This is a genomic window from Bradyrhizobium denitrificans, from assembly GCF_013179005.1.
Classification (GTDB): Bacteria; Pseudomonadota; Alphaproteobacteria; order Rhizobiales; family Xanthobacteraceae; genus Bradyrhizobium; species Bradyrhizobium denitrificans.
This window is the reverse complement of the sequence record NZ_JABFDP010000047.1, coordinates 1-45,501: the sequence shown is the minus strand read 5'-3', so window position 1 is coordinate 45,501 and position 45,501 is coordinate 1. Positions and strand designations below refer to the sequence as shown.

The 45,501-nt window shown below is 65.9% G+C and carries 41 protein-coding genes and 1 pseudogene; 21 read left to right on the top strand and 21 right to left on the bottom strand.

From position 1 onward, the window contains the following. Positions 1-216: 216 nt before the first annotated feature. The 5 genes from HL671_RS35190 to HL671_RS35170 all read left to right on the top strand — a co-directional run bounded on the left by HL671_RS35190 (position 217) and on the right by HL671_RS35170 (position 3,727). Positions 217-411, top strand: a complete 195-nt coding sequence (locus HL671_RS35190) for a hypothetical protein (protein ID WP_172243155.1) — start codon at positions 217-219, stop codon at positions 409-411. A gap of 795 nt (positions 412-1,206) precedes the next feature. Continuing rightward, positions 1,207-1,602 (top strand): hypothetical protein, encoded by a 396-nt coding sequence (locus HL671_RS35185; protein WP_012044186.1) that lies wholly within the window; start codon positions 1,207-1,209, stop codon positions 1,600-1,602. Positions 1,603-1,783: 181 nt separating this feature from the next. Next, complete coding sequence (locus HL671_RS35180) at positions 1,784-2,575, top strand: transporter substrate-binding domain-containing protein (RefSeq protein ID WP_172243152.1); 792 nt, start codon at positions 1,784-1,786, stop codon at positions 2,573-2,575. A 91-nt stretch (positions 2,576-2,666) separates the two neighbouring features. Further along, positions 2,667-3,245, top strand: coding sequence for a bifunctional transcriptional activator/DNA repair enzyme AdaA (locus HL671_RS35175; protein WP_172243149.1), 579 nt, complete (start codon positions 2,667-2,669; stop codon positions 3,243-3,245). 11 nt (positions 3,246-3,256) lie between these two features. Beyond that, entirely contained in the window at positions 3,257-3,727 is a 471-nt protein-coding gene (locus HL671_RS35170) for a PaaI family thioesterase (RefSeq protein ID WP_172243146.1), read from the top strand. A 25-nt stretch (positions 3,728-3,752) separates the two neighbouring features. On the opposite strand, the gene HL671_RS35165 is transcribed toward HL671_RS35170, so the two are convergent. Next, positions 3,753-4,496 (bottom strand): hypothetical protein, encoded by a 744-nt coding sequence (locus tag HL671_RS35165; protein ID WP_172243141.1) that lies wholly within the window; start codon positions 4,494-4,496, stop codon positions 3,753-3,755. Positions 4,497-4,591: 95 nt separating this feature from the next. Next, complete coding sequence (locus HL671_RS35160; protein ID WP_012044191.1) at positions 4,592-5,611, bottom strand: 1-aminocyclopropane-1-carboxylate deaminase; 1,020 nt, start codon at positions 5,609-5,611, stop codon at positions 4,592-4,594. Positions 5,612-5,756: 145 nt separating this feature from the next. On the opposite strand from HL671_RS35160, the gene HL671_RS35155 reads away from it, so the two are divergent. Continuing rightward, a complete protein-coding gene (locus HL671_RS35155) occupies positions 5,757-6,233 on the top strand; it encodes an Lrp/AsnC family transcriptional regulator (RefSeq protein ID WP_172243138.1) in 477 nt (158 codons plus the stop codon). 91 nt (positions 6,234-6,324) lie between these two features. After that, positions 6,325-7,227: a DUF2147 domain-containing protein gene (locus HL671_RS35150; RefSeq protein ID WP_172243134.1), complete on the top strand. Its 903-nt coding sequence runs from the start codon at positions 6,325-6,327 to the stop codon at positions 7,225-7,227. A gap of 70 nt (positions 7,228-7,297) precedes the next feature. Here HL671_RS35150 and HL671_RS35145 read toward each other — a convergent pair whose 3' ends face one another. Both HL671_RS35145 and HL671_RS35140 read right to left on the bottom strand, forming a co-directional pair. Continuing rightward, positions 7,298-7,702 carry a (R)-mandelonitrile lyase gene (locus HL671_RS35145; protein WP_012044194.1) on the bottom strand — a complete coding sequence of 135 codons (405 nt, stop codon included), beginning with the start codon at positions 7,700-7,702 and terminating at the stop codon, positions 7,298-7,300. Positions 7,703-7,729: 27 nt separating this feature from the next. Further along, entirely contained in the window at positions 7,730-8,428 is a 699-nt protein-coding gene (locus HL671_RS35140; RefSeq protein WP_012044195.1) for a ribonuclease activity regulator RraA, read from the bottom strand. 247 nt (positions 8,429-8,675) lie between these two features. Between HL671_RS35140 and pxpB the strand changes: the two genes are divergently transcribed. The 3 genes from pxpB to HL671_RS35125 are packed head-to-tail and all read left to right on the top strand — an operon-like array spanning position 8,676 to position 11,260. Continuing rightward, positions 8,676-9,407, top strand: a complete 732-nt coding sequence (pxpB, locus tag HL671_RS35135) for a 5-oxoprolinase subunit PxpB (protein ID WP_012044196.1) — start codon at positions 8,676-8,678, stop codon at positions 9,405-9,407. Beyond that, positions 9,404-10,453, top strand: a complete 1,050-nt coding sequence (locus tag HL671_RS35130) for a 5-oxoprolinase subunit C family protein (RefSeq protein ID WP_172243131.1) — start codon at positions 9,404-9,406, stop codon at positions 10,451-10,453. The genes pxpB and HL671_RS35130 overlap by 4 nt, the downstream gene beginning before the upstream one ends. A 33-nt stretch (positions 10,454-10,486) precedes the next feature. Next, positions 10,487-11,260: a LamB/YcsF family protein gene (locus tag HL671_RS35125; protein ID WP_172243128.1), complete on the top strand. Its 774-nt coding sequence runs from the start codon at positions 10,487-10,489 to the stop codon at positions 11,258-11,260. An 11-nt stretch (positions 11,261-11,271) separates the two neighbouring features. Here the strand turns inward: HL671_RS35125 and HL671_RS35120 are convergent, their stop codons facing one another. The 5 genes from HL671_RS35120 to HL671_RS35100 all read right to left on the bottom strand — a co-directional run bounded on the left by HL671_RS35120 (position 11,272) and on the right by HL671_RS35100 (position 17,089). After that, on the bottom strand, positions 11,272-11,439 hold the full coding sequence (locus HL671_RS35120) for a hypothetical protein (RefSeq protein WP_168167909.1): 168 nt from the start codon (positions 11,437-11,439) through the stop codon (positions 11,272-11,274). A gap of 172 nt (positions 11,440-11,611) precedes the next feature. Beyond that, positions 11,612-13,219: a sulfite reductase subunit alpha gene (locus HL671_RS35115; protein WP_172243125.1), complete on the bottom strand. Its 1,608-nt coding sequence runs from the start codon at positions 13,217-13,219 to the stop codon at positions 11,612-11,614. Beyond that, the gene (locus HL671_RS35110) at positions 13,216-15,003 is read right to left on the bottom strand and encodes a NirA family protein (RefSeq protein ID WP_172243122.1); all 1,788 of its coding nucleotides are present in this window, start codon (positions 15,001-15,003) and stop codon (positions 13,216-13,218) included. Before HL671_RS35110 ends, HL671_RS35115 begins: the two co-directional genes overlap by 4 nt. Positions 15,004-15,347: 344 nt before the next feature. Further along, positions 15,348-16,502: a CmpA/NrtA family ABC transporter substrate-binding protein gene (locus HL671_RS35105; protein ID WP_172243119.1), complete on the bottom strand. Its 1,155-nt coding sequence runs from the start codon at positions 16,500-16,502 to the stop codon at positions 15,348-15,350. Beyond that, on the bottom strand, positions 16,499-17,089 hold the full coding sequence (locus HL671_RS35100) for an ANTAR domain-containing response regulator (RefSeq protein ID WP_012044202.1): 591 nt from the start codon (positions 17,087-17,089) through the stop codon (positions 16,499-16,501). Before HL671_RS35100 ends, HL671_RS35105 begins: the two co-directional genes overlap by 4 nt. 114 nt (positions 17,090-17,203) lie before the next feature. Between HL671_RS35100 and rimO the strand changes: the two genes are divergently transcribed. Next, positions 17,204-18,529 (top strand): 30S ribosomal protein S12 methylthiotransferase RimO, encoded by a 1,326-nt coding sequence (gene rimO / locus HL671_RS35095; protein WP_172243116.1) that lies wholly within the window; start codon positions 17,204-17,206, stop codon positions 18,527-18,529. 54 nt (positions 18,530-18,583) lie between these two features. Here rimO and HL671_RS35090 read toward each other — a convergent pair whose 3' ends face one another. Next, positions 18,584-19,711: a DUF2336 domain-containing protein gene (locus HL671_RS35090; RefSeq protein ID WP_012044204.1), complete on the bottom strand. Its 1,128-nt coding sequence runs from the start codon at positions 19,709-19,711 to the stop codon at positions 18,584-18,586. 403 nt (positions 19,712-20,114) lie between these two features. Between HL671_RS35090 and HL671_RS35085 the strand changes: the two genes are divergently transcribed. The 3 genes from HL671_RS35085 (at position 20,115) to HL671_RS35075 (ending at position 22,759) form a co-directional block, all read left to right on the top strand. After that, positions 20,115-21,311 carry an acetylornithine transaminase gene (locus HL671_RS35085; RefSeq protein ID WP_172243113.1) on the top strand — a complete coding sequence of 399 codons (1,197 nt, stop codon included), beginning with the start codon at positions 20,115-20,117 and terminating at the stop codon, positions 21,309-21,311. 299 nt (positions 21,312-21,610) lie between these two features. Then, positions 21,611-21,892 (top strand): hypothetical protein, encoded by a 282-nt coding sequence (locus HL671_RS35080; RefSeq protein ID WP_172243110.1) that lies wholly within the window; start codon positions 21,611-21,613, stop codon positions 21,890-21,892. A gap of 114 nt (positions 21,893-22,006) precedes the next feature. Beyond that, positions 22,007-22,759, top strand: a complete 753-nt coding sequence (locus HL671_RS35075; protein ID WP_172243107.1) for a hypothetical protein — start codon at positions 22,007-22,009, stop codon at positions 22,757-22,759. Positions 22,760-22,864: 105 nt separating this feature from the next. Here HL671_RS35075 and HL671_RS35070 read toward each other — a convergent pair whose 3' ends face one another. The 3 genes from HL671_RS35070 to pcsA all read right to left on the bottom strand — a co-directional run bounded on the left by HL671_RS35070 (position 22,865) and on the right by pcsA (position 25,469). Continuing rightward, positions 22,865-23,839: a quinone oxidoreductase family protein gene (locus HL671_RS35070; protein ID WP_041750766.1), complete on the bottom strand. Its 975-nt coding sequence runs from the start codon at positions 23,837-23,839 to the stop codon at positions 22,865-22,867. Positions 23,840-24,012: 173 nt separating this feature from the next. After that, positions 24,013-24,738, bottom strand: a complete 726-nt coding sequence (locus HL671_RS35065) for a TerC family protein (protein ID WP_172243104.1) — start codon at positions 24,736-24,738, stop codon at positions 24,013-24,015. Then, positions 24,735-25,469: a phosphatidylcholine synthase gene (gene pcsA, locus HL671_RS35060; protein WP_172243085.1), complete on the bottom strand. Its 735-nt coding sequence runs from the start codon at positions 25,467-25,469 to the stop codon at positions 24,735-24,737. The genes HL671_RS35065 and pcsA overlap by 4 nt, the downstream gene beginning before the upstream one ends. Before the next feature lie 108 nt (positions 25,470-25,577). Here pcsA and HL671_RS35055 point away from each other — a divergent pair, with 108 nt between their 5' ends. Next, positions 25,578-26,777, top strand: coding sequence for a UbiH/UbiF family hydroxylase (locus HL671_RS35055; RefSeq protein ID WP_172243082.1), 1,200 nt, complete (start codon positions 25,578-25,580; stop codon positions 26,775-26,777). Positions 26,778-26,786: 9 nt separating this feature from the next. On the opposite strand, the gene HL671_RS35050 is transcribed toward HL671_RS35055, so the two are convergent. Further along, the gene (locus tag HL671_RS35050) at positions 26,787-27,740 is read right to left on the bottom strand and encodes an AEC family transporter (protein WP_172243079.1); all 954 of its coding nucleotides are present in this window, start codon (positions 27,738-27,740) and stop codon (positions 26,787-26,789) included. A 132-nt stretch (positions 27,741-27,872) separates the two neighbouring features. On the opposite strand from HL671_RS35050, the gene hspQ reads away from it, so the two are divergent. Beyond that, positions 27,873-28,205 carry a heat shock protein HspQ gene (hspQ, locus tag HL671_RS35045; protein WP_012044213.1) on the top strand — a complete coding sequence of 111 codons (333 nt, stop codon included), beginning with the start codon at positions 27,873-27,875 and terminating at the stop codon, positions 28,203-28,205. Positions 28,206-28,339: 134 nt separating this feature from the next. Here the strand turns inward: hspQ and HL671_RS35040 are convergent, their stop codons facing one another. After that, complete coding sequence (locus HL671_RS35040; protein ID WP_041750767.1) at positions 28,340-29,131, bottom strand: invasion associated locus B family protein; 792 nt, start codon at positions 29,129-29,131, stop codon at positions 28,340-28,342. Positions 29,132-29,412: 281 nt separating this feature from the next. On the opposite strand from HL671_RS35040, the gene HL671_RS35035 reads away from it, so the two are divergent. The 3 genes from HL671_RS35035 (at position 29,413) to HL671_RS35025 (ending at position 34,216) form a co-directional block, all read left to right on the top strand. Beyond that, positions 29,413-31,218, top strand: a complete 1,806-nt coding sequence (locus tag HL671_RS35035; RefSeq protein WP_172243076.1) for an extracellular solute-binding protein — start codon at positions 29,413-29,415, stop codon at positions 31,216-31,218. A gap of 51 nt (positions 31,219-31,269) precedes the next feature. Then, positions 31,270-32,778, top strand: a complete 1,509-nt coding sequence (locus tag HL671_RS35030) for a class I adenylate-forming enzyme family protein (protein ID WP_172243073.1) — start codon at positions 31,270-31,272, stop codon at positions 32,776-32,778. Positions 32,779-32,983: 205 nt separating this feature from the next. After that, positions 32,984-34,216: a GGDEF domain-containing protein gene (locus tag HL671_RS35025; RefSeq protein ID WP_172243070.1), complete on the top strand. Its 1,233-nt coding sequence runs from the start codon at positions 32,984-32,986 to the stop codon at positions 34,214-34,216. 406 nt (positions 34,217-34,622) lie between these two features. On the opposite strand, the gene mfd is transcribed toward HL671_RS35025, so the two are convergent. Both mfd and HL671_RS35015 read right to left on the bottom strand, forming a co-directional pair. Next, positions 34,623-38,138: a transcription-repair coupling factor gene (gene mfd / locus HL671_RS35020; RefSeq protein WP_172243067.1), complete on the bottom strand. Its 3,516-nt coding sequence runs from the start codon at positions 38,136-38,138 to the stop codon at positions 34,623-34,625. Continuing rightward, entirely contained in the window at positions 38,138-38,425 is a 288-nt protein-coding gene (locus HL671_RS35015; RefSeq protein ID WP_012044220.1) for a succinate dehydrogenase assembly factor 2, read from the bottom strand. The genes mfd and HL671_RS35015 overlap by 1 nt, the downstream gene beginning before the upstream one ends. Positions 38,426-38,616: 191 nt before the next feature. Here HL671_RS35015 and recG point away from each other — a divergent pair, with 191 nt between their 5' ends. Further along, on the top strand, positions 38,617-40,719 hold the full coding sequence (recG, locus tag HL671_RS35010; RefSeq protein ID WP_172243064.1) for an ATP-dependent DNA helicase RecG: 2,103 nt from the start codon (positions 38,617-38,619) through the stop codon (positions 40,717-40,719). A 108-nt stretch (positions 40,720-40,827) separates the two neighbouring features. On the opposite strand, the gene HL671_RS35005 is transcribed toward recG, so the two are convergent. Next, positions 40,828-41,682: an NAD(P)-dependent oxidoreductase gene (locus tag HL671_RS35005; protein WP_172243061.1), complete on the bottom strand. Its 855-nt coding sequence runs from the start codon at positions 41,680-41,682 to the stop codon at positions 40,828-40,830. A gap of 154 nt (positions 41,683-41,836) precedes the next feature. After that, the gene (locus tag HL671_RS35000) at positions 41,837-43,717 is read right to left on the bottom strand and encodes an autotransporter domain-containing protein (RefSeq protein WP_172243059.1); all 1,881 of its coding nucleotides are present in this window, start codon (positions 43,715-43,717) and stop codon (positions 41,837-41,839) included. A 275-nt stretch (positions 43,718-43,992) separates the two neighbouring features. Here HL671_RS35000 and HL671_RS34995 point away from each other — a divergent pair, with 275 nt between their 5' ends. Then, on the top strand, positions 43,993-44,364 hold the full coding sequence (locus tag HL671_RS34995; protein WP_012044225.1) for a VOC family protein: 372 nt from the start codon (positions 43,993-43,995) through the stop codon (positions 44,362-44,364). 12 nt (positions 44,365-44,376) lie between these two features. Here the strand turns inward: HL671_RS34995 and HL671_RS34990 are convergent, their stop codons facing one another. Then, the gene (locus HL671_RS34990; RefSeq protein WP_012044226.1) at positions 44,377-45,174 is read right to left on the bottom strand and encodes a DUF502 domain-containing protein; all 798 of its coding nucleotides are present in this window, start codon (positions 45,172-45,174) and stop codon (positions 44,377-44,379) included. Between the two features lie 193 nt (positions 45,175-45,367). Continuing rightward, positions 45,368-45,501: pseudogene (locus HL671_RS34985) on the bottom strand (IS5/IS1182 family transposase); the annotation flags it as partial.

Genomic DNA, 45,501 nt, shown 5'->3' with positions numbered 1-45,501 from the left:
CGAACTTCAAACTGGATTATGCCCAAGGGGCAAGGTCACCTTATCTGACGAATTCGCGCGGGTTGTCCGAAAGAAGATTGGACTCTTGAGAAGGTAAGTAATCAGCCTTCAAGATGACCGGCGCAGAGAAGCTAGGGAGGTCGCCTCCAACAATCAGTATGCTGTCGGTGACGGCTGGGCACCATGGTTCACCGATCTCGGTCGACATCGATGCCTATGACGTCAAAACGGCAACTCCTCGCCGCGGGCGGCGGCTTCAACATCGAAGCGCACGCAGTTGAGCCGAATGATCTGGCGCTGAAGTTCGTGGACACCCACCCGAGCGCGGACGCGAGCCGCCACGACAGCGCTGGCCGAACGGATCTCGCCCCTGCGTCGAGCGTCGCGAATTGCGCGTACCAGTACAGCTGATGACACGTCAGGCATCTCTGGATCGTCGAATATGCTATCGAGGATCGCAGCCCGTCACGCAGCGCCATGACGTCCCGGGACGCGTTCAGCATCGGCCAATTCAGCCAGGACAAGCGCCGCTCAGCCTCTCGGAGCGCGCTCTGAAAGCGCACCCTGAGCCGCTTCGAGCGCCTCGCCGAGCGCCGTCCAGCTGGGCAAGACCTCGGCAAGCTCGCGAGCATAATCGGCGCCCTTCGGGATTTCAAAATCGTTCTCGAGACACCCCTTCGCGACTCTCACCAATGTCACAGCCCGCACCAACGCGTCCGCAGCGTTGGGACAAATCACGAGCGCGTGCTCCCTAGCTTCTTCTGTTTGGCGCCGAAGAATAAGGTCTATTCACGGTCAGGCCTCGTGTCGCCATGGAGGTCTCCGGGGTAACGCATGGGTAACGACAGATTGCCGTCTGTGCGTGTCACGCTATGACGTACGTCAGCGAAAGACAATTATGCAAGATCAGTAACTTGACCTTCTCTTCGCGGGGATAATGTCTGCCGTTGTCTGCGCCTGTCCGGCCATCATACCTGATCAATCAGGACGTGCTGTAGACGCGCGAGCGGTATCGATCGCGGGGATCCTCCCCCTTCACAGATGGGACGGCGTCAGGAGCCCTGCGGCTGACAGCCTGAGGACCGGCGTCCGTCCACCGCATTCTTGCCCCATTTTCAACGCATTTCTTGCATCCTGCCCGAAGGCCGCTACAACTATGACTATTGGCGCCAGCCACGGCGCGCGCCAATAGGAACAGAGGCGGTCATGAGTGTTGCGACGGAGCACGCGCTCGCAACAATAGCGAGCATTCTGGATCAGCAGGAAACCGCCAGGCAGGCCGACAAGCCGGTGCCGCCGAAGCAGGCTGGCGCGACGGTGGTGCCGTTCGGACAGGCCGATGGCTACACCAAGCTCGGTCCAGGTCCGATTTCCGCGATCCGCTTCCGCTGGACGGTGCGGCGCGGTGAGGACGGCTACTATGTCGACGAAACGGTCGGCCCCGCTTCGATCGCCGTGAGCAGCGGTCCGCTGAGCGCCGAAGCCGCCATCAAGCTGGTCGATACCCGCGCGCGAGAGGCGGAAGACCGCTTCGAGGCGCTGAAGAACGAGATGACCGGCAGGGGCCCGGCCGGTCCTGTCAACCCGTTGGGATCGCGTTAGGCGCTGCAGCCGGCCTGGCTGTCGTTCGATCCGAATACCCCATCGCGCCTTTCTCAAACCGCCAGCGCCCCGGCCCTGCCCCCGCCGGCTGGCCTGCTGACGGCTGCCTCTCCGCCCCCCTCGTCGCGCGTGCCGACCTCCGCTAAGAAGAGGCCGGCCAAACGAACCGAGGTGCCTCGATATGGGATTTTTCGACCGGACGATCGCGACCCTGACCGGGATTGCGCTGTTGTGGGGAGTCGCCAGCGCAGCGCTGGCCGAGCAGGCCTCGCGCCTCGACGAGATCATGCAGCGGGGAAGCCTTCGAGTCGGCATGACCGGCGACTACAAGCCTTTTACCTATCTCGACAAGGCCACCGGCAAGTTCTCCGGCTTCGACGTCGACATGGCCGAGGCGCTCGGCAAGGCACTCGGCGTGAAGGTGGAGTTCGTGCCGACCAGCTGGCCGCAGTTGATGAAGGATTTCGAGGCCGACAAGTTCGACATCGCGATGGGCGGGGTGTCGATCACCCTCGACCGCCAGAAGAAGGGCTTGTTTTCGACGCCGATCATGCGCGAGGGCAAGACTCCGATCGCCCGCTGCAGCGATACCTCGAAATACCAGACGCTGTCCGACATCGACAAGCCGGGCACCCGTGTCATCGTCAATCCCGGCGGCACCAATGAGCGCTTTGCCCGCGCCAACGTCAAGGCGGCGGACATCCGCGTCCATAATGACAACGTCACCATTTTCGAGGAGATCGCCAAGGGCGATGCCGACCTGATGATGACCGACGCCTCCGAGACGCGCTACCAGCAGAAGCTGCATCCCGGCGTGCTCTGCGCCGTCCACCCCGACAAGCCGTTCGACTTTTCCGAGAAGGCCTACTGGCTGCAGCGCGACGTCGCCCTCAAGGCGTTCGTCGATCAGTGGCTGCATATCTCGACGGAGAACGGCAGCTATCAGGCGATCTACAAGACCTGGTTCGAGTGAGGCAAAGGCAGCGGGCCCGCAGCGGTCGTTTTCGGACCTCATCATCGGCCGCAGCTCACAACCGGCGGCCGATCGGGGTACACTGCATGTCATGCAAGACCCTGCAGCTCTCTACCAAGCCTTTTGTCGTCGCGATCCTGCCCTCGACGGCCGCATCTTCGTCGCGGTCAGAACGACTGGCGTCTATTGCCGGCCGGTTTGTCGGGTGCGGACGCCGCTGGCGCGTAACGTCCTGTTCTACCGGAGCGCTGCAGCGGCCGAAGGCGCCGGCTATCGCCCCTGCCTGCGCTGCCGGCCCGAGACCGCGCCGTTCTGTCCGGCCTGGAAGGGAACCCAGAGCACCGTAGAACGGGCGCTGACCTTGATCGAGGCCGGCGCGCTCGACCATGACGGAATCGATGCGCTGGCGGATCGCCTCGGGATGTCTGCGCGTCATCTGGCGCGCCTGTTCGCGGCGCATCTCGACGCATCGCCGACGCAGATCGCGCAATCGCTGCGCATCCAGCGCGCCAAGCGGATGCTGGATGAGACCGATCTTCCGGTTGCGCGCATCGCAAGCCGCTCCGGCTTCTCCAGTGCGCGCCGCATGAGCGCGACATTTGTCGCTCTCTACGGTCGGCCGCCGTCGAAGCTGCGCCCGCGCAAGCCAAGATCGATGCAGCAACAATAAAGGGATCTGACATGTCGGACCGACACTACGGGACGGTCGACGACGCCAGGCGCCAGGAGATGAGCGGCCTCGAATTCGTCCAGGGTCTCGCAGACGGGACGCTGCCGCTCAACACGATCGCGCGCACGCTTGGCTATGACGTCACCGCGGCGTCGAAAGGACGGGTCGTCGTGACCGCGATGCCCACGGAGGCCCACCTCAATCCGGCCGGCACCGTGCATGGCGGCCTGTCAGCAACGCTGCTCGACAGCTGCATGGGCCTGGCGGTTTGGTCGATGCTCGACAAGGGCGTGGCTCAGACCACCCTCGAGTTCAAGATCTCACTGCTGCGGCCGATCACACCGGCAACGGGGGTGCTCCGCGCGGAGGGGAACGTCCTCACCTACGGTCGTCGCATCGGCAGCGCCGAGGGCCGGATCACGGACGCAGGCGGCCGCCTGCTTGCGCATGGCACGACCACCTGCCTGATCTTCCAGGTGTGACGAGCCGATCATTGGTCCGCGGCAGTTAGCGGTCCGTCGTCCGATCTTGGTCGGGGCTTTGTCCCTGGCCCAGCCCGAGCTTGGCTGCCAGCTCATCCATGAACACGTCAGCACCATTCCTGTAGAGGGGAACGTAGATGCGGGTGCCGTCGATCGAGGTGATCCGAAGCATGTCCGCCCAGCGCAGTGGGGACAGCTGAGCGATGTCCGCAAACTGAATCGAACGCTTGCCGAACACGGAGGCGTCCTGTTCGATCTGCCGCGTGTTCCAGCGGATTGTGACCATGAGTGCCAAGTACGAGACATAGGCGGTCATCAGCGCAAACGCGATGAGCAGCAGTCTCAGTATCAACATCTGCTGTTCAGCGTCCTGCCTCCCCGAGCCCACGAAGAAGAAGATGTAGGCAAACAGCAGCGTCAGGACTGTACCAAGACCAATGGCCAGCCGTTCCATCAACCCGACGCGGAGGACCTTCCACTCACCTGCCACGGCCGGCAACTTGCCTCGTTGAATCCGGGTCAGCACGTGCATAATGACCGCGACGACGACGAACTCAACGGCGAACCTGAAATGACCGAGCCGCCAAGCGCCCCACAACAAGGCCGGACAGATGAGGGCGATGGCAAGGAAGCGAATTGTCATTCGGCGATCGTCCTCAAAAGGCTCAAGCCGCCGAAACATCTGACAAATGTTGTTTAAGGAAGAATGCGCCTTCTCGACACGTTTGAAGGCATTCGAGGCGCTGGCCTGGCCGAGTTCATCACACAAGCCGTTAGTCGTCCCGGCTCAAGGCCGGGACGACAGCGGAGTATGTTGCGGACGCCCGGCTCACCCCGAAGCAGCCGGCGCAATTCGAACGGCCCTCAGCCGTTGCGGTACGTGTAGCTGTAGCCGTTGATCGCGGGGGCGCCGCCGAGATGGGCGTAGAGCACCTTCGAGCCCTCCGGGAAGTAGCCCTTCTTGACCAGGTCGATCATGCCCTGCATCGACTTGCCTTCATAGACCGGGTCGGTGATCATCGCCTCGGTGCGGGCGGCCAGCCGAATGGCCTCGTTGGTCTCGGCGCTCGGGACGCCATAGGCCGGATAGGCGTAGTCTTCGAGGATGACGATCTCGTCGTCGCGCACCTTGCGGCCGAGCTCGACGAGCTCAGCAGTGTTGTCGACGATCTGCCGGACCTGGGTGCGGGTCTGCTCCGGCGTGCCGGAGGCGTCGATGCCGATGACGCGGTCGGCGCGGCCGTCGGCGGCGAAGCCGACGATCATGCCGGCCTGGGTCGAGCCGGTGACCACGCAGACGATGATGTAGTCGAACTTGATGCCCATCTCGGCTTCCTGCGCCCTCACCTCCTCGGCGAAGCCGACATAGCCAAGACCGCCGAACTTGTGCACGGAGGCGCCGGCCGGAATGCCGTAGGGCTTGCCGCCGGCATCCTTCACCGACTGGATCGCGTCTTCCCAGCTCTTGCGGATGCCGATGTCGAAGCCGTCGGGCACGATGCGGCTGTCGGCGCCCATCAGGCGCGTCATCAGGATGTTGCCGACGCGGTCATAGACCGCGTCCTCGTGCGGCACCCAGCTCTCCTGCACCACCACGCACTTCATGCCGATCTTGGCCGCGGTCGCCGCCACCATGCGGGTATGGTTGGACTGCACGCCACCGATCGACACCAGCGTGTCGGCATTCGACTCGATCGCGTCGGGCACGATGTATTCGAGCTTGCGCAGCTTGTTGCCGCCCATCGCGAGGCCGGAATTGCAGTCATCGCGCTTGGCGTAGATCTGCACCTTGCCGCCGAGCGCCGCGGTCAGGCGCGGGAGATGCTCGATCGGGGTCGCGCCGAAGGTGAGTGGATACTTCTTGAACTTGTCGAGCCGAAGCACGGGATCTCTCCGTGGATGGGTGAAAGGGCCGCGGAAACATACGAGAAAGCCTGAGAAAGGTGCTCTCTTTATTGGCCTCTTCTTTCGTGCTTACGTCGGAGATGAGCCATTACGGCGAAATTTCCTCTCGATAGAACGTCTATTGATGAAAGAAACTTCCGATCCCGTTCTCGACCGCGTCGACCGCCGCATTCTGCAGCTGCTGCAGAAGGATGGCCGCATGAGCAATGCCGAGCTGGCGGCCGCGGTCCATGTCAGCCCCGCGACCTGCCATCGCCGCACCCAGCGCCTGTTCGAGGAGGGCTACATCAGAAGCGTGCGCGCGCAGATCGCGCCCGAGAAGGTCGAGCGTAGCGCGCTGGTGCTGGTCGGTGTCGTGCTCGACCGCTCGACGCCGGAGAGTTTTCGCACCTTCGAGGCCGCGATCCGCAAGCTGAAATTCGTGCTCGACTGCCATCTGGTCGCGGGCGATTTCGACTTCTTCCTGAAGATCCGCGTCCGCGACATGCAGGACTTCAACCGCATGCACGGCGATCAGCTGATCTCATTGCCCGGCGTGCGCCAGACGCGCACCTTCTTCGTGATGAAGGAGGTGGTCGACAATGCGCCGCTCGATTTCTAAGCGGGTCGCGGATTGAACCGAGGCCGCCACACCGGCGACTTACCAGCGCGTGAGCTCGCTCACCTCAGCAACGGACATGGCGGAGATCCTGATGAAGAGGTTGTTGGCTGTTGCCGCGCTGGTGCTGGCGAGCAGCTCCGCGCACGCGCAATACGTCATCGAATATGGCGGCAACACCATCCGCATCGATCCGGAGCGCGGCACGGTGTCGATCCCCGGCGTCTACGACAATACCGAGCAGAAAAAGGCAAAGAAGACCAAGCGCGAGCAGGATGCGACGCGCAAATCGCCGGCAGCAGCAGACAAGCCCGCCCAGGCGCCTGCCGAGGCGGCGGTCACGCCGGCACCTCCGCCTCAGCCGCCAGCGACAGCTGCCACTGCGCCTGCACCCGCTCCCGCCACGACAGCTGCCGCCCCCGCAAGCCTGCCACCGGCGCCAGCTCCGGCGGCGCCGGTGCAGGCCGCCGCTCCGGCGGTTCCATTGCCGGCGGCTCCCCTCGACCCAGTTCCGCCAGCACAAGCGGTTGCCGCGCCAGTCGCACCGGCCGCTGCCGCACCCACGGCAACGGCGCCGGTGACGCCGCCGGTTGCTCCTGCGGCGGTGCCTGGGCCGGCCCCAGCTCCGTCCGCGGTCACGACGGCCGCGCTGCCGCCGTCGTCCGCGCCCGCAGCGTCGCAGGATCCGAACTCGCCGATCGGCATCTGGCTGACGGAGGAGAAGGAGGGCAAGATCCGCATCGAGCCGTGCGGCGCCAATCTCTGTGGCTATTCGATCGACGCGAAGACCAACCAGAATGGCGAGCAGATCCTGATCAACATGCGCCCGAGCGACAAGTCGCAGGAGAAGAAGTGGAGCGGCCGCATCTTCGATCCCAACAGCGGCAGCACCTACGATTCGACCATCGCGCTGAAGGGCTCGAACAGCCTGCGCGTGCAGGGCTGCGCCTTTGGCGGCATGTTCTGCGGCGGCCAAACCTGGACGCGGGTGAACTGAGCGCAGCGCTCGCTGCCGACAACGAGCGCGCGGCCCTGCGACCGCGCACTCGCATTTCGTCAGAGGCCGCTCAGCCGACCGGTGTGGCGTATTCCTCGTCGGTGACGTGCTCCATCCAGTTCGAATAGACGCCGTCGAGCGCCTCCTGCATCGCGATATGCGTCATCTCATTGTCCGGCGAGGCGCCGTGCCAGTGCTTCTCACCCGGCGGGATGAAGATCACGTCGCCCGGCCGGATCTCGCGCACCGGTCCGCCCTTGGCCTGGATGCGGCCGATCCCGGAGATCACATAGAGTGTCTGCCCGAGCGGATGGGTGTGCCAGGCGGTGCGCGCGCCCGGCGCGAACGAGACGCGCGAGGCATTGAGCCGTGCCGGTGCCGGCGCCATGATCAGCGGATCCTGCAGCACGTTGCCGGTGAAGTATTCGGCGGGCGCCCGGCGCGTCGCGCGCGAGCCTGCGGGGTGGAAATCCATAATGTGCCTTTCTGCGGCTGTTCGAGCTTACTTCTTCGACGCGGCGTAGCGCGCCTTGGTCTCGGCATTCATCGGATAGAGGCCCGGCAGCACCGCGCCCTTGTTCACCTCGTCGACGATCCAGGCCTCCATGCGCTCCTGCTCCGGCCCTTCGGCGAGCACGTGATCGAGCATCGCCTGCGGGATCAGCACCGCACCGTCCTGGTCGGCGACGACCACATCGTTCGGGAACACCGCAACGCCGCCGCAGCCGATCGCCTCGCCCCAGCCGACAAAGGTCAGGCCCGCGACGGAGGGCGGTGCCGCATAGCCGTCGCACCACACCGGCAGGCCGGTGCCGAGCACGCCTTCGAGGTCACGCACGACGCCATCGGTGATCAGCGCGGTGACGCCGCGCTTGACCATGCGCGCGCAGAGAATGTCGCCGAAGATGCCGGCGTCCTTGACGCCCATCGCGTCGACGACCGCGATGCAGCCCTCGGGCATGGCCTCGATCGCAGTGCGGGTCGAGATCGGCGACGACCAGGATTCCGGCGTCGCGAGATCCTCGCGCGCCGGAACGAAGCGCAAGGTGAAGGCGGGACCGACCAGCCGCTTCTGTCCCGGACGCAGCGGCTTCGCGCCCCGCATCCAGACATTGCGCAACCCCTTTTTCAGCAGGACCGTGGTGATGGTCGCGGTGGTGACCTGGGACAGGGTGGCGATGGCTTCGGGAGTGAGGGACATTGTGAGACTGGTGCTCCAACAGGGCTGGCGGAAAAAGCAGGCGCATCTTGCGAGCGACGGTCGCGCCGTCAAGGGCATGCGCGTGCGCGCAGCGCATGCGGGGTTGCGCTGCGCCCGATAAAGTTCTCTTATCGTGGGACATGCGATTAATTTATTGAATTTTCGAGAGTTTTTGACTTCGCCCCAATTCCACTGGCGGCCAAAAGCAGCTAATCAGGAAGCGACATCGCGAACCGTCCCCGAACTCATGGCCGATCCTTTTCCACCTCCACGCCTCCTGCCCAGCGGCGACAGCGCTGTGACCGTCGAGTTCAGCCGGACCATCGACGAGACCGCCAACCGCCGCGTGCTCGCGCTTGACCACGCGCTGGCGGCGGCCAGCCTCGCGGGCATCACCGAGACGGTGCCGACCTATCGCTCGCTGCTGGTGCACTACGATCCCTGCGTGATCGATCACGCGACGCTCGGCGCAAATTTGCTGGCCTTGTCGGCGGGCACGCTCGCGCCGGAGACCGAGGTCAGGCGCTGGCGGGTTCCGGTCTGCTATGGCGGCGAGCACGGCATCGACCTGGAGGATGTCGCCAAGGCGCTGAGCCTGACGCCCGACGAGGTCGTCGCCCGCCACGTCGCCGCGACCTATCGGGTCGCGATGATCGGCTTCACGCCCGGCTGGTCCTATCTGTCCGGCCTCGATCCCACGCTGCAGATGTCGCGCCGGCAGAACCCGCGCCTCGCGACGCCGCCGGGCATTGTCGCGATCGGCGGCATCCAGACCGGCATCCAGTGCCTCGCCGGCCCGTGCGGCTGGCACCTGCTCGGGCGCACCGCGATGCGCACCTTTCAGCTTCATCGCCAGCCCACCTTCCTGCTCGAGCCGGGCGACGAGGTCAGCTTCACCGCCGTGGACGCCAAGATGTTTGCCGAACAGGAGCGCGCTGCCGAGGGCGGCGAGTTGATCGCCGAGCGGATTGCGGCATGAGCACGCTGGTCGTCGCACAGATCGGTCCGGCAAGCTCGGTCCAGGACGGCGGCAGGTTCGGCGCGCAGCGCTACGGGCTGACCCCATCGGGCGCGATGGACAAGCTGTCGCTGGCGGCAGCAAATAGTCTGGTCGGCAACGCGCTGCTGGCGGCCGCGATCGAGATCGGTCCATTCGGCGCGACGTTCACAGCGAAAGGCGGTTCCGTGCGCGTCGCCCTCTCCGGCGCGCCCCGGCCTGCCGATGTTGCCAAGCGCCAGGTCGAGATGAATACGTCGGTGACGCTGAGCGAGGGAGAAAAGCTGACGCTCGGATTCGCGCGCGGTGGCTCATTCAGCTATCTCGCCATCGCAGGCGGCATCAGCGGCGAGCCGATGTTCAACAGCCTCTCGGTCAATGCGCGCGCCGGGCTCGGCAGCCCCTATCCTCGGCCGTTGCAGTCGGGCGATGTCTTCGAGGTCGCCCCCGCCGGCGACGCGCCGGAGCTGCGCCTCGAACTGCCCAAGGCCGGCGGCCCCATCCGCGTCGTGATGGGACCACAGGACGACGAGTTCAGCGACGAGATGAAGGCGCAGTTCCTGGGCAGCGACTGGACGATCTCGGCGACCAGCGACCGCATGGGCTACCGCCTCGAGGGTCCGCCCATCCGCCATTTGCACGGCCACAACATCGTCTCCGACGGCACCGTGGATGGCAGCATCCAGGTTCCCGGCAACGGCGCGCCGATCGTGCTGATGGCCGACCGCGGCACCAGCGGCGGCTATCCGAAGATCGCGACCGTGATCACGGCCGATTTTGGCCGTCTGGCGCAGACGCCCGCCGGCACGCCGTTTCGCTTCAAGGCCGTCAGCATGGCGGAGGCACAGGCCGAGCGGCGAAGGTACAAGGATCTGTTGCGCAGCCTGCCCGGCCGCGTCACCGAGCTTACGAGCAGCGCCTTCAACATTGATGCCCTGTTCACGGCCAATGTGGCCGGCCACGCGGTCAGCGCAACTGATGTCACCACATGGCCCGGATTGGCGCTCGATTCATCTGATCACCCCTGACGCTTCGGACCCAGCAACGCGCGGAGCCCTGACATGACCAGCACCGTCGACCTGAACTGCGACCTCGGAGAAAGCTTCGGCCCGTGGGAGATGGGCAATGACGCCGCGATGATCGAGTTGGCGACGTCGGTCAACGTCGCCTGCGGCTTTCATGCCGGCGATGCCGACATCATGCGCAGGACGGTCGAGATGGCCAAGGCCAAGGGCGTCAGCGTCGGCGCGCATCCCGGCTATCGCGATCTGCACGGCTTCGGCCGGCGCCCGGTGCCTGGCCTGACATCATCGGAGATCGAGAACCTCGTCGCCTATCAGATCGGCGCGCTGCAGGCGATCGCCACCGCCGCCGGCCACAAGGTCACGCATGTGAAGGCGCATGGCGCATTGTCGAACGTCGCCTGCGAGGACGACATGACGGCGAACGCGATCGCCAGGGCGATCAAGGCCGTCGATCCGAGCCTGATCTTCGTCGTGCTCGCCAACTCGAAGCTGGTGACGGCCGGCGAGAAGGCCAATCTGTCGATGGCGCATGAGGTGTTTGCCGATCGCGCCTATGACGACAACGGCCTCTTGGTGTCGCGCAGCAAGCCGGGCGCGGTGCTGCACGACCCCAAGCAGATCGCCGATCGGGTCGTGCGCATGGTTCAGGACGGGGCCGTGGTGTCGGTCACCGGCAAGGTCATGAAGATGCGGACCGACACCGTCTGCATTCACGGCGATACCGCCGGCGCCGTGGAGATTGCGCGCGAGGTGCGCCGCGCCCTCGACGCCGCCGGTGTCGAGGTCGCGCCGTTCAAGACGGCGGCGTGATCATCACGCGTTCAGAACGGATGTGTGAACGGCATGCCGAGCGTGATCGCAGCGATCAGAGCGACGGCGCCATAGAAGGCAACCAGCGCTGCCGTCGTTCCCCGCTCACGCATCGCGCGGCCCTGAGGCATAACGCGGGCCTGAGGCATCTGGCGCGAGGCCGTCGTGATGGTCTGCATGGCCGGTCTCCTGAAGTTCCGACCACGAGAAAAGCGTTCTCGCAGCCGAGCGCAAGGCAACCGGCGAAATAACGACAAGCCCCCTGTTTCGGGTCCGCCTGGGACCATAAAATTCTCAGCCGGGGTTCCGCCTGAGAATTTTATCCGCGGGCTTTCTGCCCGATTCGGATCGTTAATAGACGTCGAGCTGGAACCGTCCCTTTTTCTTGAGGTCCGCCACGAAGCTGACCGCCTCGTCCGTCGACCGAGCGCCAAAATGGGCGACGATGTCGACCAGGGCCCGCTCGACATCCTTGGCCATGCGCTTGGCGTCACCGCAGATGTAGAGATGGGCGCCCTCGGCCAGCCAGGTCCAGACCTCGCGGCCGACCTCGCGCATCCGGTCCTGGACGTAGAACTTCTTGTCGCCGTCGCGCGACCACGCCAGCGATAGCCGCGTCAGCAGACCGGCCGTCTTCATCGCATTGAGCTCGTCGGCGTAGAAAAAGTCGCAGTCGCTGCGCTGGTGGCCGAAGAACAGCCAGTTCTTGCCCGGCGCGCCGGTCGCCCGGCGATCGAGCAGGAAGGCGCGGAACGGCGCGATGCCGGTGCCCGGGCCGACCATGATGATCGGCGTCTTCGGATCCGCCGGGAGCGCAAAACCATGCGCCTTCTGCACATAGACGCGAAGCCTGTCGCCGGGATTGATCCGCTCGGCAAGGAACGTCGAGGCGAGCCCAAGGCGCTTGCGCTTGCCGATGACGTAGCGGACGCAGTCGACCGTCAGCGACAGCCGTCCGGGCGTCGCGTTGTGGGACGACGAGATCGAATACAGCCGCGGCTGCAGCGGCTCCAGTGCTTCAACGAAGGCTTCGGGATGCGGTCGCACGCCGGAGAACTTCTGCAGCACCGCCATGACGTCGAGCGTCGCCGCATCGCCATCCGGGTCCTCCCCCTGCGCCAGCCGCCGCGCCTTCTCGCGCGTCGCACCGCCGGTGATGAAGGAGATCAGCTCGAACAGCGAATCCGGCGCGGGCGACAGCGAGACGTCCTCCAGCAGGCATTGCCGCAACGGCTTGCCGTTCACCTGCGTGATGTGCGAGGCGCCGAGCAGCGCGATGATCTGGTCGACCAGGCCGAGATCGTTCTTGGCGAAGATGCCGAAGGAATCGCCGACGACGTAGTCGAGCCCGGCTTCGCCGAGATCGAACTCGATGTGCCACGTCTCCTTCTCCGAGCCCGGCTTGTTGAGCAGACGCCGCGACAGAAAGGTCGCCTCGACCGGATTGTCGCGCGAGCGGCCGGGCTCGCTGACAACGACGGACACAGTGGCCGGCATTGCTGCAACTGCAGCCGGCTTGGCCGCCGCGGGCGCCTTGTCGAGCTCCTCGTAAAGCGCCTTGACCATCCGCGCGGTCTCCTTGCCGCCGGGGACGCAGAGATTGAGCCGGGCTTCGCTGCGATTGGCGATCGCGTCGGAATAGTCGCTGCAATTGTAGCCGCACTGGCCGCAATCCTGCTGCGCCATCGCGGCCATCAGGCGGCGGCGCAGCGGACGTCCCTCGGCCAGCTTCATGCGCTCGGCGATCGGCAGGGTCTGATCGTGCCACGGCGCCTCGCCGTCATCGGCATCGCCTGCGGGTGCGAGCACCGCGCCGTTCTGCGCCGGCGACAACGGCGTCGATCCGTCGAGGCCGAGCGCGCCGGCCAGGAAGCCGTTGAGCCAGGAGCGTTGCGCTTCAGAGAACGGCGCTGACGCGGGAATGATCTCGATCTTCGGCATGGGCGTGATCTGGTTCATGCGGCCACCTCGGACGTCTGCGCTTCGGCGAGCTTGCGCAGGGTTTCGCCATCGTGCCGGCGGGCAAAGGACAGGAAGGTTTCATCGGGAGAGAGGCGGTGCGCCAGATAGGCCTTGAGCAGCTTCTCGACGGTGCGCGGCGCGTCCTCCGCCTTGAGGTCGCGATAGACTTCGCGGCCAATGTCGGCCTGCGGGCCGAAGCCGCCGCCAGCGAACAGGTGATAGCCCTCGACCGTCTCGTCGCCATCGCCGACTGGGACCTTCGCTCCGATCATGCCGATGTCGCTGATGTAGTGCTGGGCGCAGGAGTGATGGCAGCCGGTGAGATGGATGTTCAGCGGGGTATCGACCTCCACCCTGCTCTCGCACCAGTCACCAATCTCGGCGGCGTGACGCTTGGTGTTGCTGGCGGCGAACTTGCAACCGGAATTGCCGGTGCAGGCGATCAGTCCGGCGCGGATGTGCGACGCCTTGGTCGAGAGACCGATCTGCTCGATCGCGGCACAGGCCAGGGCGACGTTCTCGTCGCGCACGCCCGGTAGCAGCAGGTTCTGCCAGACCGTGAGCCGGATCTCGCCGTCACCGAGATCCGCAGCGATCCTGGCGAGCGCGCGCATCTGGTCCGTCGTCAGCTTGCCCAGCGGCAGCACGACGCCGATCCAGTTCAGGCCTTGCTGCTTCTGCGGGTGCACGCCGATATGAGCCATGCGATCGGCTTCGGGCCGCGGCTTGATCGCCTCGTCCGCGACGCGCGCAAGCTTGCGGCCGAGCCGCGCCTCGACAGCTTCCATGAATTTGTCATGGCCCATGCTGTCGAGCACATATTTGAGCCGCGCCTTCAGGCGATTGGTGCGATCGCCGGTCTCGATGAAGAGCCGCACGATGGCATCGGCCACTTCGGTGGCGCGCTCGGGCTCGACGACGATCCCGGTGGACTTGGCGAAATCCTTGTGACCGGTGATGCCGCCGAGGCCGAGCCTGAACCAGACGCCCGGCGCGACGCCGAAGCCATCCTTCACCTCGACGGCGGAGAACGCGATGTCATTGGTGTCTTCGAGCGCCGCGATCCGGCCGGCGCCGTCGAACGCGACGTTGAATTTGCGCGGCAGTCCGTACAGCGAGCGGTCGTTGAGGATGTGAAAATGCCATTCGCGCGCATAGGCGCGGGTATCGAGCAATTCCTGCGGATCGATGCCGGCGGTCGGCGTGCCCGTCACATTGCGGATGTTGTCGGCGCCGGAGCCGCGCGCAGTCAGCCCGAGATCAGACAGGCCCTCCAGCAGCATGACGGCGTGCTTGGGCGGGATTTCGCGCAGTTGCAGATTGGCCCGCGTGGTCACGTGGCTGTACGAACCGCAGAGCTGATCGGCGAGGTCGGCGAGCCCCGTGAGCTGCCAATGCTTCAGGATGCCGTTCGGAATCCGTAGCCGGCACATGTAGGAATCCTGCGCCGGCGCGACATGAAACAGGCCGAAATAGCGCCAGCGGAAATTGTCGGCCGCAGACGGCGCTGCGTTGCTGTGGGCCTGCTGCTTCAAGCGCGGATAGGCATCGAACGGATGCTGCTCGCGCTTGACCTTCTCCTGGTCGGCGAGCTTGCGACCCGCTGCGAGGACCTTGTCCTGCGCCTTGATATGGATGGCATCAGGCCCGCTCGGCTCCGCAAGGGGGGCGGTGGCAGTCTGAGCCCGGCCCGCCAGGTTGACTTTGAGGCCGGCGGCCAGGCCTTCGAGATAGCGCTTCTGCTCGTCGTTGAAGTCGACTGACAAGGGTTCGATTTTCATGATGGCGGACGAAGCTCCAGAGGCCACGGCGATGGGCCTGTGTGGATGGGATGAGGATCGCGTCATCCGTTCGGCCGACATGGCGCGACAGGATGAGCGGTCCGACCAGCTTCGTTGCTGCGGAAATCCGACGCGGATTGCGGTCAGCGGCGTCTGTGGCGGCTGACTGCAATGCAACATTCAAGTTGCGTGCCAGCCGCGACACCAAGGAAAGACTATTCAAAACAAGGATATGACCGAATCGCCGAACGCGCAGAGGCGGGCTCAAGCCCCGAAATGCGGGCAGTCCGCCTAAAATTTGTACGGCGGCGCCGGATGCCTAGATCCTGGTCCAACCACGAGGATCAGGCGGTCCAGCGGCCGATCTTGAATGCCCTGAGATGGCCAATCACGTCGTTTGCCGCAAACGGCGGACCGGCGAAAGCGCCGATGGCGCTGTCCTGGGGCTGCCCGGGGACTCCGAGCGCGGCATCGTAGATGTCCGGCCGGAACACGCCCATCGCCGTGCGCAGGGCCTCATCGCTGAGCTGCGTCTGGCCCCAGCGCACCATCTGGGCATACAGCCAGGCGGCCTGGATCTTGTCCGGTCGCGCCGCGCCCTCGCGTCCCACCAGCAGATAACGCGGGCTTTCGCGGAAGCTGCCGTCCGGGGAGATCTTCAACCGGCCGTCCAGCGTGCGCTGCAGCACCCCCGCATCGACGCCGATCCGCTCGGGCACCGCCAGAATGCGCGCGGCCTCCTCGTGGTTCTGCTCGATGAAATTGGCGGCGCGGGCGCAGGCGCGGACCAGCGCGGCCAGCGCGTCCGGGTGCTTGTCGGCCCAGCTCTGCCGCACCGCCAGAACCTTCTCGGCGGCCCGCACCAGGACATCGGACACGAAATGCAGGATGTGGCCGATGCCGAGATCGACGGCGATCGAATTCCAGGGCGCGCCGACGCAGAACGCGTCAACATGGCCATTGGCGATGCTGTCGACCATGTAGGGCGGCGGCAGCACCACAAGCCGGACATCCTCATCCGGATCGACGCCACCGGCGGCCATCCAGAACCGGAGCTGATAGTTGTGGGTGGAGAACGGAAACGTCATGCCGAAGGTGAGCGGCTCGGCGCCGGCCTTGCGACGTTCAGCGACCACGCGCGCCAGAGCGAGCGCCGTGGCCATCGGGTCGAAGCGGCCGCCTTCGAGCTTGGCCATGATGGAGGCGTACAAGGCCGGGGTCACCGTGATCGCGTTGCCGTTCACCCCGAGAGCGAAGGGGGCCACGATCGGGACCTTGACATGGCCGATGCCGAGGCTGGAGGCGATTGCAACCGGCGCCAACAGATGCGCCGCATCGAACAGGCCGATATTCAGCTTGTCGCGCACATTCGACCACGAGACCTCGCGCACCAGCGTGACGTCCAGACCTTCCGCGGCGGTGTAGCCCTTGTCGACCGCGACGATGAGCGCCGCGGCATCGACCAGCGGAATGAAGCCAATGCGAATCGGCCCGATCATTTCAGCATCTCCGAGGCGGTCAGGATCGATTGCGCGATCTCGCCGATCTTCTTCTTCTCGCGCATCGCCGTGGAGCGCAACAGCACGTAGGCCTCCTCTTCAGTGAAGCCTTTCATCTTCATCAGAATGCCTTTGGCGCGGTCGATCACCTTGCGATCCTCGAGGGCCGATTTGGCGCGCTCGAGCTCATCCTGCAGCTTCGAGAACGCATTGAACCGGGAGATGCAGAGGTCGAGGATCGGCTTGATCCGCTCCTTCTTCAGCCCGTCGACGATGTAGGCCGACACGCCGGCTTCCACCGAGGCCTGGATCGAGGCGGCGTCGCTCTGGTCCACGAACATGGCGATGGGCCGACGGACCGCGCGGCTGACCTGAAACATCTGCTCAAGCACGTCGCGGCTCGGGTTCTCCAGGTCGATGACGATGACGTCAGGGTCGAGCGCGTAGATCCGCGCCAGCAGGCCCTGCATCTCGCTGACATGCACCACGCCGGTAAAACCCGCCTCCCGCAAGCCCTCCTCCAGGATGGCCGCGCGGATCGGGCTCTCGTCGACGATCACGATTTTAGGCGATTGCTCGGCGCTCATCGATCACCAGGGTTGTCCGGGCCCTCATCCATAGCATGGACGCGACCGGCTTAAAGCCTTGTCTTTCTGGGTAATTCGGACTAGCTGACGCTTATCCCATCAGGCAGTTCCAAGATGCAGCAGGGTTCCGCGCCCAAGATCAGCTTTGTTTCGCTCGGATGTCCAAAGGCGCTGGTCGATTCCGAGCGCATCATCACCCGGCTTCGGGCGGAGGGCTATGAGCTGGCCCGCAAACATGACGGCGCCGACGTCGTGATCGTCAACACCTGCGGCTTCCTGGATAGCGCCAAGCAGGAATCGCTGTCTGCGATCGGCTCGGCCATGGCCGAGAACGGCAAGGTCATCGTCACCGGCTGCATGGGCGCCGAACCCGAACAGATCGAACAGGCCTATCCGGGCGTGCTGTCGATCACCGGGCCCCAGCAGTACGAGAGCGTGCTCGAGGCCGTTCACCGGGCGTCGCCGCCGATCCACAACCCTCATCTGGACCTGGTTCCCCCGCAGGGCATCAAGCTGACGCCTCGTCATTACGCCTATCTGAAAATTTCCGAGGGCTGCAACAACCGCTGCACCTTCTGCATCATCCCGAAACTGCGTGGCGATCTCGTGTCCCGACCCGCCGCCGACGTGCTGCGCGAGGCCGAACGTCTGGTGGCCGCCGGTGTCAAGGAGCTCCTGGTGATCTCCCAGGATACCTCGGCCTACGGGCTGGACCTGAAATATGCCGAGAGCAGCTGGAAGGACCGCAGCGTCAGAGCGCGCTTCCTGGACCTCGCCCGCGAGCTCGGCGAACTCGGCGCCTGGGTCCGGCTGCACTACGTCTATCCCTACCCGCATGTCGACGAGGTCGTCGGGCTGATGGCCGAGGGCCGTGTGCTGCCCTATCTCGACATTCCCTTCCAGCATGCCAGCCCCAATGTCCTCAAGGCGATGCGCCGGCCGGCCGCTCAGGACAAGACGCTGGATCGCATCAGGAGCTGGCGGGCGGCCTGTCCGGATCTGGCGTTGCGCTCGACCTTCATTGTCGGCTTTCCCGGCGAAACCGATGCGGACTTCGCCTACCTGCTCGATTGGCTCGACGAGGCCGAGATCGATCGTCTCGGCTGCTTCAAATACGAGCCGGTGGCGGGGGCGACGTCCAACGCCCTGCCCGATCAGGTTCCGGACGAAGTCAAGCAGGAGCGCTGGAACGCGTTGATGGCGCGCCAGCAGAAGATCTCGGCGCGTCGCCTCAAGCGCAAGGTCGGAACCCGCCAGCAGATCATCATCGACGAGGTCGGTCCGACCGTGGCCAAGGGCCGTTCCAAGGCTGACGCTCCGGAGATCGACGGCTCGGTCTACGTCTCCAGCCGCCGTCCCCTTCGCGTCGGCGAGATCGTCACGGCCAGGATCGAGCGCGCTGACGAATATGACCTGCACGGTACGGTCGCCGGCTTCTGATCGTCGCCAAGCAACTGGCGGCGACGGGACGATCGCCTCAAAAAGATTTGCGCCTTAAATCGACTTGGCCGGGGCCGCTGTCCTGACATTCCACAAATTGAGCGTGCGCTGGGCCTCGTCGGCGGTCAGCGCACGGTATTTGGTCTTGAGCTTGGCGAGTTCGTCAGGCGGCGTCGCGCCCGAGACGAAGCGGCTGTCGAGAATGGCCACCACCGTGTCCCAGCTCAGTCCCGCCGCCTTGCAGGGAACGAGAATGCCATCGCTGCGCAGGCTCTGCATCAGCGGCCGCACCAGATCGATGCTGCATTTTGCGAGCTCCGCAATCGCCGCTGTCGTCTCCACGTAGCGGCGCTGCCTGGCGAAATCGAGCAGCATGGTCTCGTTCAGCCTGCCGGTCTGCCGCAGCTGCCCGAACGCCGCTTTGGCGCTGCCGAAATCGCGTTGTCGCGCCATGTCCCGCTCAGCGCCGGCGGCGGCGGCCGCAATCGCGCTTCGGATTTCCTCATAGAGATGCGGCGGCGCCGACGCGAGAAGGCGGGCTTTGACCGCCTCGGTCGCGCTCTGCAACAGCGTCCTGCGCAACCCGGCCGGCAGATCGGCGCGTATGCCGGTGGCGATCGTGAGCTCCGGATCGTTGATCGCCTGGGACAGGATGATGGAAAAGCCAGCCGCGGAGATCCGCGCGCCGGGATTCTTCATCAGCTTGCGGCTCACGCTGGGAAAACGCCGCCCCAGCAAGGCATCGGTGACGACTTCCTGCAGCCACCAGCGGCCGGCTATCGCGATCAGATGCTGTTCGCTGCGGGTGTTCGCGATCTCGATGAGATCCGCGTTGCTCAACCGCGGCGACTCCGCGAGCACCGGCTCGGCAACGGCAATATCCTCATGACGGGCAAGCCGCCGGATCACCGCGACGGGCGCTTGAGGCACCGGCGCAAGCTGCGCGCTGAGCTCGGCGAGCGCGATCCGTGCGCTGACATCGGCGAGCGCACGCAGCTCGATCGTGTTGACGAGGCGCTCGAAAACGTCTGCGAACAGCGCATGCTGCTCGATATCCATGTTGCCTGCCGAGGCGATGAACAGGGACGCGACCCGCTCGGCCACCACTGAGCAGCGTTCGGCTGAGCCGGTGGCAATCGCCGCCTGCACTTCATCGGCGATCGTGAGATGAGGTTTCGACATCGCTCGTCCTGAGCGCTTTCCATTTCAGAGTATCCTGCACGGTAGAGGCAGTCGCTAAATGTTTGGTAAAGTTTGAACTAAGCTTGGCCGAGCGGCCTGCGGTAAGTCCTGCTTCTCCGTTCGATCGGGCCTGTCTTGCGTTGTGTCGTCCGGCTCGACGTTCCCCCGCCTTGACACCGGTGACAATTTGCCTGTATGGCCCGCCGCATGATCTTCAACCGGACCAGCCGCCGCGCCGCCGTTTGCCGCCGTCACCGCCGTGACGAGGCCGGGGCGCGCCGTGTCCGAAGACGTTGCTGATCAGCTCGCGCATCAGCTTCCGTTTTTCGAGAAGGCCGCTCCCGCAAGGAGCGGCCTTCTCGCTTTTTGGCCGCCGTTTCCCCCTGAGCATAGGAGACTGAACATGCTGACCGCCTCTCATCCGTTCGACGCTCTGATGGAGATCACGGCCCGTCCGCGTACCGTCTTCGTCCAGGGCAAAGGCTCCTGGCTGTGGGACGATACCGGCAAGCGCTATCTGGATTTCATCCAGGGCTGGGCCGTGAACGCACTGGGCCATGCGCCGCCCGAGTTGGCCAAGGCGCTTGCCGACCAGGCGGCGCGGCTGATCACGCCGAGCCCGGCCTATTTCAATGAGACCAGCCTGAAGCTGGCCAAGGCCCTGGTCGACCGCTCCTGCTTCGATCAGGTCTTCTTCACCAATTCGGGCGCCGAGGCCAATGAGGGCGCGATCAAGCTTGCGCGCAAATATGGCGCGCTGCGTAAGAACGGCGCGCATGAGATCATCACCTTCGAGGGTGGTTTTCACGGCCGTACGCTGGCGACGATGTCTGCATCCGGCAAGAAGGCGTTCGAACCGCTGTTCGAGCCGAAAGTCCCGGGCTTTGCCAAGGCGCGCCTGAACGACATCGCCTCGGTCGAGGCGCTGATGTCTGACAAGACCGTCGCGATCATGCTGGAGCCGATCCAGGGCGAAGCCGGCGTATGGCCTGCGATGACCGGATTCCTGCAGCAATTGCGCGCCCTGACCACGCAGCATGGCCTGCTGCTGATCGTCGACGAGATCCAGACCGGCATGGGCCGGACCGGCAAACTCTTCGGCTATGAGCATGCCGATATCGTTCCGGACATCATGACGCTCGGCAAAGGCATCGGCGGCGGCGTCCCGCTGGCGGCGCTGCTGGCCACCAACGAGGCCTCCTGCTTCGCGCATGGCGACCAGGGTGGCACCTTCAACGGCAATCCGCTGATGTGCGCCGCCGGGCTTGCCGTGCTGGACATGATCGAGACGCCGTCATTTCTGAAAGCCGTTGCCGATAGCGGGATCTATCTCGAAAGCGAGCTGCAGCGGCTCTCGGCCCGGCACGGGCTTGGCGAGGTGCGCGGCCGCGGCCTGCTGCTCGCGCTCGATGTGGTCAGGCCGATCGCGCCGTCGATCGTCGCCGAGGCCTTCGGGCTCGGCCTGCTCTTGAACGCGCCGCGCGCCGACACGCTGCGCTTCATGCCGGCTCTGAACGTCACGCGCGACGAGATCGCGGCCATGATCGAGACCCTGGACGGCATTCTGACCAAGCTCGGCGCCGCACGCTGCGTCGCGTGATCGATCGAGGTCGACGCAGTCTCCCCGTCCGACGGTGGAGACTGCATCTCGCCTGCCCATAGATGAGGCAGATCCGGAGGATCCAGGATCGGCGGCGGTTGACCTAAATCAAAGACAGCGCCGCTGCAGAAAAACGATCCTGCTTGCGCCAAACACCTGCGATCCGATGACATACGTTATATTCGTATGGATATAGCGTTGTACGGGATGTGATCAGCTCGGAGGAAGAGGCTTGCCGGGACCAAGCTGATGATCATTCCGCCGACAACGAGGTCGGCACGACAGAAGGAGATGCAAGAATGGCGAGAGACAATCTGGCTCGGGTGCTGCCCGTCGAAGCTCCAAGGAGCCACATCGCCCCCGCTGCAGCGACCGAAGAGGTGCTGATCCACGTCCGCTTCTTCCCGAATTCGGACATCAATTCGATCGGCGAGAAGCCCGCCAGTCTGACCGCCAGCCAATGGTATGAGCGGCTGCTCGACATGGCGCGTCCGCATTACCAGACCTTTGCCGGCGGCCGCGGCTTCTTCCGCATTCCCCGCCCCTGCTTCGAGGCGATCCTCACGGACGTCGCTGGCTGACATCGGCTCTCTCCGGATGAGGCAGCGAGCGTCCTCTCTGCCTCGCCCTCTTGACCGCGGCGCGCCGGGTGCGCCGCGGTCGATTGGATCTGTTCTGGCCATGGGAGTACCGCGGTGGCGCGATCGATCTTCGGAGAACTGCAACAGACCTTCCGCACGCTGCTGGCCAGCCGGCCCGGATCGGGTGCCGCTGTCGAGACATTGACCGAGCAGGCGTTCAACCTGTTCGAGGCCAATATCGGCGTCCAGTCGGCCGATCTGCCTGTGCTGGCCTGCGACAAGGGATGCCCGTCTTGCTGCGCGCTGCGCGTCACGGCCACCGCGCCGGAGATCTTTCTGCTGGCGCGCTACATCAGGCAGATTGATCAGCGGGCGCCGAGGACGGCCCTCGGCCTCCTGTCCCGACGCGTGCAACTCGCCAACCGCACCACGCGCGGCTTGGACGAGGTCGAGCGGATGAAGCTGCGCGAACCCTGCCCCTTCGTGGTGCGCGGCGCCTGCATCATCCACCCCGCCCGTCCGCTGGCCTGCCGCGGCCACGCCTCGTTCGACCGACGCGCCTGCAACCAAGCCATGGCCGGACGCGACGTGGATGTCCCGGTGTCGGCACCTCATATCGCCTTGCGCGGCTTGATCCAGGATGCGCTGCGGTCAGCCCTCGCGGAGGCTGGCCTTGCTGCCGATCTTTATGAATTGAACCAGGGCCTTGCGCTGGCCCTCGACGACCCCGCGCGCGAGCGCGCCTGGCGCGATGGCAAGGACAGCCTCGCCCCCGCCCGGATCGAACAGCCGCCGGCCGGCCAGGCCAATGCGATGCTCTGGAGCCGCGCCGCCGACGGCGGTGCGCCGGCCGGCGACGAGAGCTAGATCATGATGCGTGTCCATGGAAACGCATCATGATCTTTCCTCTTTGTTTGAGCATGATCTTTTCGGAAAACCGGTTTCCACTTTTCCGGATCATGCTCTGGCTCGTCACGGCTTGAGGATCGAGGCTCCGGTCGTGGCGCGGCTTTCCAGATCGGCATGCGCCTTGGCCGCATCCTTCAGCGCATAAGCGTGATTGATCGGAACGTGCAGCTTGCCGCTGATGACCGCCGCGAACAGCGTGTCCGCGCCTTCCAGCAATTCCGATCGCTTTCCGACATAGTCGTTGAGCTTCGGACGGGTCGCGAATAACGAGCCGTGGCTGTTGAGCTCCGCGATCGAGAATGGCGGCACCGGTCCGGAGGCGTTGCCGAAGCTGACGAACAGGCCGCGCGGCTTCAGGCAGGACAACGAGCCGGGGAAGGTCGACTTGCCGACGCCGTCATAGACCACGTCGCACAATTCGCCGCGGCTGATCTGCTTGACCCGGGCGACGAAGTCCTCCTCGTTGTAGAGGATGACGTGATCGCAGCCGTTGGCGAGCGCCAGGTCGGCCTTGGCCCTGGAGCCGACGGTCCCGATGACATGGGCGCCGAGCGCCCGCGCCCATTGGCAGGCCAACAGGCCGATCCCGCCGGCCGCCGCATGGATCAGCACGCGATGATGCGGCTCGACCTTGAAGGTCTTGTGCAGCAGATACCACACCGTCAAACCCTTGAGCATCAGCACCGCGCCCTGCTCATAGGTGATGTGGTCGGGCAGCTTGACCAGGCGCTGCCAGGCGATGTTGCGCTCGGTGGCGTAGCCGCCGAGATTTTCGTAGTAGGCGACGCGATCGCCGGGATGGAAATGCGTCACGCCCGGCCCGACGGCGATCACCTCGCCGGCCGCCTCATTGCCGGCGATGAAGGGCAGGCCCGGCGCCTTGTACAGGCCGGTGCGGTAATAGACGTCGATGAAGTTCAATCCGATCGCATGCTGGCGGATGCGGACCTCGCCCGGACCGGGGGCGGCGAGATCGACCGGCTCATAGACCAGCGCCTCGGGGCCTCCCACCTTGTGCACGCGCACCGCCTTCGCCATCCCGCGATCTCCCCTCCAGGCCCGCTTGGCCAACTTTTGGGAGCCGGCCAAGACCCTTCGACAATTACCTGATTCTCGTCGGACATCCGGCTCGTCGAAGGAGCCTGACCGCAGCCGGCGCTCGAGGCGCAGCCGCAGGCAAAAGCCAAGGCGATCACGCGGTCCTTGTCAACTCAGCCCTTGCGCTTCCTGCGGTTGCGCGAGGCCAACACGTTGAAGGCCTCGACCGCGAGCGCGAAGACGATGGCGAAATAGATGTAGCCGCGCGGAATGTGGAACTCGAAGCCGTCAGCAACCAGCGCGACGCCGATGAGGACCAGGAAGGCGAGCGCCAGCATCTTGGTGGTCGGATGGTTCGCCACGAAACGGGCGACCGGTCCCGAGGAGACGTACATGATGATGACGGCGATAATGACCGCGGCGATCATGATCTCGAGATCCTGGGCCATGCCGATCGCGGTGATGATCGAGTCCAGCGAGAACACCAGATCGATCACGATGATCTGCAGGATCACCCAGAAGAACTTGTTGGCGCCCCCGGTCTGCGGCCCCTCCTCCTCGCGCGCCTCGACCTCGGCATGGATCTCATGCGTCGCCTTGGCGATCAGGAACAGGCCGCCGGCGATCAGGATGATGTCGCGCCAGGAGAAGCCGAGACCGCCGATCGAGAACACCGGCTGGGTGAGGCCGATCAGCCAGACCAGCACGCTGAGCAGCAGGATGCGGAAGATCAGCGCCAGCGCCAGCCCGATCTGCCGCGCGCGCGTCGCCTGCGGTTGCGGGATGCGCGAGGTGATCACCGACAGGAAGATCACATTGTCGATGCCGAGAACGATTTCAAGCGCCGTCAATGTCAGCAGCGCGGCCCAGGCTTCGGGGCTGGTCAGGAGGTCGATCATGCTTTCAGGGATCTCAACAGACGGATCGCGGAGTCGCTCGCCACGATGTAGAGGCCGATCGCGCACAGCAGTGCCGTCACGATCGGGCTCACGGTGAAATTCTCCGCCAGCACATCGATCACCAGAACGGCCCAGAGCGCGATCAGCGGCAATGTCAGCCAGCGCAGCCGCGCGACGCGCACGGGATGGATGACGTGAAACGGCACGAAGGTCAGCGCGATCAGGATCGCGAGGCCGAGCGTGCCGAGCAGCGGCGGCGGATGCAGCAGGAACAAATAGAACGCGGCGATATTCCACAGGCCCGGGAAGCCGCGAAAATGATTGTCGGCGCTCTTCATGCGGCGGTCGGCGAAATACAGCGCGCCGGTCACCGCGATGGCGACCCCGATCACGGGCGCAGCCAGCGGCAGCAGCATGCCGCTGGCGGTGATCGCATAGGCCGGCACGAACACATAGGTCGTGAAGTCAACCACGAGATCGAGCACGTCCCCCGACCAGTCCGGCTGGACATTGGCGACGTCGAGCCAGCGCGCCAGCGGCCCGTCGATGCCATCGATGATCAGCGCCACGCCGAGCCACCAGAACATCGCCGTCCAATGCTCGCGAACGGCTTGCAACATCGCGAGCAGCGCCACGCCGGCGCCGAGCGCGGTGAACACATGCACCGAGAACGCGGCAGCGCGGTGCGCCGGCGTGACTGATACTGCGCCCTCGGGTCTGACCTGATCCATGCCGGTCCACTGCTATCAGGAATCGGAGCCGATTGCATATCGGCGATTGCGACCATGCGCCGCGCAGTGCCCTTGAAAAAGGCCGGCGGGAACGTCAAATGTTCCACCATGACCAACACAGAAGCCAGCTTCGATGTCATCGTCGTCGGCGGCGGCCCCGCGGGACTAGCGGCTGCCATCGCCCTGTCGCAAACCGGGGCGCGCACGGCGCTCGTGGCCCGTCAGGCGCCCTATGCGGACAATCGCACAACGGCCCTGCTCGGCGGCTCCGTCGACTTTCTCGACGAGCTCGGCGTCTGGCCGTTGTGCCGCGATCGCGCCGCCGGCCTCAAGGCGATGCGGCTCGTCGATGATACCGGCCGGCTGATCCGCGCGCCTGAAGTGCGCTTCGTTGCGAGCGAGATCGGTCTGGACGTGTTCGGCTACAACATCGCCAATGCCGTCCTGGTCGACGCGCTGGAGCGGCGGGCGGCTGACATCGACCAGCTGTCGCGGATCGCGGAGGACGCCGAGAGCGTGCGTTGCGATGCCAATGCCGTCACAGTCACCACGAGCTCCGGACGCAGCCTGACGGCGCAGCTGGTGGTCGGGGCCGACGGGCGGCATTCGCTGTGCCGCGAGGCGGCCGGCATCGGTGTGAGCCGGAGGACGCTGCAACAGGCGGCGCTGACCTTCAACATCACCCATGCGCGTCCGCACCATGAGGTCTCGACCGAATTCCATACGCCGCAGGGCCCCTGCGTGTTCGTGCCCCTGCCCGGCGACCGCTGCAGCGTCGTCTGGGTCGCGGCGCCGAAGGAGGCGGAGCGGCTTTACGCGCTCGACGACGACGCGCTGTCCGCGGCCGCCGAGCGGCAATCGCATTCGATCTTCGGTCGCGTTCATGTCGAGCCTGGCCGCCATCTGTTCCCGCTCGCGATCGAGCGGCCGCAGCGCTACGCCCAGAACCGCGTCGCCTTGATCGGCGAGGCCGCCCATGTGGTGCCCCCGATCGGCGCGCAGGGATTGAATCTCGGACTGCGCGACGGCATCGATCTCGCGTCTGTCGTGAGCAAGGCGAAAGCAGCCGGCGAGGATCTCGGCGCGCCCCAGGTGATCGCCCGCTATGGCGCGGCGCGCCGCGCCGACATCCTGAGCCGCACCTTCGTCATCGACGTCGCCAACCGCTCGCTGCTCAGCGATCTCGTGCCGATGCAGTCGCTGCGTGCGGTCGGCATGCATCTGATCGGCGGCTTCGGTCCGTTGCGGCGGCTGGCGATGCGCGAGGGACTGGCGCCGTCCTGGCGCAACGCGCGCAAAGCGGGCTGAGCACCGGCCTCAGGGAAACACCAGCCGGCCGCTCTGGATCAGCCACATCACGGTGGTCAGCGTGACCACCGAGGCGAAGGTGCCGATCAGCACCGCTGACGAGGCCGGCTCGATCCAACTGTCATGCTGGCGCGCGATCACGAACACATTGAGCGCCGGCGGCAGCGCCGCCATCAGGACGGCCGTGGCCGCCCAGGGCTGCGCGAACGGCCCGAACAGCAGCATCAGCCCGAACGACAGCAGCGGGTGGACCACGAGCTTCACGAGGGTAAGCACCGGCACCTCCCAGGGCAGCCGCTCGAACGGCCGCAGGGCCACGGTCACGCCCAGGGCAAACAGCGCCGTCGGCGCCGCGGCGTTCTGCAGGAATTGCAGGATGCGATCGAACACCGTCGGCGGATGCAACTGCAGCGCCGCCGCCAGGATGCCGGCCGCGGTCGCCATGATCAGCGGGTTCTGCACAATCTGGCGCAGCACCGTGCGCAGCGCATGCGCCACCGAGGCATGGTCGCGCTCGGTCAGTTCCACCAGCAGCGGCACGATTGAGAACAGGAAGATGCTGTCGCAGCAGAAGATCAGCGCCGTCGGCGCCGCGGCCTTGGCGCCGAGCACCGACAGCGCCAGTCCCGGCCCCATGTAACCGATGTTCCCATAGCCGCCGGCGAGCCCCGCCATGGTCGCCTCGCGCAGCGACAGCCGGCCGATCAGCTTGCCGAGCAGCAGCGCCAGGCTGAAAGTGAGCATGGTGGCGAGCGTCGTTGCAACCAGGAATGGTGGGTTGCTCAGCTCCGCAAACGGCGTGCGCGCGATCAGGTTGAACATCAAGGCTGGCAGCGACACGTAGAGCAGGAAGAAGTTCATCCAGGCCAGCCCGGATTCGGGCAGCTTCTTCCATTTACCGCAGGCGAACCCTATGAAAACAACGCCGAAATAGGGCAAGGCCAGATTGAGAATGTCGAACATGGCGCTCGGAAGGTGACCCGTCGCGGGCCTGGGATGCGGGAGCGGCGGCTGGCCGCCGAATCGGCGGCGGTCTAGATTAAATCCGCCTTCCGGGCACTAGCATCAGCCTCAATCCTGGTCTATTCGACAAGAATGATCAAAGCGCGAACCGCCAAATTTCAGATCGGTCAGATCGTCCGGCACCGGGTGTTCTCGTTCCGTGGCGTGATCTTTGACATCGATCCGGAGTTCAACAACACCGAGGAATGGTGGCTGTCGATCCCCGAAGAGGTTCGCCCGCACAAGGATCAGCCCTTCTACCATTTGCTGGCGGAGAACGCTGAGTCCGAATACGTCGCCTATGTCTCCGAGCAGAACCTGGTTCCGGACGATTCCGGCGAGCCGATCCGGCACTCCCAGGTTGCCGAGATCTTCATCAAGGACAAGTCCGGCGGCTACCGTCCGCGCAACCCGCTGTTGAACTGAGCGGCACGAGGCGACGGCGCGCGAAGCATTTCAGCAGCCTCTATCAGAGCCCGCTCCCGCCGAACGATCCGAACAAAAAAGGCGCTCCCCTCGGAGCGCCTTTTGTTTTTCGGAATGTCGGGGCGAGGCCCGCGTTACTGTTTCGCCTGCGGCTGGGGCTGGGCGCCCTGGGTCTGCTCCAGCTTCTTGCGCTGCTCCTCGGCGCGCTTCTGCAGCTCTTCCTGCAGCTTCTGCTGGGTCTTCTCGAACTCCTTCGGGTCGGTCGGCGGACCGTCATAGGCCTTGGCGAAGCTGCTGTTGCCCTCCTGCAGCGGCAGCGGCAGCGTCAGCGCGGTGCCGTTCGAGTTGATCGCTTGCACGTAGAGGGTCTGGCCCTTCTTCAGGCTGTTCACGAAATCCGGCGTCGCCTCATAGTCGGACATGCAGCCGTTCTGGAAGCAGATGACATATTTGCCGTCGATCGGGTTGCCGGTGTCGACCGCGATACGGGTGCCCGGCTGCAGCTGCATGCCGAGCGGCAGGGTCACGCGCAGGATCTTGCGCGGCTCGCCCTCGGGCTCGATGATCACGGCTGCAACCACCGGCTGACCGGACTCGATGCGGCCGTCCTTGCCGATGAAGCAGACCTGCTTGGCGTTGGCGTCCTGCCCCTTCAGGCAGAACTTGGTCCAGGGCGCGTAGATCAGCTGCGGCATCTCCTGCTGGGCCTGCTGCGGCTGGCCGCCGGCGGGAGGCGTGGCAGGGGCCTGCGCGGCCGGAGCGGGACCTTTTGGAGCGGCAGCGGGAGCCTTCGCCTTGGGCGCAGCAGGCGCCGGAGCCTGTGCTTGCGCAGCCGAAGCGAAGGGAACAGCCAGCGCGGTGACCGCCAGCAGGGCGATGAGCCGCCCACGCGGCCCAACCGACGAGGCCAAGTCACGGAAATTCATTGCGGAAAACCCTTTCTGAACGGCAGCGCCCGAGACCGCCAAAGGCGCCACACCAAGCCGTTGAAGCGGCTGTCTCCTCAGGAAATGAGGCGGTTAAGTGACAGGCGTTGCCGCCCAGCTTAATCGCCCGCTTTCATAACGCGGTATGCGGAAAGATCAATGCCGCGAGACCACGACGTTGCTGCGGTCTAGCGCTTACGGGCCTGTGTTAAAAGCCTGTTGTGCCCCATTTCGAATCAGATGCTTGTGCCCTGTTCCCAAGGTTGCAGCGCCTCTCCCGCATGGCGCTGCGCCGCTGTGCCGTGGTCATGGCGCTGTCGCTGTCCGTCCACGGCTTCGCCGCAACAGCCTCGGAAAGTTCGGCGATCGCGATGCACGGCAGCCCGGCTTTGCCGGCCGACTTCCAGCACTTGCCCTATGTGAATCCGCAAGCGCCTAAGGGTGGCCGGCTGGTTTGGGGCCTGCTTGGCACCTTCGACAGCCTCAATCCCTTCATCGTGCGCGGCGTTGCGGTGCAACAAATCCGCACCCATGTGTTCGAGAGCCTGCTGACCCGCGGCAATGACGAGCCGTTCACCCTGTATGGACTGCTCGCGCGAACCGTCGAGACCGACGACGAGCGCACCTATGTCACCTTCCGGCTGGATCCGCGCGCCCGTTTTTCCGACGGGCAGCCCGTGCTGGCCGACGACGTGTCATTCTCCTGGAACCTGCTGCGTGAGCATGGCCGGCCGAACCACCGGCAGTTCTACGGCAAGGTGGCCAAGGTCGAGGTGCTCGATCCGCTCACGATCCGGTTCGACTTCGGCGGCGTCGCCGATCGCGAACTGCCGCTGATCCTCGGCCTGATGCCGATCCTGCCGAAGCACGCCACCGATGTCGCGACCTTCGAGGACACGTCGATGGCGGCCCCGGTCGGCTCCGGCCCCTACCGCGTCACCGCGGTCCGGCCGGGCGCAAGCGTCACCCTGACCCGCAATCCGGATTATTGGGGCCGCGACCTGCCGATCAATCGGGGATTGTGGAACTTCGACGAGATCCGGCTGGACTATTATCGCGAGGCCAATGGGCAGTTCGAAGCCTTCAAACGCGGGCTCTACGATGTCCGCGTCGAGAACGAGCCGCTGCGCTGGCACGACGGCTATGATTTCCCGGCGGCCCGCGACGGCGAAATCATCCGCGACAGTGTCACCTCCGGCATGCCGCAACCGTCGCAGTTCCTGGTGTTCAACACGCGCCGGCCGGTGTTCGCCGACATCAAGGTGCGGCGTGCATTGACCCTCCTGTTCGATTTCGAATGGATCAACCGCAACTACTTCTTCGGCCTCTACCGGCGGAGCGGCGGCTATTTCGCTGGCTCCGAGCTCTCGGCCTATGGACGCGCCGCAGACGCCACGGAGCGCGAGCTCTTGAAGCCGTTCACGGCCCGGATACCGCCCGACATCATGGACGGCAGCTACCGCCTGCCGGTGACCGACGGATCGGGCCGCGATCGCACCGCGCTCAAGGCCGCGCTCGATCTCCTGGAAGAGGCCGGCTACGGCTTCGACGGCACGGTGCTGCGGCACCGGACGACCCGGCAGCCGCTCGCATTCGAGATCCTTGTCACCACACGGGACCAGGAACGCATCGCGCTCGCCTATGCCGGCAGTCTCAAGCGCGCCGGCATCAACGCGGCGATCAGGGTTGTCGACCCCGTGCAATTCGACCAGCGTCGGCTCAGCTTCGCGTTCGACATGATCCAGAACAGGTGGGATCAATCGCTGTCGCCGGGCAACGAGCAGGCGTTCTATTGGGGCAGCGAGGCAGCCGACAGGACCGGAACCCGAAACTACATGGGCGCCAAGGACCCTGCCATCGACGCCATGATCGCGGCGCTGTTGCGGGCTCGCGACAGGCCGGAATTTATCTCGACGGTCCGCGCATTGGACCGTACCCTGATGGCTGGCTTCTACGCTATTCCAGTGCTCAACGCCGCCGAGGAATGGATTGCGCGGTGGAATCGGATAGAACGACCAGACAGGACAGCCTTGACGGGAGCGCTCCCGGAAAGCTGGTGGCAGCGGCCGGAGCCGGCAACCAAATGACCAACCGGGGCAGTTGGTCGACGCCGGATCCGGGAAAGCACGGGGCAGCAGGTGAACCAGGCCAATACGTCGCCGACGCTTGACGCGTTGTTTCAACGCATTCTGGCGCGCAAGCCGGACGCGATTGCGTTGGTCGATCCGATCAACAAGCAGCGGATCACCGGGCGGGCGCCGATGCGCCTGACCTATGCGGAGGCCGACCGCGTGATCTCGGCGCTGGCGGCGCATTTCATCGATGCCGGCCTGCCGCCGCACTCGGTGATTGCCGTGCAGTTGCCCAACACCATCGAGTTTGTGCTGACGGTGCTGGCGGCGCATCGCGCCGGCCTCGTGGTCGCTGTGTTTCCGCTGCTCTGGCGGCAGGCCGAACTGGTCGCCGCCTTGAACCGCACCAGCGCGCGGGCGATCGTGACGATGTCCAAGATCGATGGCGTCATCCATGCTGACCTCGCGATGCATGCCGCGGCGGAGGCGTTCTCGATCCGGCACGTCTGCGGCTTCGGCAATGATCTGCCCGAGGGCATGTTCTCGCTCGACCAATCCATCGCCAAACCGTCGCAATCGACGCGCGGCGTGATGCCGGACGGTCGCAAGGCCGCGATCGTATCGTTCGATGTCACCGCCGACGGCTTCCGCGCCGTGCCGCGCAGCCATCTGAGCCTGATCGCCGGTGGGCTGGCCATCTCCTTGGAGAGCGATCTGCCCCAAGGCGTGAACATGATGTCGGCCTTCCTGCCCTCGTCCTTCGCCGGTCTCGCCGCCTCGGTGGTCACCTGGCTGCTGTCGGGCGGCAGCCTGGCCCTGCATCACCCCTTCGATGCCGAGGTGCTGGAGCAGCAGCTCGCCGAACTCGCGTGCGACACGCTGATTGCGCCGGCGCAGCTCGTGCTGCGCCTCGACGGCAGCGACCTCGCCGGCCGCCTGCCCAACCTGCGCTATGTGCTCGGCCTCTGGCGGGCACCGGAACAGGTCGCCTCGAGCCCGGCCTGGAAGACGCGCGAGATCGAGTTCTCGGACGTCTATCTGTTCGGCGAGGCCGGATTGTTCGCAGTGCGCCGCACCGCGGCCGACGGCAATCCCGGTCCCGTCAAGCCCGGCCGCCAGGGTGCCCCGCGCGAGCAGCCGGGCTCGTCGATCGCCGGCGAGATCCTGGTCACGCCGAAGGGCACGCTGGGACTGCGCGGACCGATGGTCGTGGTCGCCGCCTATGCGCCGGCGCCACCGCCGAGCGATTCACTGATGCCGGCACCGCCGCGCGACTATGTCGATACCGAATATGCCGTCAGGCTCGACCGCGCCCATGACACCATCTCGATCACCGCGCCTCCCGCCGGCGTCATGGCCGTGGGCGGCTACCGCTTCCTCGCCCAGGACCTGCACGAATGGTCGCGCCGGCTCGGCCAGGGCGCGCTGCTGACGGCTTTGCCCGATCGGCTCAGCGGTCACCGGCTCGCCGGACGCGCGATGGACAATGCGCGAGCCCGCGACGCACTTGCCGAACTCGGACTCAATCCGCTGATGGTCGAGGCGTTTCGCGACCGCGCCAATCAGTCCGGTTGACACAGCCATTGCGGCTCTGCGAGGCGCTCAACGGTCGCTGCATCGAGGCAGCCAATCAAACCGGCGGCGACTCATGGAGGCGGCAACTCATGCCGCGTCATGAGTTGTATTTGCGCGGCCTCGCCACTCGGAACAGTGTTGACGCCGCGTTAACGTCGGAGACCTAGGATCGCACGTTGTCATCAGCGTATCCTGAGTTTCCTGGATGTCCCAACACGGCCCGCTCCTCATCGTCTCCCGGTCTTCGCGGCCTTCACTGACTGCGGCCCTCGATGCGGCGCAAATCCTGCCGACGATGGAAGCGCGCTGGGACGCTGCGGCCGGGATCATCTCCCGCGTTCAACCGGCCGCCGTGCTGGCCGTGATGGAGGACGCCGATGCGAGCGAGATGCGCGCGGTCTCGCAGCATCTGGACGCGCGCAAGCCCTATGTTCCGCTGATCGCGATCGCGCCGGGCGAGACGACCCTGCCCGACAACGCCATTCCCCTGCATGGCAGCGACAACACCGACCGCCTGCTGGCGCGACTGCGCGCTGCGTTGCGCGTCCGCACGCTGCACACGACGGTGCTGCGGCGGCTCGACGAGAAGAAGGCGCCGGACGCCACGATGCCGGACACCGACCCGCTCAGCGATGCGACGGTGCTGCTGCTCGGCCGCGGCGGCTCGCTTCCCGGGCTGTCGGTGGCGCTCGGCGAGCGCATGGCCGTCGTCGGCGCGCTGAGCATCGAAGCCGCGGCCAAGCATCTGTCGAGCCGCGACATCGACGGCATCGTGCTCGGCGAAGGGTTTTCGCCGCGCGTCGTCGATGCCTTCCTCGCCGTTCTCGCCGAGGACACCCGCTTCCGCAACCTCGCCGTCGTCGTCACCGCCAACCAGCCAGCGCCGCTGCAGGAGCTCGCCAATCTCGAGATCATCGCCGGCGCTCCCGCCCACATCGCGGCCAGCGCCCTACCCCTGATCCGGCAGCATGCCTTCGAGGCTCGCCTCAACCGCACGCTGCGCGCCATCGAAGCCGGAGGCATGCTCGATCCGCAGACCGGCCTGCTCACCCGGACCGCCTTCGCACGCGACTTCGCGACCGCCGTCAGCCAGACCCAGAAGAGCGGCGGCAGCCTCGCCGTGGCGCGTTTCGCCTTCGATCCGGTCAGTCCGCGCGCCCAATATGACGGCGCGCGCATCATCAGCCGGCTGATGCGGCGGATGGATTTCGGCACCCACGAGGACAACGGCTCGGTCATCGTCGTGTTCGCCGAGACCGACCTGCGATCGGCCCACGCCATCGCCCGCCGTCTCTCCGGCGTGATGCGCCACACCTCCCACGGCAAGCGCGACGCCCGCACCGAGCCCGCGATCACCATCGCCGCGCTGCAGCCCGGCGACACCGCGCGCACCCTGCTGGCGCGCGTCTACAACGAGGCGCAGCGCGCGGCGTCGTGAGATTGCGGCACAGCCCGCCCCATCATTGCGAGCGAAGCGCAAAGCGAAGCAATCCAGTGTTCGGACGGGACTCTGGATTGCTTCGCTGCGCCGCTGCGCTCGCAATGACGGTTGTGGTCACGATCTCAGCCAAACACCTACATCGTGAGATCGCGCATTTGCCCTACTCGTCTGATGTCATCCAACCTGGAACTCGAGGCATCATGTGAAGCGGAGCCTTGCGCGATGCAAAACAGACAATCCCGCGACGAGACCGACTGGGTCAGCGTGATCGCGATCGTGTCGGTCTTTCTCATCGCCAGCTTTGCGCTGCATTTCGGATGGCGGCTGCTATGACTCGCGGCGGCGGGTGACGAGGGCCCCAGCCGAGCTGAGAGCCCGCAGGCGAACGGCGATGAACGCGGCGCTACGCCGCCTTCTTCTTCTCCGCGAGCTCTGCCAGCTCCTTGAGAATATCCGTCGTTCCGGCCAGCCGTTCCTCCGGCGTCTCCCAGACCTGCAGGAACACCACCTTCATGTCGGGGCGCACCTTGGCGGCCTGGCCGTGGCGCTTGATGAAGGCGACGAGGCGGTCGGGATAGGCGAAGCTGTTGTCGCGGAAGGCGATGACAGCGCCCTTCGGGCCGGCATCGACCTTCTCGACATTGGCCCTGCGGCAGTAGTTCTTGATCGCGGCGACCTTGAACAGATAGCGCGTCTCGTCCGGCAGCTTGCCGAAACGGTCGCGCAGCTCGGCAGCGAAATTCTCGATCTCCTCGTCGGTTTCGAGATCGGCCAGCCGGCGGTACAGCGACAGCCGCACTGACAGATCGGAGACGTAGTCCTCCGGGATCAGCACGGGCATGCCGATCGTGATCTGCGGCGACCAGCGGTCGACCGTCGGCTCGGTGATGCCGGCCTTGAGGTTCTCGATCGCCTCTTCCAGCATCGACTGATAGAGCTCGAAGCCGACCTCCTTGATGTGGCCGGACTGCTCGTCGCCGAGCAGATTGCCAGCGCCGCGGATGTCGAGATCGTGGCTGGCGAGCTGGAAGCCGGCGCCGAGTGTCTCCAGCGACTGCAGCACGCCGAGCCGCTTCTCGGCCTGCGCACTGATCTTGTGCGTCGATGGCAGCGTGAACAGCGCATAGGCGCGCAGCTTGGAGCGGCCGACGCGGCCACGCAGCTGATAGAGCTGCGCAAGGCCGAACATGTCGGCGCGGTGCACGATCAGCGTGTTGGCGCGGGGAATGTCGAGGCCGGATTCGACGATCGTGGTCGACAGCAGGATGTCGAACTTGCCGTCGTAGAACGCCCCGATGATGTCCTCGATGACCGTCGGCGCCATCTGGCCATGCGCGACCGCGACCTTCATCTCCGGCACGGTCTTGTCGAGGAACTCCTTGACCTCGGCGAGATCGTCGATGCGCGGCACGACATAGAACGCCTGGCCGCCGCGATAGCGCTCGCGCAGCAGCGCCTCGCGGATCATCACGGGATCATGCGGCGCGACGAAGGTGCGCACGGCGAGACGATCGACCGGCGGCGAGGCGATGATCGACAGCTCGCGCACGCCGGTCAAAGCGAGTTGCAAGGTGCGCGGGATCGGCGTCGCCGACAGGGTCAGCACGTGCACCTCGGCGCGCAGCTGCTTCAGCCGCTCCTTGTGGCCGACGCCGAAATGCTGCTCCTCGTCGACGATGACGAGGCCGAGGTCGCGGAACTTGACCGACTTGCCGAGCAGCGCATGGGTGCCGACGACGATGTCGACCGAGCCGTCGGCCAGCCCCTTCTTGACCTGGTTGAGCTCCTTGGTCGAGACCAGCCGCGACGCCTGCGCGACATTGACCGGAAAGCCCTTGAAGCGCTCGGTGAAGGTCTTCGCGTGCTGGCGCGCGAGCAGCGTGGTCGGCACGACCACGGCGACCTGTTTGCCGTCGAGTGCCACCGCAAACGCGGCGCGCAGCGCCACCTCGGTCTTGCCGAAGCCGACGTCGCCGCAGACCAGCCGGTCCATCGGCCGGCCCGCCTCGAGATCGGCGAGCGTCGCCTGGATCGCGGTGAGCTGGTCCTCGGTTTCGTCATAGGGGAAGCGCGCGCAGAACTCGTCGTAGAGGCCGGCCTGCACCGGCAGCTTCGGCGCCTCGTGCAGCATGCGCTCGGCGGCGATCTTGATCAGCTCGCCGGCCATCTCGCGGATGCGATTCTTCAGCTTCGCCTTGCGGGTCTGCCAGCCGGAGCCGCCGAGCTTGTCGAGCTCGACACTGGTCTGGTCGGAGCCGTAGCGCGACAGCAGCTCGATGTTCTCGACCGGCAGATACAGCTTGGTCTCGCCGGCATAGCGCAGTTCGAGACAGTCATGCGGCGCGCCGGCGACCTCCAGCGTCTGCAGGCCGACGAAGCGGCCGATGCCGTGATCGACATGGACGACGATGTCGCCGATGGCCAGACTCGTCACCTCCGAGATGAAATTGTCGAGCTTGCGGCTCGCCCGGCGCGGCCGCACCAGGCGGTCGCCGAGAATGTCCTGCTCGGAGATGATGGCGATCTGGTCGGTCTCGAAGCCGGTCTCCAGCCCGAGCACCGCGAGCATGGTCTCGTTGCGCGGCGTCGCCTGCACCATGCGCCAGGTGTTGACGCTGGTGACATGGATCAGCTTGTGGTCCTTCAACATGCTGGCCATGCGGTCGCGCGAGCCCTCGCTCCACAGCGCGATCACGACCTTCTTGCGCACCGATTGCAGCGCCTGCACATGCGCCACCACGGCCTCGAACACGTTGACGGCGGCGTCGTTGCGCTCGGGCGCGAAATTGCGGCCCTGGCGCGCGCCGATGTCGACCACGCCTGCCGCTTCGGGCACGGCAAACGGAGTCATCCGCGCCAGCGGCACGCTTTCCAGCCGCTCAGCCCATTCGGACGATGTCAGATATAGCCGGTCGACCGTCAGCGGCTTGTAGATCGCGCCGCCGCCGGGATGCTCCATCGCCTCGCGGCGCGCGTCGTAATAATCGATGATCTGCTTGAAGCGTTCGCGCGCGGCGTCCTCGCCCTGCGGCTCGATCACGATCGGCGTGTTCGGCAGATAGTCGAACAAGGTCTCCATCTTGTCGTGGAACAGCGGCAGCCAGTGCTCCATGCCGGGATAGCGGCGGCCTTCGCTGACGGCCTCGTACAGCGCGTCGTCGCGCTCAGGCGCGCCGAACTCGGCGACATAGCCCATGCGGAAGCGGCGGATGGTGTCGGTGACGAGCTGGAATTCGGAGACCGGCACCAGATCGAGCGAGCGCATGTCGAGCAGGGTGCGCTGGGTCTCGGCATCGAAGGTGCGGATCGATTCCAGGCTGTCGCCGAAGAAGTCGAAACGCACCGGCTGGTCGAGGCCGGCGGGGAACAGATCGAGGATGCCGCCGCGCACGGCATATTCGCCGCTCTCACGCACGGTCGACGACCTGACATAGCCATTGTGCTCGAGCCAGGCGACCACCGAGTTCATCGGCACGACATGGCCCGGCGCCACCGACAGCGCCTGCCCGGCCATGGTGTCACGCGACGGCACGCGCTGCACGATCGCATTGACCGTGGTCAGCACGATCAGCGGCTTGTCGCTGCCGGCCAGCCGCGACAGCCGCGCCAAGGTCGTCACGCGCTGCGCCAGGATGCCGCCATGCGGCGAGACGCGGTCATAGGGCTGGCAGTCCCAGGCCGGGAACTGCATCACCGGCAGGTCAGGCGCGAAGAAGTCGAGCGCCCGTGCCAGCTGCTGCATCCGCGCGCCGTCGCGGCACACCACGGCGAGGCTCACCGCCGGCGGCTTCGGCTTGGCTGCGATCGCGCGCGCGAGGTCGGAGACGACCAGACCCTCGGCCCCCTCGGCGACATTGGCGAGCGTCAGCGCGCGGCCCGGCGCGAGATGCTCGGCAGGCGACTTGACCGGGCTCTTCATCAATCGGCATCCGCCGCGCGGAACGCCTTGATGCGTGCGAACAGCGCCGGCGTCTGCTCCGGCGGCAGCGGCCGGGCACCGGTCACGGCGGCATAGAAATCCGGGTCCGGCACTTCCAGCAGCTGCTCCAGCTCCGCCAGCTCGCCCTCGGAGAGGGTGCCGATCTCGGCGTCGGCGAAGCGGCCGAGGATCAGGTCCATCTCGCGGGTGCCGCGATGCCAGCAGCGGAACAGAAGCCGCTTGCGGCGGTCGTCTAAGCCTTGGCTCGATCGGGTGGTCCCAGTCATCGCGGTATCCCTGCAGTACAACGCCGAAAGCCCGGACGGTGCCGGGCGCGGTTCGATATAGCGGTGCGCGGGGCCGGTGTCAGCCCTCCCCGGCCGCAGAACCGGCATGCCGGGCCGCCCGCAACAAAAAGAGGTGGATGTCTTGGCATTCGCGGCTATTCCGCCCCACAACCGCTTTAAGTGTTCGCCCCATGCGTCCTGCCATCCTCAATCCGCTGTTTGCGCCGGTCACCACCCTGTCCGGGGTCGGACCGAAGCAGGACAAGCTGCTGCGCTATCTGCTCAGCTGCAGCGAGACGCCGCGCCTGGTCGACCTGCTGCTGCACCTGCCGGCCAGCGTGATCGACCGCCGCAACCGGCCCAAGGTCCGCGACGCCGAAGTCGGAACCGTGGTGACACTCGAGGTCACCGTCGACCGCCACCGCCCGTCGCGTAACGCCCGCGCGCCCTATCTGGTTTATGCCAGCGACGAGACCGGCGACGTCGTGCTGACCTTCTTCCGGCCCAAGGGCGACTACATCGAGAAGATGCTGCCGGTCGGCGCCAAGCGCTACGTCTCCGGCACCGTCCAGATGTATGATGGCGTGCCGCAGATCGTCCACCCCCATCCCATCCTGGACGAAGCGGCCTTTGCCAAGCTGTCCGGCATCGACCCGGTCTATCCGCTGACCGAGGGCCTCGCGCTCGGTTCCCTGCGGCGCGCGATCGCCGCGGCGCTGACCAAGCTGCCGGACTTGCCGGAATGGATCAGCCCCGAAGTGCTCAACCGCTGCAACTTCCCCCCGCTGAAGGAGGCGCTGACGCGGGTGCATGGGCCGCAGGAGCTGACCGACATCCTGCCCGAAAACCCGTTCTGGTCGCGGCTCGCCTTCGACGAGCTGCTCGCCGGGCAGTTGGCGCTGGCGCTGGTGCGGGCGCAGCTGCGCCGGCCCGCCGGCAACCGCCATGCCGGCGACGGCCATCTGCGCCGCAAGATCATCGACGCCCTGCCCTATGCGCTGACCAACTCGCAGGCCGGGGCGCTCGACGCCATCGCGGCCGATCTCGAAAAGCCCGTGCGCATGCTCCGGCTGCTGCAGGGCGATGTCGGCTCGGGCAAGACGGTTGTGGCGCTGCTCGCCGCCGCGGCCGTCGCCGAAGCCGGCAAGCAGGCGGCGCTGATGGCGCCGACCGAGATCCTGGCGCGCCAGCACGCCAAGACCATCGCGCCCCTTGCCGAGCGCGCCGGCATGAACGTCGCGATCCTGACTGGCCGCGAGAAGGGCAAGGAGCGCCGCGACATTCTCGGCCGGCTCGAAGCGGGTGAGATCGACCTCCTGATCGGCACCCACGCGCTGATCCAGGACGACGTGATCTTCAAATCGCTGGCGCTCGCCATTGTCGACGAGCAGCACCGCTTCGGCGTGCGCGAGCGGCTGGCGCTCACCTCCAAGGGCGAGGCCGTCGACGTGCTGGTGCTGTCGGCGACGCCGATCCCGCGCACCCTGGTCCTCACTTACTTCGGCGACATGGACATTTCCGAGCTGCGCGAGAAGCCGGCGGGACGCCAGCCGATCGATACGCGCGTGGTGGCCGATACCAGGCTCGGTGAGGTCATCGACGCCGTCGGCCGCGCTTTGCAGGCCGGCAAGCTGGTGTACTGGATCTGTCCGCTGGTCGAGGAATCCGAGGCCGAAGGCATCGATCATCTCACCAATGCGACCGACCGCTTCGAGAGCCTGCGCGAGCGCTTCGGCGACAAGGTCGGCCTGGTCCACGGCAAGATGAAGGGCAGCGAGAAGGACGAGGTCATGGGCCGCTTCGCGGCGCATGAGCTGCGCCTCCTGGTTGCGACGACCGTGGTCGAGGTCGGCGTCGACGTGCCGGCCGCGACCATCATGGTGATCGAGAATGCCGAGCGCTTCGGTCTCGCCCAGCTCCACCAATTGCGCGGCCGCATCGGCCGCGGCTCGGAGGCCTCGACCTGCATCCTGCTCTATCACGAGCCGCTCGGACAGATGTCGAAGGCGCGGCTCGCGGTGATCCGCGAGACCACCGACGGCTTCCGCATCGCCGAGGAGGACCTCAAGCTGCGCGGCGAAGGCGACGTGCTCGGCATCCGCCAGAGCGGCCTGCCCGGCTATCGCATCGCCCGCCCCGAGGTACACGCCCAGCTGATCACGCAGGCGCGCGACGAGGCGCTGCGGATCCTCAAAGAGGATCCCAAGCTCAAGGGCCCGCGCAGCGACGCGCTGCGCTGCCTGCTGTATCTCTACGAACGCGACGAGGCGATCCCGCTGCTGACGGCGGGGTAAAAATTCGCCGTCATTGCGAGCGCAGCGACGCAATCCAGAGTCCTTGCTCGGCCCTGGATTGCTTCGCTGCGCCGCTGCGCTCGCAATGACGCGTGGAGAGAGCTGAGCCTACGTCTTCGCCTTGCACCGCTCGGCGAAGGCCACGAGTTGCGCCGCCTCGGTGCCCTGCCCCTGCACATCCGCGGCGATGTGCTCGAACAGCCGGGCAAAGCCTTCATAGATCAGCGCGGCCGGATGATCCTCGCCGAGGAAGCCCGCGATCTCGCGCATCTCGGCGACCCAGCGATAGGCCTTTGGCAGCATGTCCGGCAGCGCGTTGGCGAGCCGCGCCTGGACGTGCGGCAGGCTGAGCGCGAGTTCATCGCGCAGCGCGTCGGCGGCGCCGGCGCGCGTGGCCGCGAGCACCATGGCCGCGCCGAGCCCCGTCAGGCCCTTGTTGATGCCGGCATAGGACATCTTCAACGCCGAGGCCGCGCCGATCGGTCCTTCGATCAGTCGCAGGTCGAGCCCGAGCTGGCCCAGCACGGCGATGTCGCTAGCGGCGTCGCCGCTCACATAGAACGCCGGTCCTTTCGTTCCGGGCTTCGGCGGCAGACCGATGATCGCGGCATCGACCAGGCGCGCGCCCGACGACAGCACGATGTCCTCGATCCGCCGGATGGTCTCGACATTGACGGCGTTGCAGTCGACGATGAGCGGCTTCCTGGAATTGCGGTTGATGACGGTCGCGAGCTGCTCGGCCAGCGCCACCGCCTCGCCCGGCGGCACGATCGACAGGATGAGATCCGCATCGGCGATCTCGGCCGCGCTGGCGCCGGTCATGCCGGCCGCCGCGGCCCTCCTCCGTGTCGCCTCGCTGCGTCCCTCAAGCAGGGTCGGCACCTTGCAGCCATGTTCGACGAGGCGGGCGGCGATGGCGCTGCCCATGGAGCCGGGGGCGATGACGGCAATGCTGGGGGGCATGAGGACTGTCTCCGATTTCAAGAACGGTCGCGGAGACTACGCGCATCTCATGACAAAACTGAACCGGCGAAAACCGAGGGGCAGCCCTTCCGGACTGCCCCTCCACGACCGTCGCAGCAGCCGCGCCCCCCAGCGCCTGCTGCGCCGACCGCAATCAGAACGAGATCTTCAGCCCGCCGCTGCCGAAGAAGTCGTCACCGCCGCTCCGGCCGATGGTGCGCGACACGTTGGCCGTCAGCGCCACATTGCTCCAGAACGGCGCCACCACGCCGGCGCTGACCCGGCCATACACATTGTGCGAGGTGCCGTTCGGCACCGTCCAGTTGTTGACGATCACGGGCGCCGAGGTCGCGCTGTACTGGATCAGGCGGCCATTGCCGATGATGTCGTCGTCGAGCGTCAGGTTCAGATAGGGATGGATCGTGGCGCCCTGCATCTGGAACGGCGTCCGCAGCTGCACGCCGAGGCTGCCGATCAGGGTCTCGGCGGTCTGCGAGCCGACGGTCAGCGTCAGCGCGGGATCACCGGCCTCGGTGAAGCCGTCGACGCGGGCCCGCGCATAGGTCAGCCCGCCGATCGGCCCGATCTTGGCGGCGCCGGCATCGAACAGATAGCCGGCCTTGCCGGCGGCGACGAAGGTGGTGCCGCCGGGATTGGAGGTGATGGTGTCGACGACGCCCGGCCGGGTGTTGCGATAATCCTGGTGGCCGACGGTGGCGAGGCCTTCGGCAAACAGGTTGCTGCTGGCCCAGGCACCGTACAGGCCGAACTGATAGGAGTTCGCGTCGGTGGTGCCGGCATTGTTGAACAGCCGCGCCTTCGGATTGGAATAGTCGAAGGCGGTGCCGATGAATGCGTTCGCCGCTAGCCGGTACTCGACGCCGATGGTGCCGCCGACACTGTCGAGATTGAAGCCGTTGGCGGCGACATTGCCCTGCCGGTCGCTGATGCCGCCATTGCCCTGCATGTAGAACGACCACGGGCTGATGGCCGCGAGCGGCGGCGCCTTGGTGTAAGGCGCCTTGGTGACGGCTGCGAACGAATTCATCGTCGACGGCGCGAACCCGGCGGTTTCGCGGAACTGATCGAGCTTGCCGAACAAGGTCGCGGCAAAGCCCATGGCCGTGATCGAGGCCACGTCGCCCTGCGGCGCAAAGGTCAGCGGCGCGTTGAGGCGGTTGACGATGTATTGCCCGAGCACCTCGAAGCCGTGCGAGGTCAGGTGCACCCCGTCGACATAGAACAGATATTGGTTCTGCAGCGCCGGATTGCCGATGCATGCGACCGGACACGCACCGACATTGCTGAAGCCGTAGCGCTGGGGATTGGCCTGGATCAGCGTGCCGATCAGCCCGGTGTCGACATATTCGACGCGCACACCCGAGCGCGCAACGCCGGCGAGCGATGCCTGCATCAGGCTGTTATAGGTCCTGCTGTAGGCCGCGCCGGCTGGCGCATTGGCGTTGCCGACCGCCTCCGGCAGCGTGCTGACATCGCCGGCCGTGAACACGATGTTGCGCGCGCCGCTGCCGACCAGCGCGTTGATGCCGGCCATCGCCTGCTGCGCGGTGACCGCGGCGGCGACCGGTGCACCGGCGAGCGAACCGCCGGCGCGGTAATAGGCCCGCGCATCATTGCCGCCGATCGAAATCTCGACCAGATCGGTCGACGAGATCTTGCCCGAAAAGCCGGTCAATCCGCTCCATTCCTGGAAGAAGCCGGGAATGCCGGGGCCGGCCACGTTGGTGGTGCCGCTGGTGGCGCCGCCGATGGCGTAATTGAGCTGGGGGATGCCGAGCAGCGCCGAGGTCGTGTCGACGAAATTGGTGCCGCCGCTGAAGCGCCCGGTGGGATAGAGCGGCAGCTTGCCGATGCCGCCAGTGAAGGTCCAGAGATTGCCCGTATCGGCGTAGCTGTCGCCGAAGGCCTGAATGCGCGTGAAGGCGGTTTGGGCGGACGCGGGCCCCGATGGTTGCAAACACGCCCCCGAGAGGGCAACTGCACACAACAACGACGTCCTGCTCACAGGCCTCATACGCGCCTCCCCAACGCCTTACATTTGTTGACTGAATGTTTCCATGGCGACGGGTTGCAGGACCACCACCTTGCGGTTGTAGAGAGAACACCAGGATGCTCTGTGCCTTTCGCGCATCATCATGCAGCGCAGCGTGCCGCCCAATGAACGTCGGTCCATCCGGCGCACGGCAAGCCGCCACCTGCGGCCATGCAGGCTGCTGACAGAATCCGGCAGCGGCACGGGTAGTTTGCGGGCTCAGACGGCGCCGCCGGCGCTGACACTGGAGACCGACAATGCCCGATTTCAGCTTTCTCATCCTGTATGTCGACAACCCACCGAGCAGCGCGACCTTCTATGCCGGCCTGCTCGGCAGCCCGATCGTCGAGCAATCACCGACCTTCGCGATGCTCCCGCTGCGCGAGGGCGTTATGCTGGGATTGTGGTCGCGGCACACGGTCGAACCGGCTGCAGCCGGCGCGGCGGGCTGCAGCGAGGTGGCCTTCACGGTGGCCGATGCCGGCGAGGTCCAGAGGCTTCACGACGATTGGAAGGCCCGCGGCCTACGAATTACGCAGGCGCCAACGCGGATGGATTTCGGCACCACCTTCGTGGCGCTCGATCCCGACGGGCATCGGCTGCGCGTGTTCGTGCCGCAGGACGCGTGACGACCGAGCTTGTCAGTCGGCCTTGGCGGTCTCCGGCTCCAGGCGCGCCGATGGCTGCGCCTGGGAATTGGCGATGCGCGCGGCGTTGGCCACATTGGCGAGCGCCGCGACCTTCTTCTGCTGATCGGATCCGGGCTGCACCACGCCGGCCGACATGATGAGAGTCGCCGCGTCCTCGGCGCTCATGTCGATCTCGATGATCTTGCTCTTCGGCAGATAGAAAAAGAAGCCCGTGGTCGGGTTCGGCGCACACGGCAGGAACACCGAGATCTGCTCCTCGTCGCCGGGCAGCCGGCTCGCGACCTCGACGCTCGGCGGCTGCGAGATCAGCACGATCGACCACATTCCGGGCGAGGGAAACTCGACCAGGCCGACGCGGCGCAGGCTGGAGCCCTTGCCTGAGAACAGCGTCTCGAACACCTGCTTGAGGCCACGATAGATCGCGCGCACCGCCGGGATGCGGCCGAGCAGCCGCTCGCCGAGATCGACGAGCGTGCGGCCGATCAGGTTGGCGGTCAGGAAGCCGAGCAGCGTGAGACCGATCACGGCGACGATCAGGCCGGAGCCCGGGACGCCGAACGGCAGATAGGTCTCGGGACGGTAAACCAGCGGCACGAACGGCCGCACCAAACCGTCCACCCAGGTCACAAACCACCAGGTGATGTAGAGCGTGATGGCGACGGGGCCAGCGACGACCAGACCGGTCAGAAAATAGTTTCGAAACCGAAACATCAGCCCATGATGGGGCGTCTCGGCTTGAGCATCGGCCAAGGGATCGTTTTGGGGCGGCAGGTCGTCGCGGGAACTCATGCGGACTTCCGGGGTCGGATCAAATCTCAGCTAGGGTCTTAGCAGATTTTTGGAAGGGTAAGGCCCCCTTTCCGACACAGCCGGGCGCTTTGCCGCTGCCGTGTGACCCATCCGCCGGACGATTGTGATGATCCGTGTCGCCTTTTTTCCGCACAATCCGCGGCATGACACCGCCCGAAGAGCAGATCCGGCGCTAGGTCGTGGACTCAAACCGCATCCAGAGGCGGGTTGAGGCGAGCAAGACGGCGGAGAGGAAATTGCGAGCGCTCTTATCGTAGCGGGTCGCGATGCGGCGGAAATGCTTCAACTTGTTGAAGAAGCGTTCGA

Bases quoted from the DNA above. Each gene is read 5' to 3' on its own strand.
- HL671_RS35190 (WP_172243155.1), top strand. From the start codon at position 217: ATGACGTCAAAACGGCAACTCCTCGCCGCGGGCGGCGGCTTCAACATC.
- HL671_RS35185 (WP_012044186.1), top strand. From the start codon at position 1,207: ATGAGTGTTGCGACGGAGCACGCGCTCGCAACAATAGCGAGCATTCTG.
- HL671_RS35180 (WP_172243152.1), top strand. From the start codon at position 1,784: ATGGGATTTTTCGACCGGACGATCGCGACCCTGACCGGGATTGCGCTG.
- HL671_RS35175 (WP_172243149.1), top strand. From the start codon at position 2,667: ATGCAAGACCCTGCAGCTCTCTACCAAGCCTTTTGTCGTCGCGATCCT.
- HL671_RS35170 (WP_172243146.1), top strand. From the start codon at position 3,257: ATGTCGGACCGACACTACGGGACGGTCGACGACGCCAGGCGCCAGGAG.
- HL671_RS35155 (WP_172243138.1), top strand. From the start codon at position 5,757: ATGAAAGAAACTTCCGATCCCGTTCTCGACCGCGTCGACCGCCGCATT.
- HL671_RS35150 (WP_172243134.1), top strand. From the start codon at position 6,325: ATGAAGAGGTTGTTGGCTGTTGCCGCGCTGGTGCTGGCGAGCAGCTCC.
- HL671_RS35145 (WP_012044194.1), bottom strand. From the start codon at position 7,702: ATGGATTTCCACCCCGCAGGCTCGCGCGCGACGCGCCGGGCGCCCGCC.
- HL671_RS35140 (WP_012044195.1), bottom strand. From the start codon at position 8,428: ATGTCCCTCACTCCCGAAGCCATCGCCACCCTGTCCCAGGTCACCACC.
- pxpB (WP_012044196.1), top strand. From the start codon at position 8,676: ATGGCCGATCCTTTTCCACCTCCACGCCTCCTGCCCAGCGGCGACAGC.
- HL671_RS35130 (WP_172243131.1), top strand. From the start codon at position 9,404: ATGAGCACGCTGGTCGTCGCACAGATCGGTCCGGCAAGCTCGGTCCAG.
- HL671_RS35125 (WP_172243128.1), top strand. From the start codon at position 10,487: ATGACCAGCACCGTCGACCTGAACTGCGACCTCGGAGAAAGCTTCGGC.
- HL671_RS35120 (WP_168167909.1), bottom strand. From the start codon at position 11,439: ATGCAGACCATCACGACGGCCTCGCGCCAGATGCCTCAGGCCCGCGTT.
- HL671_RS35115 (WP_172243125.1), bottom strand. From the start codon at position 13,219: ATGAACCAGATCACGCCCATGCCGAAGATCGAGATCATTCCCGCGTCA.
- HL671_RS35110 (WP_172243122.1), bottom strand. From the start codon at position 15,003: ATGAAAATCGAACCCTTGTCAGTCGACTTCAACGACGAGCAGAAGCGC.
- HL671_RS35105 (WP_172243119.1), bottom strand. From the start codon at position 16,502: ATGATCGGGCCGATTCGCATTGGCTTCATTCCGCTGGTCGATGCCGCG.
- HL671_RS35100 (WP_012044202.1), bottom strand. From the start codon at position 17,089: ATGAGCGCCGAGCAATCGCCTAAAATCGTGATCGTCGACGAGAGCCCG.
- rimO (WP_172243116.1), top strand. From the start codon at position 17,204: ATGCAGCAGGGTTCCGCGCCCAAGATCAGCTTTGTTTCGCTCGGATGT.
- HL671_RS35090 (WP_012044204.1), bottom strand. From the start codon at position 19,711: ATGTCGAAACCTCATCTCACGATCGCCGATGAAGTGCAGGCGGCGATT.
- HL671_RS35085 (WP_172243113.1), top strand. From the start codon at position 20,115: ATGCTGACCGCCTCTCATCCGTTCGACGCTCTGATGGAGATCACGGCC.
- HL671_RS35080 (WP_172243110.1), top strand. From the start codon at position 21,611: ATGGCGAGAGACAATCTGGCTCGGGTGCTGCCCGTCGAAGCTCCAAGG.
- HL671_RS35070 (WP_041750766.1), bottom strand. From the start codon at position 23,839: ATGGCGAAGGCGGTGCGCGTGCACAAGGTGGGAGGCCCCGAGGCGCTG.
- HL671_RS35065 (WP_172243104.1), bottom strand. From the start codon at position 24,738: ATGATCGACCTCCTGACCAGCCCCGAAGCCTGGGCCGCGCTGCTGACA.
- pcsA (WP_172243085.1), bottom strand. From the start codon at position 25,469: ATGGATCAGGTCAGACCCGAGGGCGCAGTATCAGTCACGCCGGCGCAC.
- HL671_RS35055 (WP_172243082.1), top strand. From the start codon at position 25,578: ATGACCAACACAGAAGCCAGCTTCGATGTCATCGTCGTCGGCGGCGGC.
- HL671_RS35050 (WP_172243079.1), bottom strand. From the start codon at position 27,740: ATGTTCGACATTCTCAATCTGGCCTTGCCCTATTTCGGCGTTGTTTTC.
- hspQ (WP_012044213.1), top strand. From the start codon at position 27,873: ATGATCAAAGCGCGAACCGCCAAATTTCAGATCGGTCAGATCGTCCGG.
- HL671_RS35040 (WP_041750767.1), bottom strand. From the start codon at position 29,131: ATGAATTTCCGTGACTTGGCCTCGTCGGTTGGGCCGCGTGGGCGGCTC.
- HL671_RS35035 (WP_172243076.1), top strand. From the start codon at position 29,413: ATGGCGCTGCGCCGCTGTGCCGTGGTCATGGCGCTGTCGCTGTCCGTC.
- HL671_RS35025 (WP_172243070.1), top strand. From the start codon at position 32,984: ATGTCCCAACACGGCCCGCTCCTCATCGTCTCCCGGTCTTCGCGGCCT.
- mfd (WP_172243067.1), bottom strand. From the start codon at position 38,138: ATGAAGAGCCCGGTCAAGTCGCCTGCCGAGCATCTCGCGCCGGGCCGC.
- HL671_RS35015 (WP_012044220.1), bottom strand. From the start codon at position 38,425: ATGACTGGGACCACCCGATCGAGCCAAGGCTTAGACGACCGCCGCAAG.
- recG (WP_172243064.1), top strand. From the start codon at position 38,617: ATGCGTCCTGCCATCCTCAATCCGCTGTTTGCGCCGGTCACCACCCTG.
- HL671_RS35005 (WP_172243061.1), bottom strand. From the start codon at position 41,682: ATGCCCCCCAGCATTGCCGTCATCGCCCCCGGCTCCATGGGCAGCGCC.
- HL671_RS35000 (WP_172243059.1), bottom strand. From the start codon at position 43,717: ATGAGGCCTGTGAGCAGGACGTCGTTGTTGTGTGCAGTTGCCCTCTCG.
- HL671_RS34995 (WP_012044225.1), top strand. From the start codon at position 43,993: ATGCCCGATTTCAGCTTTCTCATCCTGTATGTCGACAACCCACCGAGC.
- HL671_RS34990 (WP_012044226.1), bottom strand. From the start codon at position 45,174: ATGAGTTCCCGCGACGACCTGCCGCCCCAAAACGATCCCTTGGCCGAT.